Here is a 54,986-nt window from a genome sequence, read left to right on the forward strand (position 1 = left end):
CCAACAGCGTGCGCTTAGTCGTCTATGACGGGCCACGGCGCATCCCCTTCATCCTGTTCAATGAAAAGGTAATGGCGGGGCTGGGCGCGTCGCTTGGGCGGACGGGACGGATCGAGCCGGAAGCCATGGAGCGCGGATTGCGGGCGGTAGGGCGCTTTGCCCATCTGTGCCGCGAGATGGAGGTGCGGGACGTGCGCTGCGTCGCCACCGCCGCCGTGCGTGATGCCGCCAATGGCGAAGAGTTCATCCTGCGCGCCAAGGACATGGGCCTCGAAGTCGAGTTGCTGTCCGGGAGGCAGGAGGCGGTTGCGGCGGCCTATGGCGTTCTGTCGGGCATCCCCGGCGCGGACGGCATTGTTGGCGATCTGGGCGGCGGCAGTCTGGAACTGGCGCGGGTACGCGACGGCGCGGTGCATGAGACGATATCGCTGCCGCTGGGCGTGCTGCGCCTGCCGCAGATCCGGGCGAAGGGGCCGGCCGTTCTGGAACGGCAGGTGAAGAAGATGCTGGCGAAGGCGGGCTGGAATGCCGGACCTGACCTGCCCTTCTATCTGGTGGGCGGGTCGTGGCGCGCTCTGGCCCGGTTCGACATGCAGCTGACCAACTTTCCGCTGCCGGTGGTGCATCAATATGCGATGCCCGCCGCCCGCGCGGAGCAACTGACGCGGATCGTGTCGCATGTGGGCCGGGCGCGGTTGAAGGATATTCCGTCGATCACGGGGTCGCGCGTGCCGACTTTGCCCGATGCGGCGGCGCTGCTGTCGGTCGTCGTCCGGCAGTTGAAGTCGAGTGAACTGGTCGTGTCGGCCTATGGCCTGCGCGAAGGGCTGCTGTTCGAGGATTTGCCCGCCGACATCCGCACGCATGATCCGTTGCTGGTCGCGGCGGAGGCGGAGGGCGAGGCGCAGGGGCGCTTCGCGGGCCATGGCGACATGATCGACCGCTGGATCGGGCCGCTGTTCCGCGACGATGAGCCGTCCTGGCGGCGCATCCGTCGGGCCGCTTGCCTGCTCGCCGATGTCGGCTGGCGCGCCAATCCGGATTTCCGGGCGGAACGTGGGGTGGAGATTGCCCTGCACAGCAATTGGGTGGGCATTACCGCGCCCGAGCGGGCGATGCTGGCGCAGGCGCTGCACAGCAATTTTGGTGGAGCTGCTGCCCCTGTCCCAGGCATTGGGGAACTGGCTTCTGCCGCAGCGCTCAAGCGGGCGACCTTGTGGGGGCTGGCGATCCGTCTTGGCCAACGGCTGTCGGGCGGGGTCGAGGGGCCTTTGCTGGCGTCGAAACTGGAGATGGTGGGCGACACGCTGGAATTGCGGTTGAAAGGCGTGGACATGGACCTGTTCGGCGAGGCGGTCGAGCGGCGGCAGCGGCATCTGGCGCAGGCCATGGGGGTCAAGTACCGGATGGCCTGGTGAGTGGGTGTGTGAAGGGGGGACTCTCTCCCTCTCCCCTTTAGGGGGAGAGGGCTGGGGAGAGGGGAGCAACGCCAAGGTCTAACAGGCCCCTCTCCCGCCTTCGCTACGCTCGGCACCCTCTCCCCTGAAGGGGAGAGGGGAAATTGCCCAACTTGCCCCCGCATCTATAAGGCCCTATTGCGCGCGCCCATGAACAGCAAGCACGCCCCCGACCCCGCTCTCCTCGCCAAGGCCGAAACGCTCGTGGAGGCGCTGCCCTATATGCAGCGATATGCGGGGCAGACGTTCGTCGTGAAATATGGCGGCCATGCGATGGGCGATCCGGAAGCCGCGCGCGACTTTGCCGAGGATGTCGTCCTGATGAAGGCGGTCGGCATCAATGTCGTCGTCGTGCATGGCGGCGGGCCGCAGATCGGCGCGATGCTCAAGAAGCTGGGCGTCGAATCGCACTTCGTGAACGGCCTGCGCGTCACCGACAGGGAAACGGCGCAGATTGCCGAAATGGTGCTGGCGGGCTCCATCAACAAGGAAATCGTCGGCTGGATTTCCGGCGCGGGCGGGAAGGCTGTGGGCATTTCCGGCAAGGATGGCGGGCTCGTCCTGTGCGAGAAGGTCGGCGATACGCGGGCGCCCGATCCCAATTCGGGGATTGAGCGCAATGTCGACCTCGGCTTTGTCGGCGATCCGGTGAAGGTCGATCGGTCGATCCTCGACACGCTGACGCAGAGCGGCATCATCCCGGTCATCGCGCCGGTGGGCATTGGTGCTGACGGACACACTTATAATGTGAATGCCGACACCATGGCGGGCGCGATCGCGGCGGAGCTTCAAGCTTCGCGCTTCTTCCTGCTGACCGATGTCGCGGGCGTGCTGGACAAGCAGGGGCAGTTGCTGACTGACCTCGACCCGGCGGCGATCAAGGTGCTGCAAGAGGATGGCACGATCAGCGGCGGCATGATTCCGAAGCTGGAAACCTGCGTGAAGGCGGTCGAGGGCGGCGTGGACGCTGCCGTCATTCTAGACGGACGGGTGCCGCATGCGATGCTACTGGAGATTTTCACGAAGCGCGGTGCGGGTACTTTAGTGCGGCGGTGAGGGATTCTCGCACCGTCATCCCAGCGAAAGCTGGGATCTCGGGCGGCGTCGCGCTTCCTCTCCTGAGATCCCAGCGTTCGCTGGGATGACGCCAAGTAGGCAGAAGAACAAGGGAACCCTTGTCGCGGCCTCCCCCGCTCGGCTAGAGCAGCGGCAGTCAATTTGGAGACCGCATGGCCTACGCGCTCTATCAGATCATTGTCATCCTGCTCGATGTGCTGTGGTGGATCATTATCATCCAGGCGATCATGAGCTGGTTGATCGCCTTCAATGTCATCAACACGTCCAGTGACATCGTGCGCACGATCATCGTTGCGCTCGACCGGATGACGGCGCCGATCTACAATCCGATCCGACGGGTGATGCCTGACCTTGGCGCGCTCGACCTGTCGCCCATGGTCGTGCTGCTCGCCATCCTGATCATCCGTCAGGCGATATTGCCGCCGCTCTTCGGGCAGGTGTGAGCGTCTGGCGACAGGACGGAAACGACCTGCTGCTCTCTGTCCGGTTGACGCCGGGCGCGGCGCGTGAAGATATTGGCGGGTGCTGGACGGACGAGAAGGGCGCGCAATGGCTTGGCGCGCGCGTCCGCGCCGTCGCGGAAAAGGGCAGGGCGAACACGGCGCTCATTGCGCTGCTCGCCAAGGGGCTAGACTGGCCACGTAGCGCGATTTCACTGGAATCGGGTGACAGCAACCGGCTAAAGCGGCTTCGTATCAAGGGCGGTGTCGACGCGCTGGCGCGCCTGTCCGCCATCATCAAGGAACGGGTTGAGGCAGCATGACCATCGGCAAGATCATCGACGGAAAAGCCTTCGCCGCCACGCTGCGCGCGAAAGTGGCGGAGGGCGTCGCCGCCTTTATCGAACGTACGGGGCGCAAGCCGGGCCTCGCCGTCGTGCTGGTGGGCGAGGACCCGGCCAGTTCCGTCTATGTCCGCAACAAGGGCAAGATGACGGTCGAGGCGGGCATGGAAAGCCTGGAGTTCAAGCTGCCCGCCAGCATCGGCGAGGATGCGTTGCTCGAACTGGTCGAGGAATTGAACGCCGATGACCGGGTGGACGGCATTCTCGTCCAGTTGCCGTTGCCCGGCCATATTGACGAGGCGGCGGTGATCGGCACGATCGACCCGGCCAAGGATGTGGACGGGTTCCATGTCGTCAATTCCGGACGGCTGGCGACGGGGCAGGAGGCGCTGGTGCCCTGTACGCCACTGGGCTGCATCATGCTGCTGAAGGATGAGTTGGGCGACCTGTCAGGCATGGAGGCGGTGGTCGTGGGCCGCTCCAACATCGTGGGCAAGCCGATGGCGCAATTGCTGCTGGCCGAGAATTGCACAGTCACGATCGCGCATAGCCACACGCGGGACCTGGCTTCGGTCGTGCATCGCGCCGACATCGTAGTGGCCGCCGTGGGCCGCGCCGAGATGGTGAAGGGCGAATGGATCAAGCCGGGCGCCACCGTCATCGACGTGGGCATCAACCGCGTGACGGATACCGAGGATGGCAAGAGCCGAATCGTCGGCGACGTCGCCACGGCGGAAGCGCTGGCCCATGTGCGGGCGATCACGCCTGTGCCCGGCGGCGTGGGGCCGATGACGATTGCGGTGCTGCTGCGCAATACGCTGGTGGCGGCTCATGCGCGCGCGGGGCTGGCAAAGCCGGAGGGGCTGTGAAAGCAAAGCGGGCCGTCCTGATCGCGGCTTGCCTTATCGGGCTGGTCGCGGCGCGGCCCCCGATGCGGCATCAGCCCGATCCCAGTTCCGTCTTTGCCGCCGAAATCGCCTTCAACCGTCTGGCGCGGGACAAGGGGCAATGGACCGCCTTTCGCGAGACTGCCGCCGAGGATGCGGTGATGTTCGTGCCGCAGCGGGTGCTGGCGAAGCAATGGTTGAAGGGCCGCGCCGATCCGCCAAAGCCGGTGAGCTGGACGCCGTCCACCATATATGTGTCGTGCGACGGCAATCTGGCGGCGAGCACAGGCAATTGGCAGCGGCCGGATGGAACGGTCGGCTATTTCACGACGATCTGGCGGCGGGACAAGCGGGGCGCGTGGGAATGGGTGCTGGATCATGGCGATACGCTTGCCGCGCCGCGTCCGGCGCCGGAGTTTCTGATGGGGAAGGTCGCCACCTGCAAGCGGGGCAAAACGCCTGAGATGGTGGGCGCCAAGGCGAAAGCAACGGTGCCACCTGCCGATGAAAGCCTTTTGTGGAATGCGGAGGTTGCGCCCGATGGCGGGCGTCATGTCACTGTGCGCGTCTGGAACGGGACGAGCTATGACATGGTGATAGACGACAGGGTGGCGGCGCCGGGGGCATGATCGAGCTGTTCATCTCCGCCTTCGTCACGCTGTTCGTGGTCATCGATCCGCCCGGCTGCGCGCCCATCTATGCCAGCCTGACGACCGGGGCGAGCCATGCGCAGCGGCGGGCGATGGCGATCCGCGCCGTTGGCATCGCGGCGGTGATCCTGTTTATCTTTGCGCTGTGGGGGAAGCAGCTGCTGGGGGTGTTGGGCATCGCGCTCGACAGTTTCCGGATCGCGGGCGGGATCATGCTGTTCATCATCGCCATGGACATGGTGTTCGAAAAGCGCACCCAAAGGCGCGAGGACCGCGCGCACAAGATCGCCGAGACGCCTGAGGTCGAGGATGTGTCGGTTTTCCCGATGGCGATGCCGATGATCGCGGGACCGGGATCGATCGCCACTGTGATGCTGCTGATGTCGCGGGCTGATGGCATATCCGAGCGGCTGGTCGTCATGGGCGCGGTGCTGGTTACGCTGGTGCTGATGCTGGGGGCGTTGCTGGCGGCGGGGCCGATCATGGCGCGGCTGGGCAGCAAGATCGAGGCGGTGATTACCCGCTTGCTGGGGGTGCTGCTGGCGGCGCTGGCTGCGCAATTCGTGATCGATGGGCTGAAGGCGAGTTTTTAGAGCGTGATAGTCGTACGCGGAAGCATCCGCATTTAGGCTCCTTTTCGTCGCCCCGGGCTCGACCCAGGGTCCCGTGCCTCGGCAGCGTCAGACAAGAAGCGGGACCCCGGATCAAGTCCGGGGTGACGATCACTCACATATGATCATGCTTTAGGATCGTCCCGACAAGACGCCCGAATGCCCGCTAAAAAAGAAGCCGGGAGCGCTTGTGGCGCGTCCCGGCTCCGTTCGAAGTGGCGGCAGGCTTAAGCCCGGACGTCGCTTTCCGTGACCGGCGCGATCTTGATTTCGACGCGGCGGTTGCTGGCCTTGCCCTCGACCGTGGCGTTGGAGGCGATGGGCTGGGTTTCGCCGAAGCCGCGCGTTGCGATGCGAGCCGACTGGACGCCGTGGGTGGTCAGATAGTCGGCGACCGACTGGGCGCGGCGTTCTGACAGGGTCTGGTTATAGGCGTCCGCACCGTCGCTGTCGGTGTGGCCGTAAATGTCGATATAGGTTTTGGGATATTGCGCGAGCACGGACGACACTTCGTCCAGCGTCGGGCGGAATTGCGGCTGAACGGCTGCGCTGTCGGTGGTGAAGGTGATGCCCGACGGCATGCGCAGCACCAGATTGTCGCCATCGCGGATCACGTCCACGCCGCTGCCAGCGGTTTCCTCGCGCAGCTTGCGTTCCTGCGCATCCATATAGGCGCCGATTCCGGCACCCGCGACCGCGCCGATGCCCGCGCCCAGGATCTTTTCCGTGCGGTCCCGCTTGCCGCCGACGAGATCGCCGAGCAGATAACCGCCCAGCGCGCCACCGATGCCGCCGATCGCAGCCTTAGAAATCTGACGCTGCCCGGTGTTGGGGTCGGTCGTGCAGGCGGCGGTGGCGAGCATGGCGGCCAGACCTGCCGTGCCCATGATGCGATGAGAAATCCGCATAGATTCAGTTCCCTTTTTGTCTTGCACCCGAAAGCGCGGATGCAGGCCCCAATCGTCAAAGCCCGCCTTTTGTTCCACAGGCGAACTGAACCGCAGGTGAGGGGACGGTTGTGAAACTGTAAGGAACAGGGTTATAGGGCGTAGTTGACCACCATGGCCACGATCCCCCCGCACGCTCCGACGCCCTTTCCCTGGGCAGACCTCGTCATCATTCTGGCGCTGGTCGCTTTGAATGGCGTTTTTGCCATGTCGGAACTGGCGATCGTGTCGGCGCGCCGTCCCCGGTTGCAGGCGATGGAGAAGGCGGGGCGGCGGGGCGCGCACACGGCGCTGATGCTGGCGAGCGATCCCGGCAAGTTCCTTTCCACGGTCCAGATCGGCATCACCCTGATCGGCATCATCGCGGGCGCCTATTCCGGCGCGAGCCTTGGCGGACCCGTCGGCGAGCGGCTCCAGCAATTCGGATTGTCGCCCAACAGCGCCGAGAGTCTGGGTTTTGCGCTGGTCATCGGCCTTACCACCTATGCCTCGCTGATCATCGGGGAACTGGTGCCCAAGCAGTTCGCCCTGCGCTCGCCTGAACCCATTGCGGTCCTCATGGCGACGCCGATGCTCTGGCTCGCCAAGATTACCGCGCCGATCGTGTGGGTGCTGGACGGGTCGAGCGCGCTCATTTTCCGCCTGCTGCGCATGACGCGGGAGTCGGAACATCATGTGACGGCCGAGGAATTGCACCTGATCGTCGCGGAGGCGAGCCGGTCTGGCGTGATCGAGGAAAGCGAGCGCGCGATCATTTCGGGCGTCGTGCGGCTGGCCGACCGGCCGGTGCGCGAAGTCATGACGCCGCGCATGGATGTGGACTGGATCGACATCGGCGCGGATGATGAGACCATCCGGGCGAGGCTACTCGAAACGCCGCATACCCGTCTGCCAGTGGGGCGGGGAACGGTTGAGGATATTATCGGCGTCGTGCAGGCGCGCGACATCATGACCGCGTTGTTCAGGGGAGAGCGGCTGAACCTGGAGTCATTGATGCGCCGTGTGGAGGTCGTGCCCGATCAGGTCGATGCGATGGACGCGCTGGAAGTGCTGCGCCGTGCGGACGTGCCCATGGTGATGGTGCATGACGAATATGGCCATTTCGAAGGCATCGCGACGCCCGCCGACCTGCTGTCCGCCATCGCGGGGCATTTCGCGTCCGATCGCGACGTGCATGATGAGCCCGACCTCGTCGAACGGGAGGATGGCAGCTTGCTGGTGTCGGGCCAGATGCCGATGGACCTGCTCGCGGATCGGATCGGTATCGACCTGCCCGAGGACCGGGATTATGCCACGGTCGCGGGCCACGCGCTGTGGCTGCTCAAGCGCTTGCCTGAGGTCGGTGATTTCATCGACGATCAGGGGTGGCGATTTGAGATCGTCGATATGGATGGGCGCAAAATCGACAAGCTGCTGGTCGCGGAGCGTTAAAACGGCCTTCTGGCGACAGGAGATTCGGGTCGGCTTGTGACCAGGGCCGGTCATAAGGACGCTTGATTCCGATAGGCGAACGCACCCATTGGCTTGGGCGAGATAATTCGATATTTCGGATTTTATCGAATAGTCGAATCGGAAGGTCGCCATCCGTGGCAGGTGAAAATCAGCAGATGTCGTTACCGGACGCCGTCGAAGCACTGTCGGCATTGGCGCATAATCACAGGCTGGCCGTCTTCCGCCTGCTTGTTCGTGCAGGGGCCTCAGGTGTCCCGGCCGGAGAAATAGCGCGCGAAGTGGGCGCATTGCCAAGCACGCTCTCCACGCATCTCACCATCTTAGGGCACGCTGGCCTGATCCAGTCCCGACGCGAGGGGCGATCGGTTATTTACTCCGCCGATTATGAGGGGATGGGTGATCTTCTGAAGTTCCTCGTTTCCGACTGCTGCGCAGGACGTCCGGAAATCTGCGCGCCTTTGGTCGCCATGGTGGACACCGCAAATTGCTGTTCGCCTCAATGACAGTCATCCGCAACATTGCCGCTGAAGCCTTGGGCACGGCCATGCTGCTGGCCGTCGTCGTGGGGTCGGGGATCATGGGACAGCGGCTTGCCGCCGGTAACGATGCGATTGCATTGTTGGCGAACACGGTGGCGACCGGGGCGGGCCTCGTCGTCCTGATCCATATGTTCGCGCCGCTGTCAGGCGCACATTTCAATCCGGCGGTAACGCTTGTTTTCCTGCTGCGGGGTGAAGTCACCCCCCAAAAGGCTGTGCAATATGTGGTCGCACAGATTTGCGGCGCCGTTGTTGGCGTATGGACAGCGCACACGATGTTCGCCGAGCCGGTTTGGCAAATCTCGACCAAATTGCGTGACGGCTGGGGGCAGGGTTTTGCGGAAGCCGTCGCCACCTTCGGCCTGATCGGGACGATATTGACGACACAGCGGTCCCGACCCGAGTTCACGCCGACGGCGGTGGGGCTCTACATCACGGCCGCTTACTGGTTCACGGCGTCCACATCCTTCGCCAATCCCGCCGTGACCGTGGCTCGCGGCCTGACGAACAGCTTTGCGGGGATTGCGCCATCATCGATCCCCTTGTTCATCGGCGGCCAAAGTGCAGGCGCCATAGTCGCGCTGATGGTGTTTGGCTGGCTTTTACAGGAGGACCCGTATCGTGCCTGATACCTTTCCCATTAGGATATATCACAATCCCGATTGCGGCACGTCGCGTAACGCGCTCGCGATGATCCAGGCTGCGGGCTATCGTCCCGAGGTCATTGAATATCGCGACATCGGCTGGACCCGTTCCCTATTGGAGCGCCTGATCGCCGATATGCGCGCGTCGCCGCGTGATCTGTTGCGAGAAAAGGGCACGCCTGCCGCGGAACTCGGCTTGATGGGCGCGGATGCCACGGATGATCAAATCCTGGCGGCGATGGTTGAGCACCCCATTCTTGTGAACCGCCCTATTGTGGTCTCCCCCCTGGGCACAAAGCTGTGTCGTCCCTCAGAGGTCGTATTGACTCTATTGGACCGTCAGCCCGAGAGATTCACCAAGGAGGATGGTGAAGTCGTAAAGCCCTGAGACGACCCGAGTTTCAAAAGGGTGCATTTCCCAAAACGCAACGGGCGCGGCATTCACTGCCGCGCCCGTCAGGTTCAACAGGAGGGGCCGACCCCTCCGCTATTATTTGCCAGCAGCGGCAGGTCCGGTCGCCGGAGCCGCGTTGGCCGGGGCCTTGCCCTCGACGCTTTCGGCAGCGTTCGTCGCATTGGCGGCGGCTTCGCCGGGCGTTGCGCTCGCTTCTGCGGGTGCGGCATCGGCGGCGGGCAGGGGCAGGTTGGAGCCCTGCGTGTTGAGCCATGCGATCAGGTTGGCGCGGTCGGCCGGGTTGCCGAGGCCCGCGAAGGTCATCTTGGTGCCGGGCGCGAATTCACGCGGGCTGGTCAGCCAGTGATCCAGATTCTCGAAGGTCCAGTTGCCGCCCTTCTTTTTGAGCGCGTCGGAGAAGGCGAAGCCGCCCTTGCCCTGTCCGATGCCTTCGCCAACGGTAGCATAAAGGTTGGGGCCGATGCCGTTGGCGCCGCCCTGGTTGACGGTGTGGCAGGCTGCGCACTTGGCGAAGACCTTTTCACCGGCGGCGACATCCGCGCTGGCGAGAAGCGTGTTCAGGCCCGGACCGGCAGCTGCGCCGCCTTCGCCCTCGGCCTCCACGCCTTCGATCGCGTAGCCCATCTTTTCGGGCCGTTCGTCATGGAAATATTTGGAGCTGACGATGCCGCCACCCAGCGCAATGATCCCCGCAAACAACGCCCAGCCTGCAATGGTGTTGAAACGATCACTCATTTCGCTTGGATTCCCTTGAATTTCTGTTCTGGCGGCTTGGTTTCCGCGCCCCCTCTAGCGCGCTGCCATAATGACGCAAGAGCGAACGTGCAAGCATGGTTGGAAGCTGTAACGCCTTCGCCGGTGTCAGTCGGGGATTCCGACACGCTTGCGCGCGCGTGGAGGAGTGCCTAAGCGCGCTTCATCCATGGAAAACTATCCTGCCCCCGCCCGCGCGCTGGTCGCGGAACTCGCCGAAAAGGCCGCAGCGGACCCGTCGCGCGCCATCGCCTATCAGGGCGCGCCGGGCGCCAATTCGCACCTTGCCGCGCTGGGATATGCGCCGGATTGGGTGCCGCTGCCCTGCTTCGCCTTTGAAGATGCGATCGACGCGGTGCGCAATGGCTTGGCGGCGCGGGCGATCATTCCGATCGAAAACAGCCTGCATGGCCGCGTTGCCGACATGCATTTCCTGCTGCCCGAATCGGGGCTGCACATCGTTGACGAATATTTCCTGCGCATCCGCCACTGCCTGATGGCCATCGACGACAGCCCGGTCAAAAGCGCGATCAGCCATCCGCAGGCATTGGGCCAATGCCGCCATTATCTGCGCGAGCGGGGTATCCAGCCGGTCACCTATGCCGACACGGCGGGCGCGGCGGCGCTGGTGGCGGAATCGCGTAAGCCGGGGGAGGGCGCGGTGGCGCCCTATCTGGCGGCCGAGCTTTATGGGCTGAAGATGGTGGCGGAGAATATCGAGGATAGCGACGACAATATGACGCGCTTCCTTATACTGTCGCGCGAGCCGACCATGCCGGAGCCCGATGATGGGCCGGTCATGACGACATTCCTGTTCGAGGTGAAGAATGTCCCCGCCGCGCTGTACAAGGCGATGGGCGGCTTCGCCACGAACGGCGTCAACATGACGAAGTTGGAAAGCTACCAGCGCGGTGCGAGTTTCGCCGCGACGGAGTTTTTCTGCGACATTGAGGGGATGCCGGGCGACCCTGCCGTCGATCGCGCGCTCGCCGAACTGGAATTCCACAGCAAATGGGTGCGCATGCTGGGCAGTTATCGTCAGGCGCGGCCCCGGACCTGATGGGGTGACGGGCCGGGCGCTGCTGCCTATAGTCGATCCCATGCTGGCCGCGATCCTTCTTTCCGCTCTTGCCATGAGCGCGATCGTGGCGGTGCGCTATTTGGTCACCAGCGGCGGCTTTGCGCTGGCGACGCGTGTCCGGCAGCCGGGACTCTATGCCGGGCTGGACCCGCAGATTCGGCGGGAGATTGCGTGGTCGCTGGCATCGGCGCTGATTTACGGCATTCCGGCGGGCGTGGTCGCCTGGGGATGGCAGGCGCAGGGCTGGACGCGTATCTATACCGACGTCGCGGCCTATCCGCTCTGGTATCTGCCTATATCCGTGCTGCTATACCTCGCGGCGCATGACAGTTGGTTTTACTGGACGCATCGCTGGATGCACCGGCCGCGCCTGTTCCGCGCCGCCCATGCCGTGCATCATGCGAGCCGCCCGCCAACGGCCTGGGCGGCGATGAGCTTTCATCCATGGGAAGCGTTGAGCGGCGCCATCGTCATTCCGGCGCTGGTGTTCCTGATCCCCATTCATGTTGCGGCGCTGGGCTGTGTGCTGGCGATCATGACGGTGATGGGCGTGTCGAACCATATGGGGTGGGAGATGTTTCCGCGCTGGATGGTGCAGGGACCGGCGGGCCGCTGGCTGATCACTGCCAGCCATCATCAACGGCATCATGAACAATATAATTGCAATTACGGGCTTTATTTTCGTGTCTGGGACCGGCTGTGCGGGACCGACCGGGGACTGGGCGATTTTAGGAAGATGCACGGATGAAGGAAAAATTGCTGCTCGCGGCCGGGGCCATGTTGATTCTGCCCGGCGCCGCGCCGGTGGGCCAGCCGCAGCCGATCAGCATCGAGGTTGAAGGCCTGCGATCGCACAAGGGAAATCTGCTGGTCTGCGTCGCGCGCTCGCCCGCCTATTTTCCCGATTGCAGCCATGATCCCGACAAGCGCCATCTGGTCGTCGCCGCCACATCGGCGGCGATCCCGCTGGGCGATCTGGCGCCCGGAACCTATGGCGTCGCGATCATCCATGATGAAAATGGCAATGGGAAGCTCGACACGTTCGCCGGTATCCCGCGCGAGGGCGTGGGCTTTTCCCGAAACCCGGCCATCCGGTTCGGCGCGCCCAGTTTCCGATCTGCGCAATTTACCGTGACCGGGTCGGCGATGCGTCAGGACATAAAGGTCAAATATTTCCTCTGATTGCATCCATCCGGAACTGTAATGGCAGCGAAACATTCTAAACGCTGACCATTTAGATGGAACAGGGGATTTATGAACCATCGACAGATATTGTTCGCGGGCCTTGCCTTTATTGCGCTGGGTGCCGCCGACACCGCTTTTGCCCAAACGAACGACAGCAACGTGCTGACCGTCGGGATCGGCGCCGCCGTCATTCCCAGCTATGAAGGGTCGGACGACTATCGGGTGATCCCCGTCCCGCAGCTGCGCGGCAAGGTGAGCGATTTTGCCTTCTGGACCCGCGGGCCGAGCCTGTATTTCGATGTCATTCCCAATCGGGGGCAGGATATCGACCTGCAATTGGGGCCAGTGGCGGGCGTCCGTTTCGATCGGTCGAGCCGCAAGAATATCAAGGATGCCGCAGTGCGCGCGCTTGGCGAACGCGATAAGGCGGTGGAGCTTGGCGGCTTTGTCGGCATCGGCAAGACCGGCGTTCTCACCAGCGCCTACGACAATCTGTCCGTCCGCGTTGCTGTGACGAAGGATGTCGCGGGCGCACATGAAAGCTTCATCGTGACGCCAGCGATCGAATATTTCACCCCGCTGTCCACGCGCAGTTTCGTGGGTCTGGGCGTGTCGGCCGATTATGTGGGCAAGAAATATGGCCGCTATTATTATGATGTCGATGCCGCCGGGGCGCTGGCGTCCGGTCTGCCGGAATATTCGCGCGCGGGCGATGGCTCGGGTTTCAAGAAGGTCGGCGTCAACCTGACCGGCGGCCTGTCATTGTCGGGCGATATTCGTAAAGGCTGGGCGCTGTTCGCGCTGGGCGGCTATTCGCGGATGCTGGGTGCCTATGCGGACTCACCCATCGTCAGCATCGCGGGTTCCAGGAATCAATGGATCGGCGCAGTCGGCGTCGGCTATACCTTCTGATCTTGTGCGGATAGGGTGACGCCCCACATAAGGCGCTGTATGGACGCGGCACCCAAGCGCAACAAGGCAGGAGAATACGGCAGTGGCGACCCTAGGAATGAGCGACACCGATAAAGCAGCGGTGGAGGCGTTCCGCCGTGACGTGGTGGACCCGTCGCGCACCAGCCTGGTCATTGTCGATTTCTGGGCGGAATGGTGTGGCCCGTGCAAGCAGCTGACGCCGGTCATCGAAAAGGTTTGCGCCGACTATGCGTCCAAAGGCGTGAAGCTGGTGAAGATCAACGTCGATGAGGATAAGTTCATCGCCGCCCAGTTTCGTGTCCAGTCGATCCCGACCGTCTATGCCGTGTTCCAGGGCCAGCCGGTCGCTGACCTGAGCCAGGCACGCACCGAGGGGCAGTTGAAGCAATATCTCGACCAGTTGCTGGCGCAGTTGCCGATCGAATCGGATGAGAAGACGCAGCTGGAGGAAATCGCCCCGCTGATTGAAATGGGCGAGGAAATGTTGGCGGGTGGGGAGCCAGACCGCGCGCTTTCGGTGTTCGAGCAGGTTGGCCAGATGGTGCCTGACAATGCGGATGTCGCTTCCGGGCATGCGCGCGCTTTGGTGGCGCTTGGGCGGCTGGACGAAGCGGAGGCCGTGCTCGCCGCTTTGCCCGCCGATGTCGCCAAAGATCAGGCGATCGACCGCGCCCGCGCCGCCCTTGCTTTGGCGCGGGACGCCAAGCCCGTTTCCGACCTGTCCGGGGTCGAGGCGAAGGTTGCCGCCAATCCCGATGATCATGATGCACGCTTCGAACTGGCGGGCGGCCTGATGGCGAATGGCGAGCGGGATCGTGCCGCCGAGGAACTGCTGGAGATCATCCGCCGCGACCGCGAATGGAATGAAGGCGCGGCAAAGGCGCAACTGCTCAAGCTGTTCGAGGCCACCGGCCTTGAAGACCCGTGGGTCGCGGGGCAGCGGCGGAAATTGTCGCAGATCCTCTTTTCCTGACGGCGCGGCCGGTGAACCGCGCCCGCGTCTCCATCTTTCCGTTGTCCGGGGCGCTGTTGCTGCCGGGCATGGACATGCCGCTGCACATATTCGAGCCGCGTTACCGGGCGCTGATCCATGATGCCATGGCGCGGGACCGGCGCATCGGCATGATCCAGCCGCGTGGGGAGGGGGCCAAGCCCGCCCTGTACGATGTCGGATGCTTGGGCCGGATCAGCGAATTCGAAGTGCTGGATGACGGCCGTTTCAACATCATATTGGAAGGGCTGGCGCGTTTTCGGGTGATCCGCGAACTCGACGTCACCACCGCCTTTCGCCAGATCGAGGCCGATGTCGAGCAAGCGCCGGAGGATGAGGTGCTTCACGCCGTCGAGCGCGCGGCGCTTGAACAGGAATCGCGGCGCTTTGCCGAAGCATTGGGCTATGTCGTGGACTGGACCGCCGTGTCGCGGCTCGACGACACGTCCCTGGTGAACGGCATAGCCCAGATCGCGCCATTCGATCCGGCCGCCAAGCAGACCTTGCTAGAGGCGGACAGCCTAAGCGAGCGGTGCGACCGGATCATTCAGCTGATGCAGATCGTTGGCCGGATGGAGCCTGATGGCGGGGCGACGATGCAATGATTTCGCCGGACCCTTATCTGTTGGCGAAGCTGGTCTGCCCTGTGACGCGGACGCCGTTGCGATGGGATGCTGAGAGCAGCGAGCTTGTTTCGGAGGCGGCGGGTTTGGCCTTTCCGGTGCGTGATGGCGTGCCGGTGCTGGTGGTGCGGGAAGCGAGGTCGCTAGGTTAGAAAATCCTCCCCATCGAAAGATGGGGAGGGGGACCATGCGAAGCATGGTGGAGGATTTGACTCTAAGACTCCAAAGCCGTCTCGATCAGATCCCGGCCTTCCTTACTGTTCCAGTCCATCGCGCCGATCACGCGCAACATCTCCTTGCCCTGCCGGTCGTACAGCACGGTGGTGGGCAGCATGCCGGTCGCATAGTGGAAGCCGAACTGGTTTTCCGGATCGATGAAGCTCTTAAGGTGCGGCAGCGCATGCTTGGCGAAGAAGGGTTTCACCACGCTTTCGCCCTGGCTGTCCTGAGATATGGTCAGCACGGCCAGACCCTTGGCCCCGTACGCCTTGGCGACGGCATCGAGCGTTGGCATTTCCGCGATGCAGGGCGCGCACCATGTCGCCCACAGGTTCACCAGCAACGGCTTGCCCGCGAAATCCTGCAAGGTGGCGTCCTTGCCATCCGGCCCGGCGAAGGCGAAATCGGGGGCGCGGGTGCCTGCCTTTGAACGGTCGAGCGTGAAGCTGAACGCGCCCTTGCCGCTTTGCGGGGCGGCCGTCCCCTCTCTGGGCGCCTCGCCGCTTGTCGGGGGGACTGGCGCGCTGCTATTGGCTTGATCTTGCCCCGCGCCCGGCGATTGCCTATCGCACGCGCCGAGGCCAGCCAGCAGGAGCAGTGTCATTACGCAGGGCAAAGTTGATCGGGACGGGGAAGGTCGCACGGGAGACGGCTCCAACAGCATGTGGGGCGGACGCTTCGCAGCTGGTCCGGCTTCGGTCATGCGCGAGATAAATGCCTCCATCCCGTTCGACAAGCGATTGTGGAAGCAGGACATCGCCGGGTCCAAGGCGCACGTGGCGATGCTGGCCAAACAGGGCATCGTCGAAGGCGAGGACGCGCAGGCGATTACCGAAGGGCTGAACCGCATCGCTGCCGAATATGAAGCGAATGGCGTGCCAGTTAATCTGGACCTTGAAGACATCCACATGGTGACCGAGTCCCGGCTGGCCGAACTGATCGGCCCGGCTGCGGGACGGCTGCATACCGCGCGGTCGCGCAATGATCAGGTGGCGACGGACTTCCGCCTGTGGGTGCGCGACGCCATTGATGAGGTGCAGGCGGGGCTTGAGGCGCTGCAACAGGCGCTGCTCGCTCGTGCGGAGGAGCATGTCGACGCGGTGATGCCGGGCTTCACGCACCTTCAGTCCGCGCAGCCGGTGACGCTGGGCCATCACCTGATGGCTTATTATGAGATGGTGCGCCGTGATCGCAGCCGCTTTGCCGATGCGCGCGACCGGCTGAACGAATGCCCGCTGGGCGCGGCGGCGCTGGCCGGGACGGGTTTCCCGATCGATCGGCATGCGACGGCGGCGGCGCTGGGCTTTGCCAAGCCGACCGACAATAGCCTCGACAGCGTCAGCGACCGCGACTTCGCGCTCGATTATCTGATGGCGGCGACACAATGCAGCCTTCATTTGTCGCGCCTCGCGGAAGAGTTCATTATCTGGGCGAGCCAGCCCTTCGGCTTCGTGAAGTTGCCCGACGCCTATTCGACCGGCAGCTCGATCATGCCGCAAAAGCGCAATCCCGACGCCGCCGAACTGGTGCGCGGCCATGCCGGGCGGATCATGGGCTGCATGACGGCGCTTTGCGTCACGATGAAGGGCCTGCCGCTCGCCTATTCCAAGGACATGCAGGACGACAAGCCGCCAGTGTTCGAGGCGCATGACCTGCTGGGCCTGTCCATCGCGGCGATGACCGGGATGATCGAGACGGTGTCGTTCCGCACCGATCGCATGCGCGGCCTTGCCGAAAGCGGCTTTGCCACCGCCACCGACCTGGCCGACTGGCTGGTCCGCGAAGCCAATGTGCCGTTCCGCGAGGCGCATCATATCACCGGCCGCGCCGTCGCGGCGGCGGAGAGCGCGGGCACGCCGCTCGCCGACCTGCCGATCGAGACGCTGAAAGCGATTGACGCCCGCATCGATGAGCGCATCTATGCGGTGCTGACGGTCGATGCGTCGGTCGCGAGCCGCAAAAGCCATGGCGGCACCGCGCCCGATCAGGTGCGCGCGCGGATCACCCAGGCGCGGAAGGAACAGGCATGAGGATCGCCATCAGCCGGAACGTCGCCTTCGCCCTGCTGGCGCTTGGGGTTGCCGCCTGTGGCGGACGTCAGCCGTTAAAGCCGGTCGCAGGGCAGAAAATGCCTGCGGTGCCGGTCGGCGCGGTGGCTGCCCCCACCGCGCAGCAGCTCATGACCCCATCCATGCAGTCGCGGCCCGAGCGGAGCGTCGACATCCTCTCGCAGTCGGAGGAGCGCAAGGATGATCCGTTCAACCTGCCGCCCGAAAACCAGCCCTGACAAGATTCGCTAGGACAAAAGAGCCTTGGACCATTTCGACTATGTGAACGGCGCCATGCATGTGGAGCAGGTGCCGATGGCGGACATCGCGCAGGCGGTCGGCACGCCGGTCTATATCTATTCGACCGCTACCCTGACGCGCCACGTCAATGTCTTTCGAGAGGCCCTGTCGCGGCTGGACGATCCGCTGATCGCCTTTGCGGTGAAGGCCAATCCCAATGGCGCGGTGCTGGCGACGCTGGCGAAGCTGGGGCTGGGCGCTGACGTGGTGTCGGGTGGCGAGCTGCTGCGCGCGATCGCGGCGGGCATTCCGGCCAACCGCATTGTCTTTTCAGGCGTCGGCAAGACCGCCGAAGAGATGAGGCTGGCGCTGGAGCATGGCATCTACCAGTTCAATCTGGAGAGCGAGCCGGAAGCCGAGATGCTGTCGGAAGTCGCGGTATCCATGGGCAGACAAGCGCCCGTTGCCTATCGGATCAACCCCGATGTGGACGCGGGGACGCACGCCAAGATTTCGACCGGCAAGTCGGAAAACAAGTTCGGCATTCCCTATGATCGGGCGCTGGAAAGCTATGGCGCCGCCCGCGACCTGCCCGGTCTGGATGTGCAGGGCGTCGCCGTCCATATCGGCAGCCAGCTGACCGATCTAGCCCCGCTTGAGGCGGCCTTCACGAAGGTCGGCGTCCTGATCGAAAAGCTGCGCGGCGCTGGGCATGCCATCCGCACCGCCGATCTGGGCGGCGGACTGGGCGTCCCCTACGACCCCTCGCTCCCGATCCCGCCGCTGCCTGCTGTCTATGGCGAGATGGTGACGCGGGTGACGCAGGGCTGGAATGTGCGCCTGATGTTCGAACCGGGCCGGGTCATCGTCGGCAATGCGGGTGCGCTGCTGTCGCGGGTGGTGCGCGTCAAGCAGGGTGCGCAGGCACCGTTCGTCATCGTCGATGCGGCGATGAACGACCTGATGCGGCCCAGCCTTTATGATGCCTGGCACGACATTCGCGCCGTTGATCCTTCGGGCGTGCGGGAGACCGCCAATGTGGTGGGTCCGGTGTGCGAGACGGGCGATACTTTTGCCATGCACCGCGACATGGATGTGGTGCAGGCGGGCGATCTGGTCGCCTTCATGACGGCGGGCGCTTATGGCGCGACCATGGCGGGCACCTATAACAGCCGCCCGCTGACGCCCGAAGTGCTGGTGTCCGGCGACAAATGGGCCGTGGTCCGCGCCCGTCCGCCGATCGAGGCGCTGATCGAGGCGGACAGCATTCCGGACTGGGTGCAGGGCTGATGCAAAGCCTGCCCGTCTTCCTGGTGTTGAAGGGCAGGGCCGTCATCCTGACGGGAAGCGGCGAGGCAGCGGACGCCAAGCGGCGGTTGCTGGAACGGGCGGGCGCGCGCGTCGTCGGGGAGGCTGAGGACGCGGCCATCGCGATCGTTGCCGATGGCGATGATGCGACGGTTGCGCGGCTCAAGGCACGGGGCGTGCTGGTGAACGCGACCGACCGGCCGGAGCTTTGCGATTTCACTCTGCCTGCCATTATCGATCGGGAGCCTGTCTTGATCGCCATCGGCACGGGCGGTGCGTCGGCAGGACTGGCGAAGGCCTTGCGCCAGCGGATCGAGGCAATATTGCCGGAAAAGCTGGGCGCGCTCGCTACCGCGTTGCACGCTGCCCGTGCCGTCATCCGCGCACGCTGGCCCGATGCCAGCGCCCGCCGCCGCGCGATTGATGCCGGGCTGTCGGCTGGCGGTCTGATCGATCCGCTGCGCGAGGATGCCGCTGACGAGGTGCCCCGCTGGCTTGCTCAGCAGGGCGATGCGGAACCCTCCCGTCTTGTCGCGTTGCGCCTGCTGTCGGGCGATCCCGATGACCTGACGCTCCGCGCGGCGCGCCTGCTCGGGGAGGCCGATCGCATCTATCATAGGCCCGATGTGCCAGCGGTGATCCTTGACCGTGCTCGCGCCGACGCTGTGCGCATCCCCGCCACCATGCCGCCGGATGCGCCGGGCGAGGGGCTCTCGCTCTGGCTGGAGATGCCGCAATGAGCCGGGTGTTCGTCAATGAAGGCGGCCATGCCCGCGAAATCTCGCTCGATGATTTTTGCGGGCAGGCCGACCATGCTCCGTTCAGCTGGATTCATGCCGATGGCTGGCGGGAGGATGCGCAAAGCATCGTCTCGCGCTGCGACCATATGCCGCAGGCGGCGCTGTCGGCGCTGTTGGCGCAGGAAACCCGGCCGCGTTGCACCGTGATGGCGCATGGTGCGCTCATCAACCTGCGCGGTCTGGGGGCGGACGCCGAGGCAAGCGGCGATCCGTTGGTGTCGATCCGCCTGTGGGCCGAACATGCGCGCGTAATCACCGTCAGCTACCGCCCGCTCGCGGCGATGGAGCCGGTGGTGAAGCAGATGCTGGCCGGAGAGATTCGCGATCCGGGCGACCTTATCGCCGCCTTTGCGCAGGAAATCACCGAGGCGCTTGATCCGGAAGTCGCGCAACTGGGCGACGATCTGGACGAGATCGAAAGCACGTTGAGCGACAATGGCGCGGCGGAGGTCCGGCGGCAGGTGTCCGAAATCCGGGCGTCGGCGATCAGTTATCGCCGCTTCATCTCACCGCAGCGGCAGGCGCTTGAAAGATTGTCGGCGGCGGATGCGCCCTGGCTTCACCCCGATGACCGGCTGCATTTGCAGGAAGCGGCGGATCGCTGCGCCCGCATGGCGGAGGAGTTGGAAGCGGTGCGCGAACGATCGGCGCTGGCGCATGAAGAGCTGACCGACCTGCGCGCGGAACAGATGAACCGGCAGGCGCTGATCATATCGGTCGTGGCGCTGGTTTTCCTGCCGCTCACCTTTCTGACCGGGCTGCTCGGCATGAACGTCAACGGCATTCCCTTTGCCCATGAAGCCTGGGCCTTTTGGGGCGTGGTAGGGGTCTGCGTCGCGATGGCGATCGGGATTGGCGGCTGGTTCACCGCGACTCGCTGGTTGAAGCGCTGAAACCCTGATCGTTTCAGGGGCGGGCAGCGTTCAGCCGGGCGATTTCATCATTCAACGCCTGGATCGATGAGACCAGCCGCGCCCTGTCGACCTGCATTTCCTCAAGCGCGTCGCGCGTCTCGCCCAGTTCCACGGCGCGTCGCGCAATGCGGGCGTCGAGTTCGGCATTGTGCCGGGTGAGGGCGTTCACCTCATCGGCGCGCTGGCACAAATGGCGGAGCCGCGCGTCCAGCACGTCGAAGTCGAAAGGCTTGGTCACATAATCGTCCGCGCCCGCTTCCAGTGCTTCCACGACGCTGGCGTTATCCTGCTTGCCCGCGATCATCACGAAACTTGCCTGACCGGCAAGTCCAGCGGCGCGGATTTTCTTCATGGTGGCTATGCCCGGCAGGATCGCCAGCCCCATGTCGATCAGGATGATGTCCACCGACCGGCTGAGAAGGCGGTTCAGCGCCACGAAGCCATTTTCGGCCAGCACCACGTCATAATGGATATGGGAAAGGCGACGCGCGATCACGGCGCGGGCCGTGTCGTCTTCCTCGATCAGCAAAAGCCTGCGGCGACGGAGCGGGCGAGCGCTCTTCGCCTTGTCGCTGTCGGTATTGAGCGTCCTCGCAGCGGATTTGAAAAACTGCATGGCGTGCGTCTCCTCACACGCCTTGATCTAGGATAAGTGCGCAAAGAAATGGTTAATGCGATCTTTCGTGTGAAGGTGCTTCCGCTTCGGGCGCATAGGCGCGCAGGAAGCAATCGACCGCAAAAGCCACATCGGCCTCCACTTGCTCGGGCGTGGGCGGCTGGCCATTGCCCCAGATCATCTGCTGGTGACTGCCCGACAAGGTGAGCACAATCAGCGTCCGCGCCGCAAGCTGGGCATCGGCGCGGCGCAATTGGCCCCGCTCCATCGCCCCCTCCAAAAAGCGGGCTAGCAGGTTGCGCGTATATAAGGGCGCAAGCTCCAGGAAAATCTCGCCCATTTTGGGAAAGCGGCTCGACTCCGCCGCTACCAGCCGATGCAGCGCGATCGCGTCTGGTGACGTTACCTTGCGCAGCAGATCATGACTGAAGCGCAGGAGCGTTTGATCAAGTGGACCACCCGTGTCCAGAAGCTGGGCGAGGCTGGCATGATAGGTTTCCGTCGCGTCGCGTAGGACGGCAGCGAACAATTCCTCCTTGCCGGGGAAATAGCTCCACAAGGTGCCCTTCGACCCACCCAGTTCGGCGGCGATGGATGACATGGTGGTCGCGGCATAGCCATTTTCCAGGAATGACCGGCGGGCGACCGCGACGATCGCATCACGGCGATCGCGCCTGTTTGCTTCGCGGCGGGATAGGGAGGCAAGGTCTGCAGGGGCGCTCATAAAGGCGTACCATATAGTACGATTATCTTGTTGACAAGGCCGTGCAGCAGGCGCAAAGGCAGTTTTCATACCACATGGTACAGTTTCTTATGTCCCTAAATCGTCTCAGTAATTCCGCGCATGCCGGGTTTCTGCCGGTCGCGATATTGGCGCTTTCCGCCTGCGCGGCCGTGCCCGATCTCGGCAAGGCGCCCGCGCCCCGGACAGCCTCCAGCATCGCGGCGTCGCAAACGCTGGGGCAGGGCGACGCGCTATGGCCAGCCGATGGATGGTGGAAAAGCTATGGCGACTCGCAACTCGACGCGTTGATGGAGGAGGGACTTGCCGCCTCCCCCGACATCGCTGCCGCTTCCGCGCGTTTCCGCCAAGCATCCGCCGCCGCGCAGCAGGCCGGAGCCCCGCTGCTCCCGTCCGTTGATCTTACCGGATCGGCGGCCGCGACGAAGCAGAGCTATAATATGGGCTTCCCCAAGGACTTTGTGCCCAAAGGCTGGTTGGGTACGGGAAAAGCCGCGCTCGACCTGAATTTCGACCTTGATCTGTGGGGCCGGAACCGGGCGGCGCTGGCTGCCGCCACATCGGAGGCGGAGGCTGCCAACATCGATGCGCAGCAGGCGCGTCTGATGCTGACGACGGGCATCGCCGATGCTTATGCCGACTTGGCCCGCCTGTTCGACCAACGAGCTATCCAGCAACGCGCGCTCGACATCCGATCCGCCAGCCAGAAACTGGTGACGGAGCGGCAGCGTAACGGGCTGGAAACGCGGGGTAGCGTGCGGCAAGCCGATGCGACAGTGTCCGCCGCCCGCGCCGTGCTGGCGGGCATTGACCAATCCATCGCCGTCCGGCGGCATCAGATCGCGGCGCTGATCGGCGCAGGCCCTGATCGCGGCCTTGCCATCACGCAGCCGCATCTGGGCAAGGTCACGGATTTGGGCCTGCCCGCCGATGTCACCACCAACCTGGTGGCACGCCGTCCCGATGTCGCCGCCGCGCTTGCCCGCACGGAAGCGGCCGCCAAGCGCATCAAGGTCGCCCGCGCCGACTTCTTCCCGGCCATTAGCCTCAGCGCCCTCGTCGGGGTGCAGTCACTCGGCTACAATACGTCCTTCCTTGATCCCTCGACGTCGGGTCCGCGCTCTTTCCTCGACACCTTGTTCAGCAAGGATTCGCTGTTCGGCAATGTCGGGCCAGCGATCAGCCTGCCGATCTTTCATGGTGGGGAACTGCGTGGCCGCTATCGTGGCGCGCGGGCGACCTTCGATGAAGCCGTCGCCAATTATGACAAGACCGTCCTCGGCGCCTATCGCGACGTGGCCGACGCCGTCACCGGCCGCCGGATATTGGGTCAGCGGCTGACCGAGGCCCGCGCCGCGCTGGCCGCGTCCGAGGAAGCCTATGCCATAGCGCAGAAGCGCTACAGAGGCGGCCTGTTCACCTTCCTCGACGTTCTGAATGTCGAGGACCAGCTGCTTTCCGCCCGCCAATCCGTCGCGGAGCTTGAAGCGCTGACCTTTTCCACTGACATTGCCCTCATTCGCGCGCTGGGCGGCGGCTTCGCTGCCAGCGGCACATCGTCCAAGGACCTGCCCAATGGCTGATGCAGCCCCTGAATTCACCGCCGATACCGGCAGCGCCGACAAGAGCGCGCGGATGGAGCAGCGCAAGAAGTGGCTGGTTCGCCTTGCCATCGCCGTGTTCGTCATCGGCGCGATCTATGCTCTCTGGTATCTGCTGATCGGCCGCAATCATGTCGGCACGGACAATGCCTATGTGAATGCCGAGATCGCGCAGGTGACGCCGCTCATCTCCGCGCAGGCCGTCGAAGTGCGGGTGACTGACACGCAGGCGGTGAAGCGCGGCGACATATTGGTGCGGCTCGATCCCACCAACGCCCGCATCGCCGTTGCGCAGGCGGAGGCCGACCTTGCCGAGGCGCGCCGCCGCTTCCGCCAGACGGCCGCGACCAGTTCATCGCTCGCCGCCCAGGTTCAGGCGCGCGGTGCCGACATCACGCAGGCCGGCGCGCAGCTCGCCGCGGCGCAGGCCGATTATGACAAGGCGCGCATCGACCTTCAGCGGCGCGAGGCACTGGCGCCCGAAGGTGCTGTCTCGGGCGAAGAAGTCACCAGCGCGCGCAAGGCATTTGCCGCCGCCCGCGCGGGCCTTGAACAGGCGCGCGCAGGCGTGGCGACGGCACGCGCAACTCAGGGCGCGGCCGAAGGTCAGCTCGCCGCCAATGATGCCCTTGTCAGTGGTTCGACGGTCGAAACGGACCCCGCCGTCCTCGCAGCCAAGGCAAAGTTGGAAAATGCCCGGCTCGACCTTGGCCGCACGATCATCCGCGCGCCGATCGATGGCGTGGTGACGCGCCGTCAGGTGCAGGTCGGCCAGCGCGTCGCGCAGGGCAGCCCGATCATGAGCATCGTCCCGCTCAGCCAAGTCTATGTCGATGCCAATTTCAAGGAACGGCAGCTGCGCCGCGTGCGCGTCGGCATGCCCGCCACGGTCATTGCCGACATCTACGGCGGCGACGTCGTTTATCATGGCAAGGTCATCGGCTTTTCGGGCGGCACCGGATCGTCGCTGGCGCTGATCCCCGCGCAAAATGCGACCGGCAACTGGATCAAGGTGGTTCAGCGCCTGCCCGTGCGCATCGCGCTGGATCCCAAGGAACTTGCTGCGCACCCGCTCCGCGTGGGCCTCTCGACCGAGGTCGAGATCGACCTTTCGGGCGCCTGAGGAGCCACGCGGTGACGGAGGCGGCGGAAAGATTTTTCATGGACCCCCGGCGGCGGATGCTGGCCGGGTTCGTGCTGGCGCTCAGCAATTTCATGGTCGTGCTGGACCTGACGATCGCGAACGTCTCGGTGCCGCACATCGCTGGGAACCTTGGCATTTCGCCTGACCAGGGCACCTGGATCATCACGTCCTATGCTGTGGCGGAGGCGATCTGTGTGCCGCTTACCGGCTGGCTCGCCCAGCGGTTCGGCACGGTGCGCCTGTTCATCTGGGGCATGATCGGCTTCGGGCTCTTCTCGCTTCTCTGCGGCCTTTCGACGACGCTCGGCATGATCGTCGCCTGCCGTATCGGACAGGGGCTGTGCGGCGGCCCGCTGATGCCGATGTCGCAAACCCTGTTGATGCGCATCTTTCCCGCCGAACAGCGGGCCAAGGTGATGGGATTGTGGGCCATGACCACGCTCGCTGGCCCAGCGGTGGGGCCGATCATCGGTGGCTATATCAGCGACAATTGGAGCTGGCACTGGATCTTCTTCATCAACCTGCCGATCGCGGTGGTGTGCGTGTTCGCCGCGATGGTGCTGCTGCGCCCCGCCGAAACGGAACGGCATAAGCTCCCCATCGACTTTATCGGCCTCGCTTTGCTCATATTCTGGATCGGCTGCCTCCAGATTATGCTCGACACCGGCCGCGACCATGACTGGTTTGGCGATCCGATGATTGTCGCGCTGGCCGTGATGGCCGGGATCGGCTTCCTCGTCTTCATCATCTGGGAACTGACGGAGGAGCATCCGATCGTCGATCTGCGGGTGTTCCGCCATATCGGCTTCACATCAGGCGTGCTGACATTGTCGCTATGCTTCGGCGCCTATTTCGCCGGCATCGTGATCATCCCGCAATGGCTTCAGATGTCCATGGGCTATCCCGCCTATTCGGCAGGTTTCGTCACCGCCTTCACGGCCATGACCGCGATCTTCGCCGCACCCTTTGCGGGCCGCGCGGTCGGCAAGATCGATGTGCGCCTGCTGATATCGGGTTCGGTGATCTGGATGGGTATGGTCACCATGTGGCGTTCGGGCTGGACCAGCACGGCCGACTTCTGGACTTTGGCCATGCCGCAGGTCGTGCAGGGCTTTGCCATGCCTTTCTTCATGATCCCGCTGACCACCCTGACGCTGGGATCGGTGCGGCCGGAAGAAACGGCGTCGGCGGCGGGCATGCAAAGCTTCCTGCGCACGCTGGCGGTCGCGATATCCACCTCCATCGTGCTGACCGGCTGGGGCAATGGCCAGCGAACCGCGCGCAATGAAATGGTGTCGGCACTTGATCCGGGCGTCGGATCGCAGCTGGCCGGTTCCGGGCTGTCGGCTGAGCAGACGCCGCAGATGATCGCCAATCTGGTCGATCAGCAAGCGACCATTTTGTCGATGAACCATGTCTTCTTCGTGGCGGCACTGGTCCTCTTCCTGGCAGGCGCGCTGGTCTGGTTCGCGCCCAAGCCGACCGGGCAGGTGGACATGTCGGCGGCGCATTAGAGCAAGCCTATCTCCCGGTCGATGCCGATAGCGCGCAGGAAAGCCGCGTCATGGCTCACCACGATCAGCGCGCCGTCATAACCGCGCAGGCCCTGTTCGATCGCCGCGATGCTGTCGAGGTCGAGATGATTGGTCGGCTCGTCCAGCATCAGCAGCGGCGGCAAGGTGGCGCCTCCCAGCACGCAGGCCAGCCCGGCGCGCAACAACTGCCCGCCGCTAAGGCTACCCGCCTGTTGCAACGCCAGATCTGCCCGAAAACGGAACCGCGCCAGCGCCGCCCGCACTTCGTTATGCGTCGCGCTTGGGTGCAGCCGGGCGAAATTATCCGCAATGCTGGCGCGTGGATCGAGCAGTTCCACCCTCTGGTCCAGCAGCGCGCAGCCCACCGGCCGCTCGACCTTCCCCGCCAAGGGAGGCAGGCTGCCCGCGATCACATGGAGCAGCGTTGATTTGCCCGCGCCATTGGGGCCAGTGATCGCGATCCGTTCCGGCCCGTTGACGCTCAGGGACAGCTCCCGCAGGACCGGCGCACTGGCATCATGACCTGCCGTCACATGGTCCAGCGTCACGATCCTCTGGCCAGACTGAACGGCGGTGGAGGGCAGGGCAACGGTCAGGCTCTCGACCACCTCGATCCGCTGCCGTGCCGTCTCTGCCGCCTGCATGGCTTCCCGCCGCAGACGCTCCGCCAGCCGCGCCGCTTCGCCACCTGAACCCTCGGCCCGATCCTTCCTCAAACCGATCAATATGCGCGGCATGTCGCCCTTGGCGCCCTTGCGCGCCCCGGCGGCATCGCGCCGCTGCTTGCGCTCGGCCGCGATCTGCGTCCGCTTGGCGATGTCCTTCCGATGCCGTTCGGCATGGGCCAAGTCCTGCTCGGCCGCCGCGAGTTCGACCGCCTTGCGCTCCTGCCATGAAGAGAAGTTGCCGCCATGACGGCTGATGCCCAGCGTCGTCAGCTCGGCAATCGCCTCCATCTCCTCCAGCAGCGCCCGGTCATGGCTGACCACGATCGCACCGGCCCGCCATCGCCCCAGCAAAGCGATCAGCGCCGCGCGCCCCTCCGCGTCCAGATTATTGGTCGGCTCGTCCAGCAGCAGGAAATCGGGGCGGGCAAAGATCGCTCCGGCCAGCGCCGCCCGCGTCCGCTGACCGCCCGACAATTGGGCGAGCGGTGTATCGGGTTCTACGCTCAGCCCAACTTCCGCCAATGCTTCCTCGATCCGCGAAGGCAGCGTCCAGTCGCATGCTTCCAGTTCGGCCATGTCCGCATCGCCCCGCTCGGCCTTGGAGAGCAGCGCCATAGCCTCCCGCACACCGAACAAATCCGCGATCGTCTCGCCCGGCTCGACCTGCACCGTCTGCCGCAGTTCGGCCACCGTCCCGTCCAGCTGAACACTGCCGCCGCTGGGCTTCAGTCTGCCGGAAACAAGCGCAAGCAGCGTCGATTTGCCGACGCCATTGCGTCCGACAAGTCCGATCCGCTCGGAAGTGAAACGAAAATCGAGGTCCGAAAGGACGGCGGTCCCGTCAGGCGCGGACCAACTTAAACGAGAGAGAATAATCGCAGGCATGGACAAAAAACTTCCTGAAAGCAGAGCGTTGGGGCTGCGCGATCAGTTGCAAGTCCATTATGTCGATCCTCCGGAAACTGGCCCGCACCGATACAGCAGGCCGCTCACCCTGGCAACCGTAGCGCGCTCCCCCAATTGACGCGGCGCAGCATCGCGGTCACTGAAAGAGCAAAAGGGCTGGGTCCACATGCGAATCGTCATCATCGATGACAGCGGCCTGCGCGCGACGGTTCTCGAAGAAGGACTGCGCGAGGCGGGCTATGACGATATCCACATCGTCCCCCCGCGCGGCGGCTTCGTCGCGCGGCTCGAACGCATGGCGCCCGACGTCGTGTTGATGGATCTGGGCAGCCCCAGCCGCGATACGCTGGAAGAAATGCTGTCGGTCAGCCGCGCGCTCGCCCGGCCGATTGCCATGTTCGTCGATCAGTCGGACGAGTCCATGATCGGCGCGGCGATCGACGCGGGCGTTTCCGCTTATGTGGTCGATGGCCTGCGCAAGGAGCGGGTAAAGCCGGTGCTGGAACTCGCCGTCCGTCGCTTCAACGCCTTCGCCCGACTCCAGACCGAACTGGACGAGGCGCGGACGCAGCTTTCCGACCGCAAGATCATCGACCGCGCCAAATCCATTCTGATGAGCCAGCGCGGCATCAACGAACCGGACGCCTATGCGCTGTTGCGGTCGAGCGCGATGAATCAGGGGAAAAAGATCGTGGATGTCGCCCAGGCACTGATCACCGCGAGCGACCTGTTGGGAGGGGGCCTATGACGATATCCTTGCGCATCGCCTATTTGCCGCTGACCGATTCCGCCGTGCTGGCGGTGGCGCGGGAAAAGGGTTTCGCGGAGGAGGAGGGGATCGCCCTCGATCTCGTCCGCACGGTCAGCTGGGCGACGTTGCGCGACCGGCTGATCTTCGGTCAGGTGCAGGCCGCGCACATGCTGGCCCCGCTCGCCATCGCGGTGACGCTGGGTTTGAGCCAACAGCCCGCGCCGCTGTCGGCGCCCTATAAGCTCAACGTCAATGGCAACATGCTGGTGATGGCGCGCGAGTTCGCGCAGGCGCTCGACCCTGACGTCGCCGCACGGCTCGACGATCCGCTTGGCACCGCCCATGACTTCGCCGCCGCCATCGGCCTGTGGAAACGCAAGCCGGTGATCGGCGTCGTCCACCGCTTTTCCAGTCACGCGATTATGCTGCGCTACTGGCTGGCGAGTGCGGGCGTCGATCCGGATCGCGACGTGTTGTTGCGCGTGGTGCCGCCTTCGCTGACGGTTGAGGCCCTGCGCGGGGGCGAAATTGACGGTTTCATCGCTGGCGAACCCTGGGGCAGCGCGGCTGTCGAAGCGGGCCTTGCCGAAGCGGTGGCGATTGGCGAACGGATCTGGCGGCGCGGCGTTGAAAAGGTGCTGGCCTTCCGGACGCCATGGCTGGAGGAAAATCCGCAAACCGTGGACGCACTGATCCGCGCGCTGGTCCGTTCCGCCGCCTGGTGCGACGACCCGGCGAATCATGAAGCGCTCGCCCACCTCCTGTCGCAACCGCATTTCGTCGATCAGCCCGCCGACCTCATCCTGCGCGCACTGTCGGGCCGCATTACCGCACGGCCGGATATGCCGCCGCTCGACATGCCCGACTTCATGCTCTTCTCCCGCGAAGCGACGCCCTTTCCGTGGCGTAGCCAGGCGCTATGGCTCTATTCGCAACTCGCCCGTTGGAAGATGGTGGATCATACGCCTGAAAACGCGGCCAAGGCGGGATCGGTATTCCGCCCCGACATCTTCCGCCGCGCGTTGGCCGAAAGCAATGTACCGATTCCCGGCGCCAGCATGAAGGTGGAGGGCGCCGTCGCATCCCCCTTGGCCGTGGGCTCCAAGCGCGGCGAATTGACGCTCGGCCCCGACCGTTTCTTCGACGGCCGCACATTCGACCCCGAACATATCGAGGATTTCCTGAAGAGTTTCTAACGCGCGTGGCGCCTGAAAAAATTGTGCCTTGCAACATGAAACGAATCATTAGATAAGGCAAAGGTCGCGCGACGAAGCGCGTTCATGGATGAGCACGCCCAAGGATGGGGTCGCGCTCTCCTCAAACAATATTTGCAGCAAAGCCGCTGGCCGGGTCCCGTCACAAACGGGCGTCCGGAGAGCGGCTTTTTTTGTGTCCATTTCACTTGGATTGAAGGACCTCGTCATGGCAACTGCTTATTGGGATCGCGAGAAAGGCGGCGAGGGGACAGCCGGACCAACCAGCTTCTGGAAAGCTGGCCACACGCCGACCCTGATTGCCGCTTTCCTCTATTTCGACCTCGCCTTCATGGTGTGGGTGCTGCTCGGGCCGCTTGCGCCCTCCATTTCCAAGACGCTGGGCCTGACCCCTGCGGAAAAGGGCCTCATGGTCGCGGTGCCGACACTGGCGGGCGCGCTGCTTCGCGTGGTCAACGGCCTGTTGGTCGACCGCATTGGCTGCAAACAGGCGGGCGCGATCAGCCAGGTCATCGTGATCCTTGGCCTCTTCACCGCCTGGTTCATGGGCGTGAATAGCTTCGGCGGGACGCTGGCGCTGGGCGTCATCCTGGGGTTTGCAGGCGCTTCCTTCGCCATCGCGCTCCCCCTGGCAAGCCGCTGGTATCCGCCTGAGCATCAGGGCAAGGCGATGGGCCTTGCCGGCATGGGCAATTCGGGTACGGTCCTGGCCTCCTTGTTCGCGCCGATCCTTGGCAAGCTGTTCGGCTGGAACGCGGTGCTTGGTCTTGCCTGCATCCCGCTCACCATCGTCTTCATTCTGTACATGTTCATGGCGAAGAACGCCCCCAACGCGCCTGCGCCCAAGAAGCTGGTGGATTATTTCCGCCCGCTGAAAACCGCCGACGCCTGGTGGCTGATGGGCTTTTATGCCGTGACTTTCGGTGGTTTCGTCGGTCTGGCCGCATCGCTGCCGATCTACTTCACCGACCAGTTCGGCCTTACCCCGATCATGGCGGGCTATTGCACCGCGGGCTGCGTGTTTGCTGGTTCGCTGGTTCGTCCCATGGGCGGCGCGCTGGCTGACAAGATCGGTGGCGTGAAGGCGCTGATGATGGTCTATATCGCTGCTGCACTGGCGCTGGCGGGCGTGGCCTATGCGCCGACGCTGGTCTCTGCCCTGGGCTTCTTCGTCGCTGCGATGCTGGCGCTGGGCGTGGGCAACGGCTCGGTGTTCCAGCTGGTGCCGCAGCGTTTTCAGGAAGAAATCGGCGTGATGACCGGGCTGGTCGGCATGGCGGGCGGCATTGGCGGCTTTTACCTCGCATCCTCGCTGGGTATCGCCAAGCAGTTCACGGGCAGCTTTGCCCCCGGCTTCCTGATCTTCGCGGGCCTCGCCGTGGTCGCGTTCCTCGGTATCTCGCTGGTGCGTGCCAAGTGGCGCGCGACCTGGAGCACCGGCGCGCGTATCTGATCAACGCTTACCGGAGAGGAGAGGCGGCGGCACTCGAAAGAGGAGCCGCCGCCCTTGTTTTTGGGCAATGAGAACCGCTCTACCTCCGTTGGGGCTGAGCTTGTCGAAACCCTTTTCTTCCTAAGAAGTGAAGCCCTTCGACAAGCTCAGGGGAAACGGTGAAAAGGTGGAAGCTGAGCGCAATCTCTAACTTTTCCGCCGAATCGCTTGACCCCAGCCGCGTTTCATTTATGCTGCACTGCGAAGGACAAGGTTGTCCTCTACTGACATAGCTGCGGTGATCCAGGGTTGGATCGTCAAAGCGTTAATGATGGCAAAGCCGCCATCCAGACTCCTGGGTTCAAAGCCCAGGGGTCCGGATGGCGGCTTTTTTTATTGTCTGGAGTCAAGGGATGGATTTTCAGAACAACGCCGGACCGGAGACGGCCAACGAAGAGGATATCTTCGTGCCCTCCGACGATGTTCGCGAACATCTGGTTGTTGTGGGCAACGGCATGGCCGGTTGCCGTGCGGTTGAGGAACTGCTGGCCCGTGATGCGGGGCGCTATCGCGTCACCATCTTCGGCGCAGAGCCCTATGTGAACTACAACCGCATCATGCTCTCGCCGGTTCTGGCGGGGGAAAAGAGCTTTGATGACATCGTCATCAACAGCCGCGAATGGTATGATGAAAACAAGATCGAACTGATCGCCGGTGATCCGGTGACGGCAATCGATCGCGCCGCAAAGACCGTCACGAGCCAGTCGGGTCGCACTGTTGGCTATGACAAGCTGCTGATCGCAACGGGTTCCGATCCGTTCATCATCCCGGTTCCGGGCAAGGACTTGGCCGGAGTGATCAGCTTCCGCGACATGAAGGATGTCGACACCATGCTGGAAGCCGCCGATAAGGGCGGCTCTGCGGTGGTGATCGGCGGCGGGTTGCTCGGGCTGGAAGCGGCGCATGGCCTGACTCTGCGCGGCATGAAGGTCACCGTGATCCACCTGATGGACACGCTGATGGAGCGGCAGCTCGATGAAGCGGCGGGCTGGTTGCTCAAGAGCGCGCTGGAAGGGCGCGGCCAGACCATCCTGACCGGCGCCAACACGGAATCGATCTACGGCGACGGCAAGGTCGAGGGCGTCCGCCTGAAGGATGGCACGGAAATCCCCGCGAGCCTCGTCGTCATGGCGGTGGGCATCCGTCCTGCGACCGCTCTCGCCCGTGAAGCTGGCCTTGAAGTCAATCGCGGCATCAAGGTCGATGACCACATGGTCACCAGCGACCCCGATGTTCTGGCGGTTGGCGAATGCGTCGAGCATGACGGCAATGTCTACGGCCTCGTCGCGCCGCTGTGGGACATGTGCCGCAGCCTCGCGGACGGCCTCACTGATCAGCATACGGGTTACAAGGGTTCGGTCACCTCGACCAAGCTCAAGGTTGCGGGTCTGGACGTCTTTTCCGCTGGTGATTTCTCCGGCGGCGAAGGCTGCGAGGACATCGTCCTGCGCGACGCCTCGCGCGGTGTCTACAAGCGGGTCATCGTCAAGGACGACAAGATCATCGGCGCGGTACTCTATGGCGATACCGTCGATGGCGGCTGGTATTTCGACCTGCTCAAGCGCGAGGAAGATGTCGGCGAAATCCGCGACCTGCTGATCTTTGGTCAGGCCTTCGCCTCTGGAGGAGGCGCGCTGGACCCTAAGGCGGCCGTTGCGGCGCTCTCGGACGATGCCGAGATTTGCGGCTGCAACGGCGTCAGCAAGGGCCAGGTCGTTGCCTGCATCGAAAAGGGTGCATGCAGCCTCGACGCGGTGCGCGGCACCTGCAAGGCGTCTGCGAGCTGCGGCAGCTGCACGGGCCTTGTCGAAAACCTGCTGGCGGTGGTGCTGGGCGATGAGGTCCAGTCTGGTCCGAAGACGATGTGCAAATGCACCAGCTTTGGTCATGACGATGTCCGCCGTGAGATTGTCGCGCAGAATATGCGCTCCATCCCCGAAGTGATGCAGAAGCTGCACTGGTCGACCCCCGACGGCTGCTCCTCCTGCCGCCCTGCGCTCAATTATTATCTGCTCTGCGCGCTGCCCGGCGAATATGTCGATGACCAGCAGAGCCGCTTCGTCAACGAGCGCATGCACGCCAACATCCAGAAGGACGGCACCTACTCCGTCGTCCCGCGCATGTGGGGTGGCCTGACCAACCCCAAGGAACTGCGCGCGATCGCCGATGTGGTCGAGAAATATGATGCGCCGATGGTGAAGGTCACCGGCGGCCAGCGTCTCGACATTTTCGGCATCAAGAAGGAAGATTTGCCCGCCGTCTGGGCCGACCTCAATGCCGCGGGCATGGTGTCGGGCCACGCTTATGGCAAGTCGCTGCGCACGGTGAAGACCTGCGTCGGGTCCGAATGGTGCCGCTTCGGCACGCAGGATTCGACCGGCCTTGGCGTCAAGACGGAACGGATGACCTGGGGATCGTGGATGCCCCACAAGTTCAAGATCGCCGTATCCGGTTGCCCCCGCAACTGCGCGGAGGCTACGATCAAGGACTTTGGCGTGGTCTGCGTGGATAGCGGTTACGAACTGCATGTCGGCGGCAATGGCGGCATCCATGTCCGCGCCACCGATTTCCTCTGCAAGGTCGCGACCGAGCAGGAGGCCCTCGATTACTGCGCCGCCTTCACCCAGCTCTACCGCGAGGAAGCCCGCTATCTGGAGCGCACCGCGCCGTGGATCGAGCGTGTCGGCGTGGAATATGTGAAGCAGCGGATCGTGGAAGACGAAGCAGGCCGCGAGGCTCTTCGCGCCCGCTTCCTCTACTCGCAGAGCTTCTCTCAGGAAGACCCCTGGGCGCAGCGCGCAGCTGGTGCGGAGAGCGAATTGCACCAGCATCTTGAACCCATCGCCATCGCTGCGGAGTAACCATCATGACCGATTGGATCGACATCGGAACGCTGGCCGACATTCCCCAGCGCGGCGCTCGCACGGTGCAAATCGCAGGCGAGAAGGAAATCGCTGTCTTCCGCACCAGCGACGACAAGGTCTTCGCGCTGGTCAATGAATGCCCGCACAAGAAGGGACCGCTCAGCCAGGGTATCGTCCATGGCCACAGCGTCGCCTGCCCGCTGCACAACTGGAACATCGCCCTGAAAACGGGCGAGGCGCAGGGCAATGACGAAGGCTGCACGCCGACCATCGCCGTGAAAGAGGAGGGCGGTCGCATCCTGATCGCTCGCCCGGCAGCGATGAAGGCGGCAGCCTGACGAGCATCAAGCTTCCGGTCCCTAGCCACAACGGCGGGGACCCGGGTGGGGGCGTCTTGTTGGCCATCCCTTGCGGCAAGCGCTTCCACCCAATTCCTATTCCTCGGGACGAAGAGGTAAGAGCATGAACCAGGCCATCCGCACCACCTGCGCCTATTGCGGCGTCGGTTGCGGCATCTCGGCCACGCCGACCGGACCCCGGTCGGTCACGATCAAGGGCGATGAAGCGCATCCGGCCAATGGCGGGCGCCTCTGCTCCAAGGGCACGCATCTGGGCGAGACCGTCGGCCTGACCGGCCGCCTGCTGCACCCGATGATCGGCAACAAGCGCGCCAGCTGGGACAAGTCGCTGGACCTCGTCGCCAAGCGGTTCAAGGAAACCGTCGATCGCTACGGCCCCGACAGCGTTGCATTCTACGTCTCCGGCCAGCTGCTGACCGAAGATTATTATGTCGCCAACAAGCTGATGAAGGGCTTCATCGGCACGTCCAACATCGACACAAATTCGCGGCTCTGCATGTCGAGCGCGGTCGCCGGTCACAACCGTGCCTTTGGCGAGGACATCGTGCCCGCCACCTATGGCGACCTCGATGAAGCGGACCTGATCGTGCTGGTCGGTTCCAACACCGCCTGGTGCCACCCGATCGTCTATCAGCGCATCCAGGGCGCCCGCGCCGCACGGGGCACCAAGCTGGTCGTCATCGACCCGCGCCGTACCGAAACCTGCGAAGGCGCGGACCTGCATCTGCCGGTGAAGCCGGGCACCGACGTCGCCCTGATGAACGGCCTGCTCGCCTGGTGCGACGCTGAAGGGATCACCGATCCCTCCTTCGTGGCCGAGCATGTGAACGCCCCGGAAGGCTTCTGGGAGCATATCCGCACCAGCCACGATCTCTGGACGACGGCCAAGACCTGCGACATCGCGCCCGCGCTGCTGGAGCAGTTTTTCAAGCTGTTCGCCGCCACGCCGCGCACCGTCACCCTGTTCAGCCAGGGCATCAACCAGTCGATCCGTGGCACCGATCAGGTGAACGCGATCATCAACGTCCACCTCGCCACCCGCCGCATCGGCAAGCCGGGCGCCGCGCCCTTCTCGATCACTGGCCAGCCCAACGCGATGGGCGGCCGCGAAGTCGGTGGCCTTGCCTCGACCCTCGCCGCCCACATGGACTTCGCGCCGGAAAATGTTGAGCGGGTGGGACGTTTCTGGGCCGCCCCGAACATGGCGACCAAGCCCGGCCTCAAAGCCGTCGACCTGTTCCGCGCCATCAACGAAGGCCGGGTCAAGGCGCTCTGGGTGATGGCGACCAACCCCGCCGTCTCGCTCCCCGACGCGAACCGCGTCCGCGAAGCGTTGGAATCCGTCCCCTTCCTCGTCGTGTCGGACATCATCGCCGACACCGACACCAGCGTCCATGCCGACGTCCGCCTGCCCGCCGCCGGGTGGGGCGAGAAGGACGGCACCGTCACCAATAGCGACCGCACAATCAGCCGCCAGCGCCCCTTCCTGGCGCTCCCCGGCGACGCCAAACCCGACTGGTGGATCGTCAAGGAAGTTGCCCGCCGCATGGGCTTTCGAAACGCCTTCGCCTATGACCGGCCCGCCGACATCTGGCGCGAACATGCCCGCCTGACCGCCTATCAGAATGACGGCCAGCGCCTGCTCAACCTCCGTGCCCAGGCCACCATCGGCAACGACGCCTATGAAGCGATGGAGCCCTTCCGCTGGGGCGGCGACAAGCCCTTTGCCGATGGCTGCTTCTCCACCCCCGACGGCAAGGCGCGGCTGGTCCTCACCAAGCAAATGGACCTTCAGGAGCCGCTCAAGCAGTGGCCCATGACGCTCAACACCGGCCGTTACCGCGACCAGTGGCACACGATGACGCGCACCGGTCTCTCAGCCAAGCTCGCCCGCCATCGCGAGGAGCCGCTGGTCGATATCCACCCGCAGGACGCGCAGGAACTGGGCATTTGCGACGGCGACCTCGCCCGCGTCCAGACCGCGCAGGGCAACAGCATCTTCCGCGTGGCTTTCAGCGAAGGCCAGCGTGTGGGTGAAATCTTCACCCCGATCCACTGGACGGATCAGGTCTCCACAGGCGGCCGCACCGGCCTGCTGCCCCGGCCGCTCGTCGATCCCCATTCCGGCCAGCCCGGCTTCAAATCGACGCCCGCCAGCATCGAAAAGGTCGCGACGGAGTGGAAGGGCTTCCTCATCCTGCGCGGCGAGCAGCCCGCCAAGGTCCCCTGCCTCTGGGCCACGAAGGTCACCGTTCCGGGCGGCGCGCTCTACGAAGTCGCGGGCAATGGCGACCCCGTGCGGCTTGAAGCCTGCCTGCCCAAAGGCGACCGCGTCGAAGCCGTCGACATGACGCGCGGCACCCGCCGCGTCGCGATCATCCGGGAAGGCAAGCTGGCCGCAGTCCTCTTCGTCACCCGCACCGGCCTGCTCCCTTCGCGCGATTGGCTCATCGGCCAGCTTGAGGCGGAAGAGGTGGGCGCATCCGTCCTCGCCGCGCGCGGTCCCGGCAACCAGCCTGACAAGGGGCCGACCATCTGCGTCTGCTTCGACATCGGCCTCAACCAGATCGTCGCCGCCATCCGCGACCAGAGCCTGGTCGATGTCCCCGCCATCGGCAAGGCGATCGGCGCTGGCACCAATTGCGGGTCCTGCCGTCCCGCGCTCGCCAACATCCTCGCCCAAATTCCGCAGGAGGCCCTTCATGCAGCCGAATGAACTAATCGCCCCGGGTGAAGTCTGGCTGGTCGGCGCAGGCCCCGGCGACCCGGACCTCCTCACCCGCAAGGCCGAAAAGCTGATCGCCGCAGCCGAGATCGTCTTCTACGACGCCCTCGTCGGCCCCGGCGTCCTCGACCTCATCCCGCAAGGTGTCGATCGGGTCAGCGTCGGCAAGCGCTCCGGCCGCCACAGCAAGGCACAGGAAAGCATCAACGACCTCCTCCTCGCCGCCGCCAAAGCAGGCAAGCGCGTCGTGCGCCTGAAAGGCGGCGACCCCTCGGTATTCGGCCGCTCGTCCGAAGAGATGGAGCATCTCGCCGCCGACGGCATCCGCTTCCGCATCTGCCCCGGCATCACCACGGCAAGCGCAGCCGCTGCAAGCGGCAGCGCCTCGCTCACCCTGCGCGGCAAGGCGCGGGGCCTGACGCTGGTGACCGCGCATCTCAAAGCCGGTGAACCGCTCAAGCTCGACTGGGAAGCGCTGGCCCGTCCCGGCGGCACGCTCGGCATCTATATGGGCCGCGCCGCCGCCGGAGAGATCAGCCGCCAGCTGATCGCCGCCGGGCGCGATCCAGAAACGCCGGTGATGGTGGCGGTCAACGTCTCGCTCCCCACCGAACGCCTGATCCGCGGCAAGCTCTCCGCGCTTGCCTTTCTGGTCGCCACGATCAGCGATGAAGACCCGACCCTGCTGCTGATCGGCGAAGCGGTGGCGGGAACGTCCATGCCTGTAGGGGTTGCAGCCAGCGTCGCTCTTCAGCTTTGAAGATCGGCTCTGCGCAACTTTTGCCCTGAGCTTGCCGAATGCCCCCGAACTTAGTTGGAAGGAAGGGAGGGGGCTTCGGTAAGCTCAGCTTGGCTCGCGCCAGCGCGCCAGATCCTCCGGCCGGTTGATATTCGGCAGCACCAGTTCCGGCCGCTCCACCAGTCGCGCGCCCACCCGCTCGATCCACCCGAAGATCGAGCGTTTATTCTCTTCCGCCAGATGCGCGTCCAGTTCGTCCGCGAGCGACGCAGGCCAGAAGCCCGCAAGCTGCTGCCCTTTCAGCACCGCCCCACTGTCACCCACAAGCGCCTCCACCAGCGCCGCCGGATAAACGGGCATGTCGCACCCCGTCGTCAGCACCGCATCGTAACCTTGACTGCGCGCATAATGCAGCGCCGCGTTCAGCCCGCCCAGCGGCCCCATGTCCGCCGCTGGCCGATCCGCTAGCCCCGTCAGCCCCTCGACGCTCCGCCCGCAGACCACCACTGCCTCCACATGCGGCGCGATCGCCGCCACAGCATGGTCGATCAGCGTGCGCCCGTCCGGCATCAGCGCGAGAGCCTTGTCGCTTCCGAACCGGGTGGATCGTCCCCCAGCCAGCACCGCACCCAGCAATCGCATTATCCACTCCTTGGCAGAACCCTCAACTTCCCCTATGGCGCGCGGCGTGAGCGGGCAACTGTTCACGAAAGATCGCGCCGGAAAGGGAATGCGGTGCGGACGGGATCACCGTCCAACTCCGCGGCTGTCCCTGCAACTGTAAGCGGCGAGCGCGATGCACAGGGAAACCCGCAAGCCTTCAAAGGGGAAGGCGAGGGGGACCAGCCACTGGACCAAAAGTCCGGGAAGGCGTGCATCACCGCGACGACCCGCGAGCCAGGAAACCTACCGGCGCATGGTCGCTCTTGCCTTGGGTCCAGGGATAGGTCCGGGCACGGTGTTTTCCGTCTGAGCGACGAAGCGGCGCAGGGCCGCATCGGTGCGCGTGACGGGGCTGGCGTCTCTTCTTCCCGCACACCGGCCGCTTATGCGGCAGGCCCTGGGCTCATGTCGCATGGCGCTCAGGGAAGACAGAAATATGATCAGGACCGGAATTTCACTGCTGGCGCTCCTCGCCGCCACCCCCGCGCTCGCCGCAGACGCGGACGAAATCATCGTCACCGCGCTCGGCATCGAACAGCCTACCGATGAAGTCGGGCAGGCGGTGACCGTGATCGACGAAAAGACGATTGAAACCCGCCAGAATGTCAGCGTCGTCGATTTGCTGGTCACCACACCGGGAGTCCGCTTCAATCGTACCGGGAGCTTGGGCAACGTCACCAGCGTGTCGGTGCGTGGCGCCGAAACGACGCAGACGCTGGTGCTGATCGACGGCGTGAAGGTCAACGACCCGAGCGGCATCGGCGATCAATATGATTTCGGCAATTTGCTTGTCGGCAATATCCGCCGGATCGAGGTGCTGCGCGGTTCCAACTCCATTGCCTATGGCAGCCAGGCGATCGGCGGCGTCGTCAACATCATGACCGGTATCCCAAGCGAAGGGTTCGGCGGCAAGGCGTCGGTCGATTATGGCTATGCCGATACGCTGAATGCGAAGGCGGATGTATCGGGCACCAGCGGCATATTGTCGGGCGGCGTGGGCCTCGCCTATTTCCGCACCGATGGCATCTCCGCTGTCTCTTCCGATTTCGGTGGCGCGGAAAAGGATGGCTATGAAAATATCACTGGCAATGCCCGGCTGAAGATCGCCTTCACCGATGATCTGAGCCTCGACCTGCGCGGCTATTATATCAACGGCGATCTCGACTATGACAGCTTCTTTGGCACGCCGGCCGACAGCCCCGACGTCGCGAAGTCCAATCAATATATCGGCTATGCGGGCGTGAATTTGGCGCTGTTCGACGGCAAGCTGACCAACCGGGCGGCCGTTACCTGGTATCAGCAGGATCGCGATTATTATTTCGTGCGCGGCAACGCCCCGGACTTCGGCTATTCCGGGACGAACCTGCGCTTCGAATATGAAGGCGTCTATCAGCCCATCGATGACGTGAAGCTGCTGCTCGGCTATGAACATGAGCGGCCCGATTATGAGTTTTTCGGCTTCGGTTCGCAGGAAAGCCACCGCGCCAACATCGACAGCATCTATGCGCTGGCCGTGGTAAAGCCGGTAGCGGGCCTGTCCATGACAGCAGGGGTGCGTCATGACGATCACAGCCAGTTCGGCGGCGCGACGACGTTCGGCGCGAACGCCAACTACACGCCCAATGGTGGCGCTACCAATTTCCGCCTGAGCTACGGAGAGGGCTTCAAGGCGCCGTCGCTCTATCAGCTTTACGATACATTCAGCGGCAATCCGGACCTGAAGCCCGAGCGTTCGAAGAGCTACGACATCGGCTTCGACCAGAATCTGGGGAGCGACCGGGCGGTGCTGTCCGTCACCGGATTCTGGCGCGACACGCGGGACCAGCTGAATTACGACAATACGACATTCACCTATGGCAATCTGGATCGCACCCGCGCCAAGGGCGTGGAAACGACGCTGACGCTGCGTCCGGTCGATGCACTGACCTTCACCGCCGCCTATAGCTATGTCGATGCGCGTGATCGTTCGCCGGGCAGCGCGGCCTTTGGCGAGCGCCTGCTGCGCCGCGCCGCTAACGCCGTCAGCGCATCGGTCGATTATGCCTGGTCCTTCGGCCTGTCGACCGGGGCGACCGTGACGATGGTCAGCGACAGCGTCGATCTCGACCCCGTGACCCGCAACCGGGTGCAGATTGACGGCTATGCGCTAACGGATATCCGCGCGTCCTTCCCGATCACGGAAAGGCTCGAAATCTATGGTCGCATCGACAATCTGTTCGATCAGGAATACGCCACCGCCTATGGTTATGGCACCTACGGCCGGTCGGCCTATGGCGGCGTGCGTGTCCGCTTCTGACGGTAGAAGGTGAAGGGGGTGGGCGACTGCCCCCCTTCATCGCAGGGGCGCGGCCTTTGGCTGCACCCTGCCTTTTGCGGCGTCCGCCTGCGCGACGATGCTGCGCGCGGCCTGCACATAGGCGGGGCCGCCGCACACGGTCCACGCTTGCGGTACGTGGATGCGGGGGATGGATCGCAGCACCGGGTGGTGCAGCATCTCCGTCCCCTGATCGACGACCTTTTCGCTGCCTTCTTCCACGATCAGATAGTCGGGCCTGGCCGCAATCATCTCCTCCAACGGCACCTGCGCCAGCGCTGGCTTACCAAGTTTCGCCGCCAGATTGGTGAGGCCCGCGCGCCGGATCAACTCATCGACCAAAGTGCCGGTCCCGGTCATATAGCCGCGCCGCTGATAATAGGCGGCGACGCCGCCGCGCCGGGATCGGGGCATGGCGGCAAGGTCGCGCTCCATGCCCGCGATTATCGCCTCGCCCCGCGCGGGATGGCCGACAATGGCCGCCACCTGCCGGATCTGTCCCCTGATCGCCGCGAAACTGTCCGCGCTCGCCAGCCCCAGCTTGCGCCATCGCCCATCCGGCGCGCCCACAACGCCGCCAGCGCCATCGGGAAAGCCGATCACCAGGTCGGGGCGCAACGCCAATACCTCTTCGGCCGGACGCTTCAGCACGGGGAAACGCCGCGCCTGCCCGATCGCCGCCGACAGTTCCGGATCATGGCCATAGGGGCTCAAGGCCGCGATCTGCCCCGGATCGGCGAGCGCCAGCACATATTGGTCGGAACAGGTGTTGAGCGACACGATACGCTTGGGCGGCGCGGGCGCAGCGCCGGTCAGGCTGACCAAACAACATATCGCCAACATCCTTCTGCGCACCAATCCAGCCTCCGCAAAGCGCCGTGCTCCCGCTTTCGCCGCAGCACTACAACCCCTATCAGCAGCCTTGGAGCGCGCAAGCCATGAAGGCCCGCCGCCATCCCCTGCTGCTCCCCATCCTTCTCGCGCTCACCCTTTTGGCAGCACTCGGCTCCCTTACACTGGGCGCGGTCCCACTCTCTCCCGCCCGCATCCTGGCCGTCCTCACCGGCGGCGGTGACGAAGTCGCCCGCGCTATCCTCATCGACCTGCGCCTGCCGCGCATGCTGCTCGGCCTGATCGTCGGCGCGATGCTTGGCCTCGCCGGAGCCGCGCTTCAGGGCTATCTCCGCAACCCGCTCGCTGAACCCTCCGTCCTCGGCGCCTCCAACGCGGCGGCTCTCGGCGCTGTCTGCGCCCTATATTTCGGCCTCGCGCAGCTTCACCCGCTCATCCTCCCCGCCCTCGCCATCACCAGTAGCCTCATCGCCATCGCCGCGCTGTTCCTGCTCGCTGGTCCGTCCGAGAGCCCCCTGACCCTGATCCTCGCAGGCATAGCGGTCGCAACCCTCGCGGGGGCGGGCATCAGCCTGTCGCTGAACCTCTCGCCCAATCCCTTCGCGGCGATGGAGATTATGAGCTGGCTGATGGGCAGCCTCGAAAATCGCAGCTACGCCCATGTCTGGATCGCGCTGCCCTGCGTCCTCATCGGCACCGCGCTGCTGATCGCCGACGGCCGCAGCCTCGATGCACTGACCTTGGGGGAGGAGGGCGCCCAAGCACTGGGCGTTGACCTCTCCAGGGCGCGGCTGCGCATGATGCTGGGCGTCGCGATCGGCGTCGGCGGAGCGGTCGCCGTGTCGGGCGCAATCGGCTTCGTCGGCCTCATCGTCCCCCATCTGGTCCGCCCCCTCACGGATCGCTCCCCTTCGGCCATCCTGCTCCCCTCGCTGCTCGGCGGCGCGGCGTTGCTCACGCTGGCCGACATCGGTGTCCGGCTGATCCCCACCAGCAGCGAATTGAAGCTCGGCGTCCTGACCGCATTGCTCGGCGTTCCGGTCTTCCTCGTCCACCTGATGCGGGAGCGGCGGCTATGGTAACCATCCGCGCCGAAAACCTGTCCGTCCGCCTAGGCCGCCATGCCACCGTAACCGGCGTCACCACAGTGCTGAAGCCGGGGCAACTGGTCGGCATCATCGGTCCCAATGGCGCTGGCAAATCCACGCTGATCCGCGCCTTGCTCGGCCTCGTCCGCGCGGAAAACGGAACCGTGTCGATAGACGGCCTTCCGATCGCCAGCCTCAGCCGAAAGGACATAGCGCGCCGAGTCGCCTATCTACCACAAGGCCAGACGCTGCACTGGCCATTGCTGGTCGAACGGCTGGTAGCGCTCGGCCGCATGCCCCATCTCGGCCCACTGTCCCGCCTCTCGCCGCAAGACGAAGCATTGGTCGACGCCGCGCTCGCCCGCGCCGATGTCCTCCACCTGAAGGGCCGGATCGCGACCGAACTATCAGGCGGCGAACGCGCCCGCGTCCTCCTCGCCCGCGCGCTGGCAGTAGGTGCGCCAGCCCTGATCGCCGACGAACCCCTCGCCGCGCTCGACCCCGGTCATCAACTGGATGTCATGGACCTGCTCAAGGCCGAAGCCCGCACCGGCTCGCTGGTCGTCACGGTGTTGCACGACCTCGGCATGGCGGCGCGCTATTGCGACCGATTGCTGCTGATGGACAAGGGCCGCCTCGTCGCTGACGGCAAGCCCATGGAGGTGCTCACCGAACAAAGCCTTGCCGAGGTTTACGGCATCTCGGCTTGCATCGAGGCTGATGGCGAATGGCCGCTGATCCTGCCGACCGGACGGATCAAAAGCTGATCACCACCACATCCGTTCGCCCCAACGGGGTGAGGTGAGTTATTCCCCAAATGCCTTGGGCGCAGCCGCCACCACCGTGTAAGTCCCGGCACCAACCTCCGACACTTCCAGCGCCCGCTCGGCAACCCCGCCACGCCCGAACCGGAACGCGCCATCAATACCCGAAAAGCCCCCCGAATCGCGCAGCCTTGCCGCCGGGAACACGGTCCCAGGCTTCCAATCCCGCGCAATCCGCACGGTCAGCAGCACCGCGTCATAGCCGAGCGCGGATAGCCGAAACGGCGCACTGCCATAACGCGCGCGATATTTGCCCGCCAATTGCCCATAAAGCCCGTCCGACACACTGGCGAACCACGCGCCCCGCAAAGCCGGAGCGGCCGCCAGCCCGCGATCCGTAGTCCACAATTCCGTGCCCAGAAGCCGCGCCGTCGCGCCGCCATTCTTCCGCACGATCGGCGCCAGTTGCAACGCCACCCGCCCGCTATCCGCGATCAGCAGCGCGTCATAGCTGGACGACGCCTGCAATTTCTTGACCGCCGCCGTCATCGATGCAGGCGTCCGGTCGAACGTCTGCATCGACACGACCGTCCCGCCCACCCCCTCGACCGCGCGCAGCAGCGACGTGCCCGACCGCTCGCCATACATGCCCTTGGGCACCAGCGCGGCGAACTTCGACAGCCCCTTGCCCTTGGCAAATTCGACCACGCGCTCGATCGACTGGTTGGGGTTATAGCCCATGATGTAGACGCCGTTTCCGGCAACGCTCACATCGTTGGAAAAGCTGATCACCGGGACATTCGCCTTTGCGGCGATCGGCCCCACGACCCGCGCATCTTCGGCCAGCAGCGGCCCCAGGATCAGGCGATTGCCCTCCGCCAGCGCCTTGTTCGCCGCCGCCGCCGCGCCCATGCTGGTGTCATAGGTGGTGATGCGCACCTTGTCGGCCTTGGTATCCAGCAGCGCCAGCGTCGTAGCGTTGGCGATGGATTGTCCGACGCCCGCATTCGGCCCGCTCATCGGCACCAGCAGCGCGACGCGATTGCGCAGCGCGTCGGTCGGCAGGCCCTGCGTCACATCAGGGCCACTCGGAACAGGCTCCGTCGGCCGCACCGGACCCGGCCCACGCGGCACGATCGACTGACAGGCGGCGAGAGCCAAAGCGCTGGCGGCGAACAGGATACGCGCACCGCGCTTCATTGCCGCGAACATGTCCGCTTGCCGGAGGGCATCCGTCTCTGTCATCTGGCGTCCTTATGGAAGATACAACTTCTGGGCTGGAGCCCGGGCTTTACATCGTTGCGGGGCCGATCGGCAACCTCGGAGACCTTAGCCCGCGCGGGGCGGAAGTCCTGCGCCTTGCCGATGTAATCGCCGTGGAAGATACACGGGTGAGCGCACGTTTGCTGCGTCACGCGGGATCGGATCGCCCGATGATCCCCTATCACGACCACAGCGCCGAAGGCGTCCGCGCCCGCCTGATCGAGCGGATGGCGAGCGAATCGGTCGCGCTCCTGTCCGATGCCGGAACGCCGCTCATTTCCGATCCGGGTTACAAGCTCGTCCGCGACGCGCGAGCCGCCGGGCGCAACATCACTACGCTGCCCGGCCCCAGCGCCGCCATCGCCGCGCTAACCCTGTCCGGCCTTCCCACCGACCGCTTCCTCTTCATGGGCTTCCTCCCCGCCAAACAAAAGGCCCGCGCCGACGCCTTGGCCGAAGTCGCCACCCTGCGCGCCACGCTCATCTTCTACGAAAGCGGCCCGCGCCTGTCGGAAAGCCTCGCCGCGATGGCCGAGGGGCTGGGGAACCGCGAAGCCGCCGTGTCCCGCGAAATCAGCAAAACATTCGAGGAAACCCGCACCGGCACCCTCACGGAACTTTCCGCCCGCTACGCCGACGCCCCGCCCAAGGGAGAGATCGTCGTCATCGTCGGCCCACCCGGCGAAGCCCCCCCCGCCAGCGCCGAAGACGCCGACGCCGCCCTCCTCGAAGCGATGGAACGACTCCCCGTCTCCAAAGCCGCCGGAGAGGTCGCCAAGAAACTCGGCCTGGACCGCCGCGCGCTTTACGATCGCGCGCTGGAACTCAAAGGGTGAGACGCCAACAGGCCGAAAAACGCGGTCGCCAAGCGGAACGCATCGCCGCATGGTGGCTACGGCTCAAGGGCTGGCAGATCGTCGGCCGCCGCCTGCGCACACCCGCCGGCGAGGTAGACCTTGTTGCAAGACGCGGCGCGATGCTCGCTTTTGTCGAGGTAAAGGCCCGCGCCACCGCCGCAGATCTCGACCTCGCGATAGACGAACGCCGCCTCTCGCGCGTCGCGTCCGCCGCCGAAATGCTCTTCTATGACCTTGCAAAGCCGGGCGACGACATGCGGATCGACGTGATCCTCCTTGCGCCGGGCCGTCCGCCGCGCCATCTGGCGAATGTCTGGCATGGGGGCTGATCCTTTCATCCCCGGAAAAAGGATTGGACATGACTGAGCTCAACCCCCTCACCATCGCCGTGCAGATGGATCCGATGGAAGAGATCAACATCGCGGGCGATTCCACCTTCCACATCATGCTGGCGGGGCAGACGAGGGGGCATCGGCTCTACCATTATCTCGCGCCCGACCTCACCTATCGCGACGGCCGCGTGCTGGCGAAGGCGCGCCCGGTAAAGGTGCAGAAGGTTCGAGGCGATCATTTCGCCCTTGGCGAGCCCGAGATGCTCGACCTCGGCCGCGACGTCGATGTCGTCCTCATGCGCCAGGACCCGCCCTTTGACCTGAGCTACATCACCGCCACCCATTTGCTGGAGAGGGTGCAGGCCGAAACGCTGGTGGTGAATGATCCCGCCTCCGTCCGCAACGCGCCCGAAAAGCTGTTCGTGCTCGATTATGCGCGCTTCATGCCGCCGACCATGATCACCCGCGACCTCGCGGAAGTCCGCAGTTTCCTCGCCGAACATGGCGAGATCGTGGTCAAGCCGCTCTATGGCAATGCGGGCAACGCGGTCTTCCATGTCGGCCAGTCCGGCGCCAACATCTCCGCGCTCGTGGAACTGTTCAACGCTTCATGGGTCGAGCCTTTCATGGTCCAGGCCTTCATCCCCGGCGTCGCGCAAGGCGACAAGCGCATCGTCCTCATCGACGGCGAAATCGTGGGCGCCATCAACCGCATCCCCGGCGCAGGCGAAATCCGCTCCAACCTCGCTGTGGGCGGATCAGCCGCACGCACAGAACTCACCGACCGGGAACTGGAAATCTGCGCCGCCATGGGGCCGGAACTCAAGCAGCGCGGCCTGCTGTTCGTAGGCATCGACGTAATCGGCGGCGAATGGCTGACCGAAATTAACGTGACCTCGCCCACGGGCATCGTGTCGATCGACGCCTTCAACGGTACGGACACAGGCAGCATGATCTGGGACGCGATCGACGCCCGCCTCGCCGCAAGAGTAGCTGCTTGAGCCACCTTCAACCGTCTAACAAAAACCCCGTCATCCCAGCGGAAGCTGGGACCTCGTGCCCCAGGCCGTGCCCTCCAAAAGAGATTCCAGCGTTCGCTGGAATGACGTGCCTTGACTGACTGGGTCCTCCATCTCATCGACGCAGGCGGCTATTGGGGCATTTTGGCCCTGATGGTCATCGAAAATGTCTTCCCCCCGATCCCGTCCGAACTCATCATGGGCATCGGCGGCATCCGCGTCGGCCAAGGCCGCATGGCGATGGAGTGGCTGCTCGTCGCGGGCACGCTGGGCACCACGGTCGGCAATTATTTCTGGTATCTGGTCGGCCATATATTGGGCTTCGCACGGCTCAAGCCGCTGGTGGACCGCTACGGCCGCTGGGCCACGCTGGAATGGCGGGACGTGGAGGCGCTCGACCATATATTCGGCAAATATGGCCAGATCGTCGTTTTCGTATTCCGCTTCCTGCCCGCCTTCCGCACCATGATCTCGCTGCCCGCCGGGCTGTTCCGCATGGGGCATGTCAAATTCCTCGCCTGGACGGCCAGCGGCGCGCTGATCTGGAACATTATCCTTGCCTATGCGGGCTACATCCTCGGCCAGAATTTCCGCGACATCGACAAATATGTGGGGCCCGCGGCGATGGCGTGCGTGGTCGGGGCAATTGCGCTCTACCTCTGGCGCTTGGCAACCTGGAAGCCGAGGGGGTGAGTGGGCTGTTCCCCCTCCCGCAGGCGGGAGGGGGCTAGGGGGTGGGCTGACGCAACGTTGGATTGAGTCTTGTAACGGCGAGGTCGAAGCTCGCTACGCTCGCGCCCACCCCTAACCCTTCAAACGAGTCACGCGCCTCGTTTGAACGTTTACGGGAGGGGGACTATGTTTGTCTTAGCCAACTCAAGCCCGAGGATGCGCATTCCGATAAACATCCAGCAGATGCGCCGCATCCACCTGCGTATAAATCTGCGTCGATGACAGGCTGGCATGCCCCAACAGCTCCTGCAAAGACCGCAAATCCGCCCCGCGCCCCAGCAAATGCGTCGCAAAGCTGTGCCGCAAAGCATGCGGCGTCGTCCGATCCGACAGCCCCAGCCGTCCGCGCGCACCCTGCACCGCGCGCCGGATCAAAGCCGCCGACAATGGACCACCCCGAGCCCCCCGGAACAGCATCTCCTCCCGCGCCATAGGATAAGGGCAAACCGCCACATAAGCCTCGATCGCCGCCCGCACCTGCGGCAGCAGCGGCACTTGTCGGCTCTTGCCCCGCTTGCCCGTCACCCGCAGCGTATCGCCCAGCGGCAACACGTCGCCCATCAGTCCCATCGCCTCGCCGATCCGCAGCCCCGCCCCATAGAGCAGCAACAACACCGCCCAGTCCCGCGCGCCGATCCAGCCCTCGCGCGCCGTCTCCGCAATCTCACCCGCCAGCGCCACCGCCTCGTCAGGGGAGATCGGCCGGGGCAGACCCCGCTTCACCTTCGGCCCTTTCAGCAGCGGCACCCGCGCATCCTCGCCGCCGGTGAACCTCAGGAACCCACGCACCGCCGACAATTCCCGCGCCGCCGATCCATTGCCGATCCCGTCCATCCGCCGCGCCGTCAGGAACGCCCGCAGGTCAGCCTGATCCACCCGCGCCAACCCCGCCGCCGTCACCGCTTCCCCGCGATGCTCCGTCAGGAACGCGATCAACCGCTCCGCCGTCGCCATATAGGCGCGCACCGTATGCGTCGAACGCCGCCGGTCCAGCGCCAGATGCTGCCGCCATGCTTCCACAAGATCACCACTCGCGCTCATGGCGTCGAGTCTAGGCGATGGCGTCACCAAACGGAATCCCCCGATCAACCGGCCCTTGAAAATCCCGCCCAGATGGGCACATGGAGCGCATGGCAACCGCACCTGACATGGCCGACATGCCCACGGGCACGCTGCTGCAAATCTCGCCGCGCATCGGCCGCGTTCTGGCGCCCAATCCCTCGCCCTTCACCTATACGGGCACCCAGACCTATCTGGTCGGGTCAGAGGACGTGGCGGTGATCGATCCCGGCCCCGCCGATCCCGATCATCTCGCCGCGCTGCTCGCCGCGATTGCAGACCGCCCCGTGCGTGCAATCCTCTGCACCCACACCCATCGCGACCACAGCCCTGCCGCCGCGCCGCTCTCGGCACAGACCGGCGCGCCCATCATCGGCTGCGCGTCGCTGGTGTTGGACGATGACGGTCCGCGCGCCGACGCCGCCTTCGATCCTTCCTATACGCCCGACCGCATCCTCGCCGACGGCGAACAGGTGACGGGGGAGGGCTGGACACTCGAAGCCGTCGCCACGCCCGGCCACACCTCCAACCATCTCTGCTTTGCCCTGACCGAGGAAAACGCCCTCTTCACCGGCGATCATGTCATGGGCTGGTCCACCAGCGTCATCTCGCCCCCGGACGGGGACATGGCCGATTATATGCGGTCGATGCAGCGGCTCCTCGATCGGGAGGATGTGATCTACTATCCCGCCCATGGCGATCCGGTGCCCAATCCGCGCCGTCTGGTGCGCGGCATGATGGGGCATCGCAAACAGCGGGAAGGGCAGATATTGCGCTTCCTTCAGCGCCACGGCGCGTCCGAAATCCCGGCGATGGTGGCGCAAATGTATAAAGGCGTCGATCCGCGCCTTCATCCCGCCGCCGGGCGATCGGTCCTTGCCCACCTCATCGACCTGGACGGCCGAGGTGTGGCGGAGGTCGCAGGGGATGGCCGCTGGCAATTGCGCTAGGGGGAAACAGTTACTGGCCAACCGCCGCGCCGCCCGCTAGTGGCGCGGTCAAAGGCCGTGAGGAGTTAGGGACATGAACGCCATCACCGGAATCCCGCAGGGGACCGACCTGCGCGCGGAGATCGACCGGCTGCGCAAGGAACGCAACGCCGTCATCCTCGGCCATTATTATCAAAAGCCGGAAATTCAGGACCTGTCCGATTTCGTCGGCGACAGCCTCGAACTGTCCCGCAAGGCAGCGGAAACGGATGCCGACGTCATCGCCTTTTGCGGCGTGCGCTTCATGGCCGAAACCGCCAAGATATTGAGCCCGGAAAAGATCGTCGTCCTGCCCGACATGGACGCTGGCTGCTCGCTTGAGGACAGCTGCCCGCCCGCCCAGTTCAAGGCGTTTCGCGAGGCCCATCCCGACCACATCGCCTTGAGCTACATCAACTGCTCGGCCGAGGTGAAGGCGCTTAGCGACATCATCGTCACCAGTTCGTCGGCGGAAACGATCCTGAGTCAAATCCCCCGCGACCAGAAGATCATTTTCGGCCCGGACAAGCATCTGGGCGGTTATCTGAAGCGCAAGTTCAACCGCGACATGCTACTGTGGCCCGGCGTCTGCATCGTCCACGAAGCCTTCAGCGAAACCGAACTGCTGAAGCTCAAGGCCCAGCATCCCGACGCCCCCATCGCCGCGCACCCCGAATGTCCGCCTTATATCGTCGATCATGCCGATTATGTCGGCTCCACCAGCGGCATCCTGCAATATGCCAAGACGATGACCGGAGACACGCTGATCGTCGCCACCGAACCGCACATCATCCACCAGATGCGCAAGGCGGTGCCCGACAAGAATTTCATCGGCGCCCCCGGCGCGGACGGCAACTGCAACTGCAACGTCTGCCCCTATATGGCGCTCAACACGATGGAAAAGCTCTACCTCGCCCTCCGCGACCTCCAGCCCCGCATCGAAATGGAAGAAGGCCTCCGCCTCGCCGCGAAGAAGAGCCTAGACCGGATGCTGGAACTCGCCAGCGGCACGGTAGGGAAGGGCGACGTGGGCAATCGCTAGGGCATGCTCCTTGTTTTCCGTCACCCCGGGCTTGACCCGGGGTCCCGCTTTACGTTCCATCGTGTGAAAGCGGGATCCCGGCTCAAGGCCGGGATGACGAGGCGGTGAGCGCCGCCTGCGTTCGCTATCCCACTCCGATCAATGCACAGAGAGGCCAGATGACCTTCACCTTGCCCGGCTTCGACCTAGACACCTTCATCGCCTCCACCCTCGCCGAAGACCTCGGCCCTGACGGTCGCGATGTCACCAGCGAAGCGGTCATCCCCGCCGACGCGATCTTCGAAGGCGTGATGGACAGCCGCGACGCGGTGACGCTCGCTGGCCTCCCCATCGCCGCCGCCTTCTTCCGCGCCCTCGACCCTGACGTCGAGATCGAGCTACTCCGCCAGGACGGCGACCGCGTCGCGCCAGGCACTGACATCATGCGCATCCGCGGCAAGGCCCGCGCCATGCTGACCGCCGAGCGCTCCGCCCTCAACACCGTCCAGCACCTCACCGGCATCGCCACCATGACCCGCGCCTATGTCGATGCGATCATGGGCACCGGCGCGACCCTGCTCGACACGCGCAAGACCATTCCCGGCCTGCGCGTCCTCGAAAAATATGCCACGCGGCAGGGCGGCGCGACCAATCACCGCATGGGCCTGTGGGATGCCGCGATGATCAAGGATAATCATGTCGCGGTCGCAGGTTCGGTAGAGGAAGCCGTCCGCCGCGCCGCCGCTGCCGGGATCGCAAGCATCATCGTGGAGGTCGACCGCATCGACCAGATCGAACCCGCGCTCGCCGCCGGGGCAACCCATCTACTGCTCGACAATATGGACGCGCCCACCCTGCGTGGCGCCGTAACCCTCGTCGGCGGCCGCGTGCCGACCGAAGCCTCAGGCGGCGTCACGCTCCAGACCATCCGCGCCAAGGCGGAAACCGGCGTCACCTACATCAGCGTCGGCCGCCTCACCCAATCCGCTCCCGCTGCCGACATCGGCCTGGACTTCGCCTTTGCGTAAAGCCTCTTAACCCTCGATCGTCACCGTCGAGGGATGATGCTTATCCAAATGCTTGCGGATGATGCGCAGGTTCTTCGTGTTGGACTTGAACAAAAAGTCGAACACATCCCCCGCAAAGGGGATCGCGCCCACGACCGTGTCGAACCCCACATTGGCCGCCATCCGAGTCAGCTGCCATTTCGACATGCCCAGATTACGCGCTTCCCACACGATCCAAGCGCCCATGGCCGCAGTCGCCAAATCACCCACCACCGGGATCAACCCTACCAGGCTGTCCAGCCCGACGCGCCGGTTCGTACCGGGAATGACGAACAATCCTTCCAGCATCGCCTCCATTGCCTCGATCCGCCGCCGCACCGAAGCGGGGTCGCGGCCAAAGCCCGGCAGGTCACGCACCACGCGGTCAAACTGGTCTTGCGATAACGCCATCATGTTCCTCCTGCCCCCTTAATTGGTGGCGCGGAACAAATGGTTCAATGGATGCCGCGCGCGGGGCGAAGGCATGAATCCGGTCAGCCGCCGCGACACCAGCGACCAGCGCACCGGCGCGCCCAAGGCAACATAGCCGTTATGCGCCTGCATCAGCGCCTCGGCCTGCGCCACCCGCGCCATCCGCTCGGCCGCGCTGCCCGCCATGCTAGCGGCCCGCAACTGTGCATCGGCCTCCTCCGAACAATGCACCTTGCGCGCGCATCCGGCGCGGCCGAGATACCAGAGCACGCTGTCATAAGCGGCGACTTCATCGATCAGCCGCAGGTCGGCATCATCCTTCATGCCCACCCGCTCGACGCCCAACCCGATCATCGCCAGGTCATGGCGGACGAGGGCGAACAGGCTCGTCGCCCCCGGCCCTCGCGGCAAAGCCACCCGCAGCACCGGAGCATCGCCATTGTCGCTGCGCCACCGCGTGATGACCGCACTGGCCGCCGCTCGCCGGTCCCCCAACGGCATCGCTGTCCAATCCGGCGCAGTCGGGGGCCGAGGCAGATCAAGCTGCGTAGGCACGATCTTGTCGGTAATGGCCCACCCGCCCAGCGGAAACAGGATGGGCAACTGGCTGCGATCGATCGCCATGTTGATCGCCCGCCGCACGCCGTCATCGTCCAGCAGCTTGCCCTTGCCGGTCACGGCAAATCCCAACAGGCCCTGCACCGGGTCGATCCGCACCGCATCGCGATCAACCCCGGCTGGCACCAGCAGCGGCAGGTCGGCGAACCGCCCGCCCAGCACCGCCGCCGCCTTGCCCTCACGAAAACGAATGATGGCCAGCGCGGCTCTGTCCGCGCGCAATATGCGTGTTTCCCACGCCGCCGCCTTCGCCTCCTCCCCATCCTCGTCCCTGGGTGCCTTGTCGACCGGCGTCAGCGTCAACGCCTTGCCCCATGCCTCGCGCCGGTAAGGCCCGGTGCCGCCCTGTCGCGACAACAGCGCCATTTGCGGTTGCGCCAGCATCTGCAACAAATAGGGGCGGGGCTGGGACAGGCGGATCTCGATCACCTCGCCGGTCATCGGCACGACCGCCTCCACCGCGTCCAGCGGCCCGTCCGGGTCCAGCCGCCGCAATGTCTCGATCCGCGCCATCAACAGCTGCGCGACAGTCTTCGCCGTCACCTTCGGCCCATCGGCCCATAGCGCGCGCCGCAGGCGAAAGATGTAGCTGCGCCCATCCTCCTCGACGATCCAGCGCTGGGCCAGCGCGGGCAATATCTCGCCGCTGGCGTCAAAGGCGACCAGCCCCTGCGCCGTCGCCTCCAGGATCAGCTTGGCGCCTGGATTGGGCAGGTTCTCGATCGGTTTGGCGAAGTCAGCGGGTGATCCGATCACGCTCACCACCACCGGCCCGCTCGCCTCCTGCGAACAGCCCGCGATCATCGCGGCCGCGCCCAGCAGGACAGCCATCGATCGAAGCAGGGGAGCAGCCACGGTCATGCGTATGACAGGCTTAGGGTTTATCAGGCTCAAGTTGAAGCTTTTAGAGCGTGATCGTCTTACATGGAAGCATCGGTACTAAGGTTGATTTTCCGTCACCCCGGGCTTGACCCGGGGTCCCGCTGCCTCAGCAGCGTCGGAAAAGAAGCGGGACCCCGGATCAAGTCCGGGGTGACGATTACTCAAACATGGCCATGCTCTAAAATCGGGCCTCCGCCAGATCGTTTTAGGGCCGATCGACCTTCAGGAGATGGCGAGCCGAAAATGGTGGTTTTCCGTGACCCTTGAAGCGAGTCACGCGCCTCGCTTCAACGCAGCGTACTCACAGTACGTGAGCACCGGAAGCGCGGAGAGCCGCCATTTGCAGGCCGCCAGAACTGAATGTCGATCGGCCCTAGCAGGGCGAGCGAGGGGCAGGGCGATCGCACCTGTCCCGGAACAGGATTTCATTAACCACGACTCCGCATTGGCCGCCCTTTCCCAACCGTCTATGTCTTTAGTTATGCGCATCCTTTCGACGATCCTGCTCGTTTCCGCCGCCGCTGGCGCGGCTGCCCTGGCACAGGGGATGCCGACGCCTTTCACCGTGGTCGAAAGCGGGCGCGGTTACACCTCGCTAAAGGATGCGGTGGCGGCGATCGGCAATGGCAAGGGCACGGTCCTGATCGCGCCCGGCACCTATGCGCAATGCGCGGTGCAGCAGGGCGGGGACGTCGCCTTCCGCGCCCAGACGGCGGGCAGCGTCATCCTCGACGGCATGCCATGTGAAGGCAAGGCGGCACTGGTCTTGCGCGGCCGGTCAAGCAGCGTGGATGGCATCGTGTTCCAAAATCTGCGCGTGCCAGATGGCAATGGCGCGGGCATCCGGCTGGAAGGCGGCAATCTCACCGTCACCAACAGCCTGTTCCGCAACAGCGAGGAAGGGATATTGAGCGGCGACTCGCCGGGCAACAGCGTCACGATCGACAAATCCACCTTCCGCCATCTTGGCCGGTGCGACCGCGATCTGGATTGCGCCCATGGCATCTATATCGGTCGATATGGCAAACTTACCGTCACGCGGTCGCGATTCGATCAGGGCGATGGCGGCCATTATCTGAAAACCCGCACGCCCCGCGTCACCATCACCGGCAACAGCTTCGACGACAGCCACGGCCGCCTCACCAACTATATGATCGACCTG

56 protein-coding genes and 1 riboswitch (2 of these 57 only partly in view) are annotated in these 54,986 nt (G+C 64.6%); of the genes, 44 read left to right on the forward strand and 12 right to left on the reverse strand.

From position 1 onward, the window contains the following. The 7 genes from ACYU81_RS09370 to ACYU81_RS09400 all read left to right on the forward strand — a co-directional run. A protein-coding gene (locus ACYU81_RS09370; RefSeq protein WP_460987405.1) for a Ppx/GppA phosphatase family protein crosses the window boundary here: on the forward strand, positions 1–1,418 show its 3' portion. It extends 97 nt beyond the left edge of the window; the window shows 1,418 of its 1,515 coding nt (coding positions 98–1,515); the start codon falls outside the window, past its left edge; the stop codon is at positions 1,416–1,418. A 189-nt stretch (positions 1,419–1,607) separates the two neighbouring features. Next, positions 1,608–2,513 carry an acetylglutamate kinase gene (gene argB, locus ACYU81_RS09375; protein WP_230463238.1) on the forward strand — a complete coding sequence of 302 codons (906 nt, stop codon included), beginning with the start codon at positions 1,608–1,610 and terminating at the stop codon, positions 2,511–2,513. Positions 2,514–2,686: 173 nt separating this feature from the next. Next, on the forward strand, positions 2,687–2,977 hold the full coding sequence (locus ACYU81_RS09380) for a YggT family protein (RefSeq protein ID WP_460987406.1): 291 nt from the start codon (positions 2,687–2,689) through the stop codon (positions 2,975–2,977). Then, entirely contained in the window at positions 2,974–3,297 is a 324-nt protein-coding gene (locus ACYU81_RS09385) for a DUF167 domain-containing protein (RefSeq protein WP_460987407.1), read from the forward strand. The genes ACYU81_RS09380 and ACYU81_RS09385 overlap by 4 nt, the downstream gene beginning before the upstream one ends. Then, complete coding sequence (folD, locus tag ACYU81_RS09390; protein ID WP_460987408.1) at positions 3,294–4,187, forward strand: bifunctional methylenetetrahydrofolate dehydrogenase/methenyltetrahydrofolate cyclohydrolase FolD; 894 nt, start codon at positions 3,294–3,296, stop codon at positions 4,185–4,187. The genes ACYU81_RS09385 and folD overlap by 4 nt, the downstream gene beginning before the upstream one ends. Continuing rightward, complete coding sequence (locus tag ACYU81_RS09395; protein ID WP_460987409.1) at positions 4,184–4,834, forward strand: Cif family virulence factor; 651 nt, start codon at positions 4,184–4,186, stop codon at positions 4,832–4,834. The genes folD and ACYU81_RS09395 overlap by 4 nt, the downstream gene beginning before the upstream one ends. Beyond that, positions 4,831–5,448 (forward strand): MarC family protein, encoded by a 618-nt coding sequence (locus tag ACYU81_RS09400; protein WP_460987410.1) that lies wholly within the window; start codon positions 4,831–4,833, stop codon positions 5,446–5,448. Before ACYU81_RS09395 ends, ACYU81_RS09400 begins: the two co-directional genes overlap by 4 nt. Positions 5,449–5,693: 245 nt before the next feature. On the opposite strand, the gene ACYU81_RS09405 is transcribed toward ACYU81_RS09400, so the two are convergent. Continuing rightward, entirely contained in the window at positions 5,694–6,374 is a 681-nt protein-coding gene (locus ACYU81_RS09405; protein ID WP_460987411.1) for an OmpA family protein, read from the reverse strand. 153 nt (positions 6,375–6,527) lie between these two features. Between ACYU81_RS09405 and ACYU81_RS09410 the strand changes: the two genes are divergently transcribed. From ACYU81_RS09410 to arsC, 4 genes are all read left to right on the forward strand, one after another. Continuing rightward, positions 6,528–7,844 (forward strand): hemolysin family protein, encoded by a 1,317-nt coding sequence (locus ACYU81_RS09410; RefSeq protein WP_460987412.1) that lies wholly within the window; start codon positions 6,528–6,530, stop codon positions 7,842–7,844. A gap of 176 nt (positions 7,845–8,020) precedes the next feature. Next, the gene (locus ACYU81_RS09415) at positions 8,021–8,368 is read left to right on the forward strand and encodes an ArsR/SmtB family transcription factor (protein WP_449471066.1); all 348 of its coding nucleotides are present in this window, start codon (positions 8,021–8,023) and stop codon (positions 8,366–8,368) included. Then, positions 8,365–9,033, forward strand: a complete 669-nt coding sequence (locus ACYU81_RS09420; protein ID WP_460987413.1) for an aquaporin — start codon at positions 8,365–8,367, stop codon at positions 9,031–9,033. The genes ACYU81_RS09415 and ACYU81_RS09420 overlap by 4 nt, the downstream gene beginning before the upstream one ends. Next, on the forward strand, positions 9,026–9,436 hold the full coding sequence (gene arsC, locus ACYU81_RS09425; RefSeq protein WP_460987414.1) for an arsenate reductase (glutaredoxin): 411 nt from the start codon (positions 9,026–9,028) through the stop codon (positions 9,434–9,436). Before ACYU81_RS09420 ends, arsC begins: the two co-directional genes overlap by 8 nt. Positions 9,437–9,538: 102 nt before the next feature. On the opposite strand, the gene ACYU81_RS09430 is transcribed toward arsC, so the two are convergent. Beyond that, a complete protein-coding gene (locus ACYU81_RS09430) occupies positions 9,539–10,198 on the reverse strand; it encodes a c-type cytochrome (protein WP_449471072.1) in 660 nt (219 codons plus the stop codon). A 187-nt stretch (positions 10,199–10,385) separates the two neighbouring features. On the opposite strand from ACYU81_RS09430, the gene ACYU81_RS09435 reads away from it, so the two are divergent. The 7 genes from ACYU81_RS09435 to ACYU81_RS09465 all read left to right on the forward strand — a co-directional run bounded on the left by ACYU81_RS09435 (position 10,386) and on the right by ACYU81_RS09465 (position 15,181). Further along, positions 10,386–11,276: a prephenate dehydratase gene (locus ACYU81_RS09435; protein WP_460987415.1), complete on the forward strand. Its 891-nt coding sequence runs from the start codon at positions 10,386–10,388 to the stop codon at positions 11,274–11,276. Between the two features lie 40 nt (positions 11,277–11,316). Beyond that, the gene (locus ACYU81_RS09440) at positions 11,317–12,045 is read left to right on the forward strand and encodes a sterol desaturase family protein (RefSeq protein WP_460988158.1); all 729 of its coding nucleotides are present in this window, start codon (positions 11,317–11,319) and stop codon (positions 12,043–12,045) included. Further along, positions 12,042–12,479, forward strand: a complete 438-nt coding sequence (locus ACYU81_RS09445; RefSeq protein ID WP_460987416.1) for a DUF2141 domain-containing protein — start codon at positions 12,042–12,044, stop codon at positions 12,477–12,479. The genes ACYU81_RS09440 and ACYU81_RS09445 overlap by 4 nt, the downstream gene beginning before the upstream one ends. Positions 12,480–12,551: 72 nt before the next feature. Further along, complete coding sequence (locus ACYU81_RS09450; RefSeq protein ID WP_460987417.1) at positions 12,552–13,394, forward strand: MipA/OmpV family protein; 843 nt, start codon at positions 12,552–12,554, stop codon at positions 13,392–13,394. 82 nt (positions 13,395–13,476) lie between these two features. Continuing rightward, positions 13,477–14,388, forward strand: coding sequence for a tetratricopeptide repeat protein (locus ACYU81_RS09455; protein ID WP_460987418.1), 912 nt, complete (start codon positions 13,477–13,479; stop codon positions 14,386–14,388). 11 nt (positions 14,389–14,399) lie between these two features. Then, positions 14,400–15,011 carry an LON peptidase substrate-binding domain-containing protein gene (locus tag ACYU81_RS09460; protein WP_460987419.1) on the forward strand — a complete coding sequence of 204 codons (612 nt, stop codon included), beginning with the start codon at positions 14,400–14,402 and terminating at the stop codon, positions 15,009–15,011. After that, positions 15,008–15,181, forward strand: a complete 174-nt coding sequence (locus ACYU81_RS09465) for a Trm112 family protein (RefSeq protein WP_460987420.1) — start codon at positions 15,008–15,010, stop codon at positions 15,179–15,181. The genes ACYU81_RS09460 and ACYU81_RS09465 overlap by 4 nt, the downstream gene beginning before the upstream one ends. Positions 15,182–15,243: 62 nt before the next feature. Here the strand turns inward: ACYU81_RS09465 and ACYU81_RS09470 are convergent, their stop codons facing one another. Next, positions 15,244–15,852, reverse strand: a complete 609-nt coding sequence (locus ACYU81_RS09470) for a TlpA family protein disulfide reductase (protein ID WP_460987421.1) — start codon at positions 15,850–15,852, stop codon at positions 15,244–15,246. 58 nt (positions 15,853–15,910) lie between these two features. Here ACYU81_RS09470 and argH point away from each other — a divergent pair, with 58 nt between their 5' ends. Genes argH through ACYU81_RS09495 form a run of 5 tightly spaced genes read left to right on the forward strand, consistent with a single transcriptional unit; the run spans position 15,911 to position 20,537 of the window. Continuing rightward, on the forward strand, positions 15,911–17,278 hold the full coding sequence (argH, locus tag ACYU81_RS09475; protein WP_460987422.1) for an argininosuccinate lyase: 1,368 nt from the start codon (positions 15,911–15,913) through the stop codon (positions 17,276–17,278). Continuing rightward, positions 17,275–17,535 (forward strand): hypothetical protein, encoded by a 261-nt coding sequence (locus ACYU81_RS09480; protein ID WP_460987423.1) that lies wholly within the window; start codon positions 17,275–17,277, stop codon positions 17,533–17,535. Before argH ends, ACYU81_RS09480 begins: the two co-directional genes overlap by 4 nt. Positions 17,536–17,560: 25 nt before the next feature. Continuing rightward, positions 17,561–18,826, forward strand: coding sequence for a diaminopimelate decarboxylase (gene lysA / locus ACYU81_RS09485; protein ID WP_460987424.1), 1,266 nt, complete (start codon positions 17,561–17,563; stop codon positions 18,824–18,826). Then, positions 18,826–19,584 carry a precorrin-2 dehydrogenase/sirohydrochlorin ferrochelatase family protein gene (locus tag ACYU81_RS09490; RefSeq protein ID WP_460987425.1) on the forward strand — a complete coding sequence of 253 codons (759 nt, stop codon included), beginning with the start codon at positions 18,826–18,828 and terminating at the stop codon, positions 19,582–19,584. Before lysA ends, ACYU81_RS09490 begins: the two co-directional genes overlap by 1 nt. Beyond that, positions 19,581–20,537, forward strand: coding sequence for a zinc transporter ZntB (locus ACYU81_RS09495; RefSeq protein ID WP_460987426.1), 957 nt, complete (start codon positions 19,581–19,583; stop codon positions 20,535–20,537). Before ACYU81_RS09490 ends, ACYU81_RS09495 begins: the two co-directional genes overlap by 4 nt. A 13-nt stretch (positions 20,538–20,550) precedes the next feature. Here ACYU81_RS09495 and ACYU81_RS09500 read toward each other — a convergent pair whose 3' ends face one another. After that, a complete protein-coding gene (locus ACYU81_RS09500) occupies positions 20,551–21,174 on the reverse strand; it encodes a response regulator transcription factor (protein WP_460987427.1) in 624 nt (207 codons plus the stop codon). A 52-nt stretch (positions 21,175–21,226) separates the two neighbouring features. Further along, the gene (locus ACYU81_RS09505) at positions 21,227–21,898 is read right to left on the reverse strand and encodes a TetR/AcrR family transcriptional regulator (RefSeq protein WP_460987428.1); all 672 of its coding nucleotides are present in this window, start codon (positions 21,896–21,898) and stop codon (positions 21,227–21,229) included. 89 nt (positions 21,899–21,987) lie between these two features. Between ACYU81_RS09505 and ACYU81_RS09510 the strand changes: the two genes are divergently transcribed. From ACYU81_RS09510 to ACYU81_RS09520, 3 genes are read left to right on the forward strand one after another with little or no spacing between them, the layout of a single operon-like run. Further along, entirely contained in the window at positions 21,988–23,499 is a 1,512-nt protein-coding gene (locus ACYU81_RS09510; protein ID WP_460987429.1) for an efflux transporter outer membrane subunit, read from the forward strand. Further along, positions 23,492–24,640, forward strand: coding sequence for an EmrA/EmrK family multidrug efflux transporter periplasmic adaptor subunit (locus ACYU81_RS09515; RefSeq protein WP_460987430.1), 1,149 nt, complete (start codon positions 23,492–23,494; stop codon positions 24,638–24,640). The genes ACYU81_RS09510 and ACYU81_RS09515 overlap by 8 nt, the downstream gene beginning before the upstream one ends. 38 nt (positions 24,641–24,678) lie before the next feature. Beyond that, positions 24,679–26,175, forward strand: a complete 1,497-nt coding sequence (locus ACYU81_RS09520) for a DHA2 family efflux MFS transporter permease subunit (RefSeq protein ID WP_460988159.1) — start codon at positions 24,679–24,681, stop codon at positions 26,173–26,175. On the opposite strand, the gene ACYU81_RS09525 is transcribed toward ACYU81_RS09520, so the two are convergent. Beyond that, positions 26,172–27,749 carry an ABC-F family ATP-binding cassette domain-containing protein gene (locus tag ACYU81_RS09525; protein ID WP_460987431.1) on the reverse strand — a complete coding sequence of 526 codons (1,578 nt, stop codon included), beginning with the start codon at positions 27,747–27,749 and terminating at the stop codon, positions 26,172–26,174. The genes ACYU81_RS09520 and ACYU81_RS09525 overlap by 4 nt on opposite strands. Positions 27,750–27,936: 187 nt before the next feature. On the opposite strand from ACYU81_RS09525, the gene ACYU81_RS09530 reads away from it, so the two are divergent. The 7 genes from ACYU81_RS09530 (at position 27,937) to cobA (ending at position 37,935) form a co-directional block, all read left to right on the forward strand. Beyond that, positions 27,937–28,518: an ANTAR domain-containing response regulator gene (locus ACYU81_RS09530; protein WP_449471103.1), complete on the forward strand. Its 582-nt coding sequence runs from the start codon at positions 27,937–27,939 to the stop codon at positions 28,516–28,518. After that, a complete protein-coding gene (locus tag ACYU81_RS09535; RefSeq protein ID WP_449471104.1) occupies positions 28,515–29,717 on the forward strand; it encodes a CmpA/NrtA family ABC transporter substrate-binding protein in 1,203 nt (400 codons plus the stop codon). Before ACYU81_RS09530 ends, ACYU81_RS09535 begins: the two co-directional genes overlap by 4 nt. A gap of 226 nt (positions 29,718–29,943) precedes the next feature. Continuing rightward, positions 29,944–31,188 carry a nitrate/nitrite transporter gene (locus tag ACYU81_RS09540; protein WP_460987432.1) on the forward strand — a complete coding sequence of 415 codons (1,245 nt, stop codon included), beginning with the start codon at positions 29,944–29,946 and terminating at the stop codon, positions 31,186–31,188. 392 nt (positions 31,189–31,580) lie between these two features. Beyond that, complete coding sequence (gene nirB, locus ACYU81_RS09545) at positions 31,581–34,088, forward strand: nitrite reductase large subunit NirB (RefSeq protein WP_460987433.1); 2,508 nt, start codon at positions 31,581–31,583, stop codon at positions 34,086–34,088. Positions 34,089–34,093: 5 nt separating this feature from the next. Further along, positions 34,094–34,429 carry a nitrite reductase small subunit NirD gene (gene nirD / locus ACYU81_RS09550; RefSeq protein WP_460987434.1) on the forward strand — a complete coding sequence of 112 codons (336 nt, stop codon included), beginning with the start codon at positions 34,094–34,096 and terminating at the stop codon, positions 34,427–34,429. Between the two features lie 124 nt (positions 34,430–34,553). Then, the gene (locus ACYU81_RS09555) at positions 34,554–37,166 is read left to right on the forward strand and encodes a molybdopterin-dependent oxidoreductase (RefSeq protein ID WP_460987435.1); all 2,613 of its coding nucleotides are present in this window, start codon (positions 34,554–34,556) and stop codon (positions 37,164–37,166) included. Continuing rightward, positions 37,153–37,935, forward strand: a complete 783-nt coding sequence (cobA, locus tag ACYU81_RS09560) for a uroporphyrinogen-III C-methyltransferase (RefSeq protein WP_460987436.1) — start codon at positions 37,153–37,155, stop codon at positions 37,933–37,935. The genes ACYU81_RS09555 and cobA overlap by 14 nt, the downstream gene beginning before the upstream one ends. An 84-nt stretch (positions 37,936–38,019) precedes the next feature. On the opposite strand, the gene mobA is transcribed toward cobA, so the two are convergent. Then, positions 38,020–38,556 carry a molybdenum cofactor guanylyltransferase gene (mobA, locus tag ACYU81_RS09565; RefSeq protein WP_460987437.1) on the reverse strand — a complete coding sequence of 179 codons (537 nt, stop codon included), beginning with the start codon at positions 38,554–38,556 and terminating at the stop codon, positions 38,020–38,022. A 61-nt stretch (positions 38,557–38,617) separates the two neighbouring features. Then, positions 38,618–38,842, forward strand: a riboswitch (cobalamin riboswitch). Between the two features lie 171 nt (positions 38,843–39,013). Here mobA and ACYU81_RS09570 point away from each other — a divergent pair. After that, positions 39,014–40,873, forward strand: coding sequence for a TonB-dependent receptor plug domain-containing protein (locus ACYU81_RS09570; protein WP_460987438.1), 1,860 nt, complete (start codon positions 39,014–39,016; stop codon positions 40,871–40,873). 36 nt (positions 40,874–40,909) lie between these two features. On the opposite strand, the gene ACYU81_RS09575 is transcribed toward ACYU81_RS09570, so the two are convergent. Continuing rightward, on the reverse strand, positions 40,910–41,746 hold the full coding sequence (locus tag ACYU81_RS09575) for an ABC transporter substrate-binding protein (RefSeq protein ID WP_460987439.1): 837 nt from the start codon (positions 41,744–41,746) through the stop codon (positions 40,910–40,912). 83 nt (positions 41,747–41,829) lie between these two features. Between ACYU81_RS09575 and ACYU81_RS09580 the strand changes: the two genes are divergently transcribed. Together ACYU81_RS09580 and ACYU81_RS09585 are read left to right on the forward strand one after the other, a co-directional pair. Beyond that, on the forward strand, positions 41,830–42,825 hold the full coding sequence (locus ACYU81_RS09580; RefSeq protein ID WP_460987440.1) for a FecCD family ABC transporter permease: 996 nt from the start codon (positions 41,830–41,832) through the stop codon (positions 42,823–42,825). Next, on the forward strand, positions 42,819–43,598 hold the full coding sequence (locus ACYU81_RS09585; protein ID WP_460987441.1) for an ABC transporter ATP-binding protein: 780 nt from the start codon (positions 42,819–42,821) through the stop codon (positions 43,596–43,598). The genes ACYU81_RS09580 and ACYU81_RS09585 overlap by 7 nt, the downstream gene beginning before the upstream one ends. Before the next feature lie 39 nt (positions 43,599–43,637). Here the strand turns inward: ACYU81_RS09585 and ACYU81_RS09590 are convergent, their stop codons facing one another. Further along, positions 43,638–44,840: a penicillin-binding protein activator gene (locus tag ACYU81_RS09590; RefSeq protein WP_460987442.1), complete on the reverse strand. Its 1,203-nt coding sequence runs from the start codon at positions 44,838–44,840 to the stop codon at positions 43,638–43,640. An 11-nt stretch (positions 44,841–44,851) separates the two neighbouring features. Between ACYU81_RS09590 and rsmI the strand changes: the two genes are divergently transcribed. The 4 genes from rsmI to ACYU81_RS09610 all read left to right on the forward strand — a co-directional run bounded on the left by rsmI (position 44,852) and on the right by ACYU81_RS09610 (position 47,759). After that, positions 44,852–45,694 carry a 16S rRNA (cytidine(1402)-2'-O)-methyltransferase gene (rsmI, locus tag ACYU81_RS09595; protein ID WP_460987443.1) on the forward strand — a complete coding sequence of 281 codons (843 nt, stop codon included), beginning with the start codon at positions 44,852–44,854 and terminating at the stop codon, positions 45,692–45,694. After that, positions 45,691–46,044 carry a YraN family protein gene (locus tag ACYU81_RS09600; protein ID WP_460987444.1) on the forward strand — a complete coding sequence of 118 codons (354 nt, stop codon included), beginning with the start codon at positions 45,691–45,693 and terminating at the stop codon, positions 46,042–46,044. The genes rsmI and ACYU81_RS09600 overlap by 4 nt, the downstream gene beginning before the upstream one ends. 29 nt (positions 46,045–46,073) lie before the next feature. After that, positions 46,074–47,048 (forward strand): glutathione synthase, encoded by a 975-nt coding sequence (gene gshB / locus ACYU81_RS09605; RefSeq protein ID WP_460987445.1) that lies wholly within the window; start codon positions 46,074–46,076, stop codon positions 47,046–47,048. Positions 47,049–47,159: 111 nt separating this feature from the next. Continuing rightward, positions 47,160–47,759 carry a DedA family protein gene (locus ACYU81_RS09610; protein ID WP_460987446.1) on the forward strand — a complete coding sequence of 200 codons (600 nt, stop codon included), beginning with the start codon at positions 47,160–47,162 and terminating at the stop codon, positions 47,757–47,759. Positions 47,760–47,942: 183 nt separating this feature from the next. On the opposite strand, the gene ACYU81_RS09615 is transcribed toward ACYU81_RS09610, so the two are convergent. Then, on the reverse strand, positions 47,943–48,839 hold the full coding sequence (locus tag ACYU81_RS09615; RefSeq protein WP_460987447.1) for a tyrosine recombinase XerC: 897 nt from the start codon (positions 48,837–48,839) through the stop codon (positions 47,943–47,945). 89 nt (positions 48,840–48,928) lie between these two features. Between ACYU81_RS09615 and ACYU81_RS09620 the strand changes: the two genes are divergently transcribed. From ACYU81_RS09620 to nadC, 3 genes are all read left to right on the forward strand, one after another. Further along, positions 48,929–49,807: an MBL fold metallo-hydrolase gene (locus tag ACYU81_RS09620; RefSeq protein WP_460987448.1), complete on the forward strand. Its 879-nt coding sequence runs from the start codon at positions 48,929–48,931 to the stop codon at positions 49,805–49,807. Between the two features lie 73 nt (positions 49,808–49,880). Then, complete coding sequence (gene nadA / locus ACYU81_RS09625) at positions 49,881–50,867, forward strand: quinolinate synthase NadA (protein ID WP_460987449.1); 987 nt, start codon at positions 49,881–49,883, stop codon at positions 50,865–50,867. A gap of 158 nt (positions 50,868–51,025) precedes the next feature. After that, entirely contained in the window at positions 51,026–51,874 is an 849-nt protein-coding gene (nadC, locus tag ACYU81_RS09630; protein WP_460987450.1) for a carboxylating nicotinate-nucleotide diphosphorylase, read from the forward strand. Positions 51,875–51,880: 6 nt separating this feature from the next. Here nadC and ACYU81_RS09635 read toward each other — a convergent pair whose 3' ends face one another. Both ACYU81_RS09635 and ACYU81_RS09640 read right to left on the reverse strand, forming a co-directional pair. Next, a complete protein-coding gene (locus ACYU81_RS09635; RefSeq protein WP_449471135.1) occupies positions 51,881–52,303 on the reverse strand; it encodes a DUF4112 domain-containing protein in 423 nt (140 codons plus the stop codon). A gap of 18 nt (positions 52,304–52,321) precedes the next feature. After that, entirely contained in the window at positions 52,322–53,803 is a 1,482-nt protein-coding gene (locus ACYU81_RS09640; RefSeq protein ID WP_460987451.1) for an ABC transporter substrate-binding protein, read from the reverse strand. 502 nt (positions 53,804–54,305) lie between these two features. On the opposite strand from ACYU81_RS09640, the gene ACYU81_RS09645 reads away from it, so the two are divergent. Further along, positions 54,306–54,986, forward strand: partial view of a right-handed parallel beta-helix repeat-containing protein gene (locus ACYU81_RS09645; RefSeq protein ID WP_460988160.1) — the 5' portion only. It continues 258 nt past the right edge of the window; the window shows 681 of its 939 coding nt (coding positions 1–681); its start codon is at positions 54,306–54,308; its stop codon lies off the right edge, out of view.

The organism is Sphingobium sp. TomTYG75 (assembly GCF_054771635.1).

What these genes read in the sequence shown, in the direction of transcription:
- argB (WP_230463238.1), top strand. Translation starts at nt 1,608, where the DNA reads ATGAACAGCAAGCACGCCCCCGACCCCGCTCTCCTCGCCAAGGCCGAA.
- ACYU81_RS09380 (WP_460987406.1), top strand. Translation starts at nt 2,687, where the DNA reads ATGGCCTACGCGCTCTATCAGATCATTGTCATCCTGCTCGATGTGCTG.
- folD (WP_460987408.1), top strand. Translation starts at nt 3,294, where the DNA reads ATGACCATCGGCAAGATCATCGACGGAAAAGCCTTCGCCGCCACGCTG.
- ACYU81_RS09400 (WP_460987410.1), top strand. Translation starts at nt 4,831, where the DNA reads ATGATCGAGCTGTTCATCTCCGCCTTCGTCACGCTGTTCGTGGTCATC.
- ACYU81_RS09405 (WP_460987411.1), bottom strand. Translation starts at nt 6,374, where the DNA reads ATGCGGATTTCTCATCGCATCATGGGCACGGCAGGTCTGGCCGCCATG.
- ACYU81_RS09410 (WP_460987412.1), top strand. Translation starts at nt 6,528, where the DNA reads ATGGCCACGATCCCCCCGCACGCTCCGACGCCCTTTCCCTGGGCAGAC.
- ACYU81_RS09415 (WP_449471066.1), top strand. Translation starts at nt 8,021, where the DNA reads ATGTCGTTACCGGACGCCGTCGAAGCACTGTCGGCATTGGCGCATAAT.
- ACYU81_RS09420 (WP_460987413.1), top strand. Translation starts at nt 8,365, where the DNA reads ATGACAGTCATCCGCAACATTGCCGCTGAAGCCTTGGGCACGGCCATG.
- ACYU81_RS09430 (WP_449471072.1), bottom strand. Translation starts at nt 10,198, where the DNA reads ATGAGTGATCGTTTCAACACCATTGCAGGCTGGGCGTTGTTTGCGGGG.
- ACYU81_RS09435 (WP_460987415.1), top strand. Translation starts at nt 10,386, where the DNA reads ATGGAAAACTATCCTGCCCCCGCCCGCGCGCTGGTCGCGGAACTCGCC.
- ACYU81_RS09440 (WP_460988158.1), top strand. Translation starts at nt 11,317, where the DNA reads ATGCTGGCCGCGATCCTTCTTTCCGCTCTTGCCATGAGCGCGATCGTG.
- ACYU81_RS09445 (WP_460987416.1), top strand. Translation starts at nt 12,042, where the DNA reads ATGAAGGAAAAATTGCTGCTCGCGGCCGGGGCCATGTTGATTCTGCCC.
- ACYU81_RS09450 (WP_460987417.1), top strand. Translation starts at nt 12,552, where the DNA reads ATGAACCATCGACAGATATTGTTCGCGGGCCTTGCCTTTATTGCGCTG.
- ACYU81_RS09465 (WP_460987420.1), top strand. Translation starts at nt 15,008, where the DNA reads ATGATTTCGCCGGACCCTTATCTGTTGGCGAAGCTGGTCTGCCCTGTG.
- ACYU81_RS09470 (WP_460987421.1), bottom strand. Translation starts at nt 15,852, where the DNA reads ATGACACTGCTCCTGCTGGCTGGCCTCGGCGCGTGCGATAGGCAATCG.
- argH (WP_460987422.1), top strand. Translation starts at nt 15,911, where the DNA reads ATGTGGGGCGGACGCTTCGCAGCTGGTCCGGCTTCGGTCATGCGCGAG.
- ACYU81_RS09480 (WP_460987423.1), top strand. Translation starts at nt 17,275, where the DNA reads ATGAGGATCGCCATCAGCCGGAACGTCGCCTTCGCCCTGCTGGCGCTT.
- ACYU81_RS09490 (WP_460987425.1), top strand. Translation starts at nt 18,826, where the DNA reads ATGCAAAGCCTGCCCGTCTTCCTGGTGTTGAAGGGCAGGGCCGTCATC.
- ACYU81_RS09495 (WP_460987426.1), top strand. Translation starts at nt 19,581, where the DNA reads ATGAGCCGGGTGTTCGTCAATGAAGGCGGCCATGCCCGCGAAATCTCG.
- ACYU81_RS09500 (WP_460987427.1), bottom strand. Translation starts at nt 21,174, where the DNA reads ATGCAGTTTTTCAAATCCGCTGCGAGGACGCTCAATACCGACAGCGAC.
- ACYU81_RS09505 (WP_460987428.1), bottom strand. Translation starts at nt 21,898, where the DNA reads ATGAGCGCCCCTGCAGACCTTGCCTCCCTATCCCGCCGCGAAGCAAAC.
- ACYU81_RS09510 (WP_460987429.1), top strand. Translation starts at nt 21,988, where the DNA reads ATGTCCCTAAATCGTCTCAGTAATTCCGCGCATGCCGGGTTTCTGCCG.
- ACYU81_RS09515 (WP_460987430.1), top strand. Translation starts at nt 23,492, where the DNA reads ATGGCTGATGCAGCCCCTGAATTCACCGCCGATACCGGCAGCGCCGAC.
- ACYU81_RS09520 (WP_460988159.1), top strand. Translation starts at nt 24,679, where the DNA reads ATGGACCCCCGGCGGCGGATGCTGGCCGGGTTCGTGCTGGCGCTCAGC.
- ACYU81_RS09525 (WP_460987431.1), bottom strand. Translation starts at nt 27,749, where the DNA reads ATGCCTGCGATTATTCTCTCTCGTTTAAGTTGGTCCGCGCCTGACGGG.
- ACYU81_RS09530 (WP_449471103.1), top strand. Translation starts at nt 27,937, where the DNA reads ATGCGAATCGTCATCATCGATGACAGCGGCCTGCGCGCGACGGTTCTC.
- ACYU81_RS09535 (WP_449471104.1), top strand. Translation starts at nt 28,515, where the DNA reads ATGACGATATCCTTGCGCATCGCCTATTTGCCGCTGACCGATTCCGCC.
- ACYU81_RS09540 (WP_460987432.1), top strand. Translation starts at nt 29,944, where the DNA reads ATGGCAACTGCTTATTGGGATCGCGAGAAAGGCGGCGAGGGGACAGCC.
- nirB (WP_460987433.1), top strand. Translation starts at nt 31,581, where the DNA reads ATGGATTTTCAGAACAACGCCGGACCGGAGACGGCCAACGAAGAGGAT.
- nirD (WP_460987434.1), top strand. Translation starts at nt 34,094, where the DNA reads ATGACCGATTGGATCGACATCGGAACGCTGGCCGACATTCCCCAGCGC.
- ACYU81_RS09555 (WP_460987435.1), top strand. Translation starts at nt 34,554, where the DNA reads ATGAACCAGGCCATCCGCACCACCTGCGCCTATTGCGGCGTCGGTTGC.
- cobA (WP_460987436.1), top strand. Translation starts at nt 37,153, where the DNA reads ATGCAGCCGAATGAACTAATCGCCCCGGGTGAAGTCTGGCTGGTCGGC.
- mobA (WP_460987437.1), bottom strand. Translation starts at nt 38,556, where the DNA reads ATGCGATTGCTGGGTGCGGTGCTGGCTGGGGGACGATCCACCCGGTTC.
- ACYU81_RS09570 (WP_460987438.1), top strand. Translation starts at nt 39,014, where the DNA reads ATGATCAGGACCGGAATTTCACTGCTGGCGCTCCTCGCCGCCACCCCC.
- ACYU81_RS09580 (WP_460987440.1), top strand. Translation starts at nt 41,830, where the DNA reads ATGAAGGCCCGCCGCCATCCCCTGCTGCTCCCCATCCTTCTCGCGCTC.
- ACYU81_RS09585 (WP_460987441.1), top strand. Translation starts at nt 42,819, where the DNA reads ATGGTAACCATCCGCGCCGAAAACCTGTCCGTCCGCCTAGGCCGCCAT.
- ACYU81_RS09590 (WP_460987442.1), bottom strand. Translation starts at nt 44,840, where the DNA reads ATGACAGAGACGGATGCCCTCCGGCAAGCGGACATGTTCGCGGCAATG.
- rsmI (WP_460987443.1), top strand. Translation starts at nt 44,852, where the DNA reads ATGGAAGATACAACTTCTGGGCTGGAGCCCGGGCTTTACATCGTTGCG.
- gshB (WP_460987445.1), top strand. Translation starts at nt 46,074, where the DNA reads ATGACTGAGCTCAACCCCCTCACCATCGCCGTGCAGATGGATCCGATG.
- ACYU81_RS09615 (WP_460987447.1), bottom strand. Translation starts at nt 48,839, where the DNA reads ATGAGCGCGAGTGGTGATCTTGTGGAAGCATGGCGGCAGCATCTGGCG.
- ACYU81_RS09620 (WP_460987448.1), top strand. Translation starts at nt 48,929, where the DNA reads ATGGCAACCGCACCTGACATGGCCGACATGCCCACGGGCACGCTGCTG.
- nadA (WP_460987449.1), top strand. Translation starts at nt 49,881, where the DNA reads ATGAACGCCATCACCGGAATCCCGCAGGGGACCGACCTGCGCGCGGAG.
- nadC (WP_460987450.1), top strand. Translation starts at nt 51,026, where the DNA reads ATGACCTTCACCTTGCCCGGCTTCGACCTAGACACCTTCATCGCCTCC.
- ACYU81_RS09635 (WP_449471135.1), bottom strand. Translation starts at nt 52,303, where the DNA reads ATGGCGTTATCGCAAGACCAGTTTGACCGCGTGGTGCGTGACCTGCCG.
- ACYU81_RS09640 (WP_460987451.1), bottom strand. Translation starts at nt 53,803, where the DNA reads ATGACCGTGGCTGCTCCCCTGCTTCGATCGATGGCTGTCCTGCTGGGC.